General features: G+C 63.6%; 51 protein-coding genes and 2 riboswitches (1 of these 53 running past the window's edge). Of the genes, 26 read left to right on the top strand and 25 right to left on the bottom strand.

The window, feature by feature from the left end; genetic code table 11:
- The 6 genes in view from sufD to M9921_14610 are tightly spaced (at most 8 nt apart) and all read left to right on the top strand, a layout consistent with a single transcriptional unit that may run on beyond the window.
- A protein-coding gene (gene sufD / locus M9921_14635; GenBank protein ID MCO5298082.1) for a Fe-S cluster assembly protein SufD crosses the window boundary here: on the top strand, window positions 1-1,285 show its 3' portion. The gene continues 50 nt to the left of window position 1, outside the view; the window shows 1,285 of its 1,335 coding nt (coding positions 51-1,335); the start codon falls outside the window, past its left edge; its stop codon occupies window positions 1,283-1,285.
- Between the two features lie 8 nt (window positions 1,286-1,293).
- A complete protein-coding gene (locus M9921_14630) occupies window positions 1,294-2,529 on the top strand; it encodes a cysteine desulfurase (GenBank protein ID MCO5298081.1) in 1,236 nt (411 codons plus the stop codon).
- A gap of 8 nt (window positions 2,530-2,537) precedes the next feature.
- Window positions 2,538-2,999, top strand: coding sequence for an SUF system NifU family Fe-S cluster assembly protein (locus M9921_14625; GenBank protein MCO5298080.1), 462 nt, complete (start codon window positions 2,538-2,540; stop codon window positions 2,997-2,999).
- Entirely contained in the window at window positions 2,996-3,322 is a 327-nt protein-coding gene (locus tag M9921_14620) for an SUF system Fe-S cluster assembly protein (protein MCO5298079.1), read from the top strand. The genes M9921_14625 and M9921_14620 overlap by 4 nt, the downstream gene beginning before the upstream one ends.
- Entirely contained in the window at window positions 3,319-3,777 is a 459-nt protein-coding gene (locus M9921_14615; protein ID MCO5298078.1) for an Rrf2 family transcriptional regulator, read from the top strand. Before M9921_14620 ends, M9921_14615 begins: the two co-directional genes overlap by 4 nt.
- Entirely contained in the window at window positions 3,774-4,127 is a 354-nt protein-coding gene (locus M9921_14610) for an iron-sulfur cluster assembly accessory protein (GenBank protein MCO5298077.1), read from the top strand. The genes M9921_14615 and M9921_14610 overlap by 4 nt, the downstream gene beginning before the upstream one ends.
- 59 nt (window positions 4,128-4,186) lie before the next feature.
- Here the strand turns inward: M9921_14610 and M9921_14605 are convergent, their stop codons facing one another.
- Together M9921_14605 and M9921_14600 are read right to left on the bottom strand one after the other, a co-directional pair.
- Entirely contained in the window at window positions 4,187-4,849 is a 663-nt protein-coding gene (locus M9921_14605) for a PEP-CTERM sorting domain-containing protein (protein MCO5298076.1), read from the bottom strand.
- A gap of 314 nt (window positions 4,850-5,163) precedes the next feature.
- Window positions 5,164-5,499 (bottom strand): tRNA-binding protein, encoded by a 336-nt coding sequence (locus M9921_14600; GenBank protein ID MCO5298075.1) that lies wholly within the window; start codon window positions 5,497-5,499, stop codon window positions 5,164-5,166.
- Between the two features lie 142 nt (window positions 5,500-5,641).
- Here M9921_14600 and M9921_14595 point away from each other — a divergent pair, with 142 nt between their 5' ends.
- The 3 genes from M9921_14595 to M9921_14585 all read left to right on the top strand — a co-directional run bounded on the left by M9921_14595 (window position 5,642) and on the right by M9921_14585 (window position 8,859).
- Entirely contained in the window at window positions 5,642-6,931 is a 1,290-nt protein-coding gene (locus M9921_14595) for a Gfo/Idh/MocA family oxidoreductase (protein ID MCO5298074.1), read from the top strand.
- Window positions 6,924-7,325, top strand: coding sequence for a hypothetical protein (locus M9921_14590; GenBank protein MCO5298073.1), 402 nt, complete (start codon window positions 6,924-6,926; stop codon window positions 7,323-7,325). Before M9921_14595 ends, M9921_14590 begins: the two co-directional genes overlap by 8 nt.
- 238 nt (window positions 7,326-7,563) lie before the next feature.
- A complete protein-coding gene (locus tag M9921_14585) occupies window positions 7,564-8,859 on the top strand; it encodes a Glu/Leu/Phe/Val dehydrogenase (GenBank protein ID MCO5298072.1) in 1,296 nt (431 codons plus the stop codon).
- A 72-nt stretch (window positions 8,860-8,931) separates the two neighbouring features.
- Here the strand turns inward: M9921_14585 and M9921_14580 are convergent, their stop codons facing one another.
- Together M9921_14580 and M9921_14575 are read right to left on the bottom strand one after the other, a co-directional pair.
- On the bottom strand, window positions 8,932-10,566 hold the full coding sequence (locus M9921_14580; GenBank protein MCO5298071.1) for a hypothetical protein: 1,635 nt from the start codon (window positions 10,564-10,566) through the stop codon (window positions 8,932-8,934).
- A gap of 10 nt (window positions 10,567-10,576) precedes the next feature.
- A complete protein-coding gene (locus tag M9921_14575) occupies window positions 10,577-11,701 on the bottom strand; it encodes a hypothetical protein (protein ID MCO5298070.1) in 1,125 nt (374 codons plus the stop codon).
- Window positions 11,702-11,936: 235 nt separating this feature from the next.
- On the opposite strand from M9921_14575, the gene M9921_14570 reads away from it, so the two are divergent.
- Window positions 11,937-12,434, top strand: a complete 498-nt coding sequence (locus M9921_14570) for an SgcJ/EcaC family oxidoreductase (GenBank protein MCO5298069.1) — start codon at window positions 11,937-11,939, stop codon at window positions 12,432-12,434.
- Between the two features lie 82 nt (window positions 12,435-12,516).
- Complete coding sequence (locus tag M9921_14565) at window positions 12,517-13,206, top strand: DUF2202 domain-containing protein (protein ID MCO5298068.1); 690 nt, start codon at window positions 12,517-12,519, stop codon at window positions 13,204-13,206.
- Window positions 13,207-13,275: 69 nt separating this feature from the next.
- Here M9921_14565 and M9921_14560 read toward each other — a convergent pair whose 3' ends face one another.
- Window positions 13,276-13,653 carry a hypothetical protein gene (locus M9921_14560; protein MCO5298067.1) on the bottom strand — a complete coding sequence of 126 codons (378 nt, stop codon included), beginning with the start codon at window positions 13,651-13,653 and terminating at the stop codon, window positions 13,276-13,278.
- Between the two features lie 199 nt (window positions 13,654-13,852).
- Between M9921_14560 and M9921_14555 the strand changes: the two genes are divergently transcribed.
- The 3 genes from M9921_14555 to M9921_14545 are packed head-to-tail and all read left to right on the top strand — an operon-like array spanning window position 13,853 to window position 16,953.
- Window positions 13,853-14,800 (top strand): hypothetical protein, encoded by a 948-nt coding sequence (locus M9921_14555; GenBank protein MCO5298066.1) that lies wholly within the window; start codon window positions 13,853-13,855, stop codon window positions 14,798-14,800.
- Between the two features lie 39 nt (window positions 14,801-14,839).
- Window positions 14,840-15,211, top strand: coding sequence for a BlaI/MecI/CopY family transcriptional regulator (locus M9921_14550; GenBank protein MCO5298065.1), 372 nt, complete (start codon window positions 14,840-14,842; stop codon window positions 15,209-15,211).
- A gap of 5 nt (window positions 15,212-15,216) precedes the next feature.
- On the top strand, window positions 15,217-16,953 hold the full coding sequence (locus tag M9921_14545; GenBank protein MCO5298064.1) for a hypothetical protein: 1,737 nt from the start codon (window positions 15,217-15,219) through the stop codon (window positions 16,951-16,953).
- Window positions 16,954-16,968: 15 nt separating this feature from the next.
- On the opposite strand, the gene M9921_14540 is transcribed toward M9921_14545, so the two are convergent.
- The gene (locus M9921_14540) at window positions 16,969-17,346 is read right to left on the bottom strand and encodes a hypothetical protein (GenBank protein ID MCO5298063.1); all 378 of its coding nucleotides are present in this window, start codon (window positions 17,344-17,346) and stop codon (window positions 16,969-16,971) included.
- A gap of 195 nt (window positions 17,347-17,541) precedes the next feature.
- Between M9921_14540 and M9921_14535 the strand changes: the two genes are divergently transcribed.
- Entirely contained in the window at window positions 17,542-20,001 is a 2,460-nt protein-coding gene (locus tag M9921_14535; GenBank protein MCO5298062.1) for an HAD-IC family P-type ATPase, read from the top strand.
- Here M9921_14535 and M9921_14530 read toward each other — a convergent pair.
- The gene (locus tag M9921_14530) at window positions 19,986-21,206 is read right to left on the bottom strand and encodes a hypothetical protein (GenBank protein ID MCO5298061.1); all 1,221 of its coding nucleotides are present in this window, start codon (window positions 21,204-21,206) and stop codon (window positions 19,986-19,988) included. The genes M9921_14535 and M9921_14530 overlap by 16 nt on opposite strands.
- A 748-nt stretch (window positions 21,207-21,954) precedes the next feature.
- Here M9921_14530 and M9921_14525 point away from each other — a divergent pair.
- Entirely contained in the window at window positions 21,955-26,001 is a 4,047-nt protein-coding gene (locus M9921_14525; GenBank protein MCO5298060.1) for a hypothetical protein, read from the top strand.
- A gap of 307 nt (window positions 26,002-26,308) precedes the next feature.
- Here M9921_14525 and M9921_14520 read toward each other — a convergent pair whose 3' ends face one another.
- Together M9921_14520 and M9921_14515 are read right to left on the bottom strand one after the other, a co-directional pair.
- Window positions 26,309-26,809, bottom strand: coding sequence for a GNAT family N-acetyltransferase (locus M9921_14520; GenBank protein ID MCO5298059.1), 501 nt, complete (start codon window positions 26,807-26,809; stop codon window positions 26,309-26,311).
- A complete protein-coding gene (locus M9921_14515; GenBank protein MCO5298058.1) occupies window positions 26,810-27,094 on the bottom strand; it encodes a DUF1778 domain-containing protein in 285 nt (94 codons plus the stop codon). It lies immediately after the preceding gene.
- A gap of 185 nt (window positions 27,095-27,279) precedes the next feature.
- On the opposite strand from M9921_14515, the gene M9921_14510 reads away from it, so the two are divergent.
- The 6 genes from M9921_14510 (at window position 27,280) to M9921_14485 (ending at window position 32,480) form a co-directional block, all read left to right on the top strand.
- Window positions 27,280-28,275, top strand: coding sequence for a hypothetical protein (locus M9921_14510; GenBank protein ID MCO5298057.1), 996 nt, complete (start codon window positions 27,280-27,282; stop codon window positions 28,273-28,275).
- 965 nt (window positions 28,276-29,240) lie between these two features.
- The gene (locus M9921_14505; GenBank protein ID MCO5298056.1) at window positions 29,241-29,867 is read left to right on the top strand and encodes a hypothetical protein; all 627 of its coding nucleotides are present in this window, start codon (window positions 29,241-29,243) and stop codon (window positions 29,865-29,867) included.
- Between the two features lie 4 nt (window positions 29,868-29,871).
- On the top strand, window positions 29,872-30,105 hold the full coding sequence (locus M9921_14500; GenBank protein MCO5298055.1) for a hypothetical protein: 234 nt from the start codon (window positions 29,872-29,874) through the stop codon (window positions 30,103-30,105).
- A 75-nt stretch (window positions 30,106-30,180) separates the two neighbouring features.
- Complete coding sequence (locus M9921_14495) at window positions 30,181-30,474, top strand: hypothetical protein (GenBank protein MCO5298054.1); 294 nt, start codon at window positions 30,181-30,183, stop codon at window positions 30,472-30,474.
- Window positions 30,475-30,549: 75 nt separating this feature from the next.
- On the top strand, window positions 30,550-30,738 hold the full coding sequence (locus tag M9921_14490) for a hypothetical protein (GenBank protein MCO5298053.1): 189 nt from the start codon (window positions 30,550-30,552) through the stop codon (window positions 30,736-30,738).
- Between the two features lie 56 nt (window positions 30,739-30,794).
- Complete coding sequence (locus M9921_14485; protein MCO5298052.1) at window positions 30,795-32,480, top strand: NERD domain-containing protein; 1,686 nt, start codon at window positions 30,795-30,797, stop codon at window positions 32,478-32,480.
- A 179-nt stretch (window positions 32,481-32,659) separates the two neighbouring features.
- Here M9921_14485 and M9921_14480 read toward each other — a convergent pair whose 3' ends face one another.
- On the bottom strand, window positions 32,660-33,829 hold the full coding sequence (locus M9921_14480; GenBank protein MCO5298051.1) for a type I restriction enzyme HsdR N-terminal domain-containing protein: 1,170 nt from the start codon (window positions 33,827-33,829) through the stop codon (window positions 32,660-32,662).
- 2,155 nt (window positions 33,830-35,984) lie between these two features.
- On the opposite strand from M9921_14480, the gene M9921_14475 reads away from it, so the two are divergent.
- Window positions 35,985-36,707, top strand: coding sequence for a hypothetical protein (locus M9921_14475; GenBank protein ID MCO5298050.1), 723 nt, complete (start codon window positions 35,985-35,987; stop codon window positions 36,705-36,707).
- A 26-nt stretch (window positions 36,708-36,733) separates the two neighbouring features.
- Here the strand turns inward: M9921_14475 and M9921_14470 are convergent, their stop codons facing one another.
- The 5 genes from M9921_14470 to M9921_14450 all read right to left on the bottom strand — a co-directional run bounded on the left by M9921_14470 (window position 36,734) and on the right by M9921_14450 (window position 41,527).
- Complete coding sequence (locus tag M9921_14470) at window positions 36,734-37,939, bottom strand: methionine adenosyltransferase domain-containing protein (GenBank protein ID MCO5298049.1); 1,206 nt, start codon at window positions 37,937-37,939, stop codon at window positions 36,734-36,736.
- On the bottom strand, window positions 37,936-39,240 hold the full coding sequence (locus tag M9921_14465) for a hypothetical protein (protein MCO5298048.1): 1,305 nt from the start codon (window positions 39,238-39,240) through the stop codon (window positions 37,936-37,938). The genes M9921_14470 and M9921_14465 overlap by 4 nt, the downstream gene beginning before the upstream one ends.
- The gene (locus M9921_14460; protein MCO5298047.1) at window positions 39,227-39,670 is read right to left on the bottom strand and encodes a hypothetical protein; all 444 of its coding nucleotides are present in this window, start codon (window positions 39,668-39,670) and stop codon (window positions 39,227-39,229) included. Before M9921_14460 ends, M9921_14465 begins: the two co-directional genes overlap by 14 nt.
- A 68-nt stretch (window positions 39,671-39,738) precedes the next feature.
- A complete protein-coding gene (locus M9921_14455; GenBank protein ID MCO5298046.1) occupies window positions 39,739-41,160 on the bottom strand; it encodes a MoxR family ATPase in 1,422 nt (473 codons plus the stop codon).
- Window positions 41,161-41,214: 54 nt separating this feature from the next.
- A riboswitch (SAM-I-IV-variant riboswitch) is annotated at window positions 41,215-41,326 on the bottom strand.
- A 9-nt stretch (window positions 41,327-41,335) separates the two neighbouring features.
- Window positions 41,336-41,527 carry a hypothetical protein gene (locus tag M9921_14450; protein ID MCO5298045.1) on the bottom strand — a complete coding sequence of 64 codons (192 nt, stop codon included), beginning with the start codon at window positions 41,525-41,527 and terminating at the stop codon, window positions 41,336-41,338.
- An 86-nt stretch (window positions 41,528-41,613) separates the two neighbouring features.
- Window positions 41,614-41,727, bottom strand: a riboswitch (SAM-I-IV-variant riboswitch).
- Between the two features lie 65 nt (window positions 41,728-41,792).
- Between M9921_14450 and M9921_14445 the strand changes: the two genes are divergently transcribed.
- Window positions 41,793-42,254 carry a very short patch repair endonuclease gene (locus M9921_14445; protein ID MCO5298044.1) on the top strand — a complete coding sequence of 154 codons (462 nt, stop codon included), beginning with the start codon at window positions 41,793-41,795 and terminating at the stop codon, window positions 42,252-42,254.
- Window positions 42,255-42,290: 36 nt separating this feature from the next.
- Here the strand turns inward: M9921_14445 and M9921_14440 are convergent, their stop codons facing one another.
- The 4 genes from M9921_14440 to M9921_14425 form a co-directional block, all read right to left on the bottom strand.
- Entirely contained in the window at window positions 42,291-42,740 is a 450-nt protein-coding gene (locus M9921_14440; GenBank protein MCO5298043.1) for a hypothetical protein, read from the bottom strand.
- Between the two features lie 54 nt (window positions 42,741-42,794).
- On the bottom strand, window positions 42,795-44,003 hold the full coding sequence (locus tag M9921_14435; protein MCO5298042.1) for an XRE family transcriptional regulator: 1,209 nt from the start codon (window positions 44,001-44,003) through the stop codon (window positions 42,795-42,797).
- Window positions 44,004-44,064: 61 nt separating this feature from the next.
- Window positions 44,065-44,253 (bottom strand): hypothetical protein, encoded by a 189-nt coding sequence (locus tag M9921_14430; GenBank protein MCO5298041.1) that lies wholly within the window; start codon window positions 44,251-44,253, stop codon window positions 44,065-44,067.
- Window positions 44,254-44,285: 32 nt separating this feature from the next.
- Window positions 44,286-45,371 carry a hypothetical protein gene (locus tag M9921_14425; protein MCO5298040.1) on the bottom strand — a complete coding sequence of 362 codons (1,086 nt, stop codon included), beginning with the start codon at window positions 45,369-45,371 and terminating at the stop codon, window positions 44,286-44,288.
- A gap of 177 nt (window positions 45,372-45,548) precedes the next feature.
- Here M9921_14425 and M9921_14420 point away from each other — a divergent pair, with 177 nt between their 5' ends.
- Window positions 45,549-48,944: a TM0106 family RecB-like putative nuclease gene (locus tag M9921_14420; GenBank protein MCO5298039.1), complete on the top strand. Its 3,396-nt coding sequence runs from the start codon at window positions 45,549-45,551 to the stop codon at window positions 48,942-48,944.
- A 25-nt stretch (window positions 48,945-48,969) separates the two neighbouring features.
- Here M9921_14420 and M9921_14415 read toward each other — a convergent pair whose 3' ends face one another.
- A complete protein-coding gene (locus M9921_14415) occupies window positions 48,970-50,805 on the bottom strand; it encodes an ankyrin repeat domain-containing protein (GenBank protein MCO5298038.1) in 1,836 nt (611 codons plus the stop codon).
- A 74-nt stretch (window positions 50,806-50,879) separates the two neighbouring features.
- Between M9921_14415 and M9921_14410 the strand changes: the two genes are divergently transcribed.
- Entirely contained in the window at window positions 50,880-51,356 is a 477-nt protein-coding gene (locus tag M9921_14410; GenBank protein MCO5298037.1) for a hypothetical protein, read from the top strand.
- A 135-nt stretch (window positions 51,357-51,491) separates the two neighbouring features.
- On the opposite strand, the gene M9921_14405 is transcribed toward M9921_14410, so the two are convergent.
- The 5 genes from M9921_14405 to M9921_14385 form a co-directional block, all read right to left on the bottom strand.
- The gene (locus M9921_14405) at window positions 51,492-52,214 is read right to left on the bottom strand and encodes a nucleotidyl transferase AbiEii/AbiGii toxin family protein (GenBank protein ID MCO5298036.1); all 723 of its coding nucleotides are present in this window, start codon (window positions 52,212-52,214) and stop codon (window positions 51,492-51,494) included.
- Window positions 52,211-53,179, bottom strand: coding sequence for a type IV toxin-antitoxin system AbiEi family antitoxin (locus tag M9921_14400; protein MCO5298035.1), 969 nt, complete (start codon window positions 53,177-53,179; stop codon window positions 52,211-52,213). The genes M9921_14405 and M9921_14400 overlap by 4 nt, the downstream gene beginning before the upstream one ends.
- Before the next feature lie 1,361 nt (window positions 53,180-54,540).
- A complete protein-coding gene (locus M9921_14395) occupies window positions 54,541-54,951 on the bottom strand; it encodes a hypothetical protein (protein ID MCO5298034.1) in 411 nt (136 codons plus the stop codon).
- 706 nt (window positions 54,952-55,657) lie between these two features.
- Complete coding sequence (locus tag M9921_14390; GenBank protein ID MCO5298033.1) at window positions 55,658-55,885, bottom strand: hypothetical protein; 228 nt, start codon at window positions 55,883-55,885, stop codon at window positions 55,658-55,660.
- Window positions 55,886-56,622: 737 nt separating this feature from the next.
- Window positions 56,623-57,426 (bottom strand): hypothetical protein, encoded by an 804-nt coding sequence (locus M9921_14385; protein ID MCO5298032.1) that lies wholly within the window; start codon window positions 57,424-57,426, stop codon window positions 56,623-56,625.
- Window positions 57,427-57,671: the final 245 nt, after the last annotated feature.

Below are 57,671 nucleotides of genomic sequence, written 5' to 3'. Positions count from 1 at the left end.
GGAGCGGGTCCAAGCGCTCCTCGACGATTCGCCCGAGTGGCTGGCCCGTCTCCGCCGCGCCGGGGCCGATACGCACGCGGCGCTCGGGATACCCACCACCAAGCACGAGGAGTGGAAGTACACGAGCGTGCGCGGTCTGGTGGAAGCCGGTCCGTGGTCGCCCGCCCCACAGGGTTCTGTGACCCAAGCGCAACTGCAGCCCTGGACCTTCCCCGGTCTCGAGCAAACCCTGGTCGTGCTCGTGAACGGGCGCTACGCTCCGCAGCTTTCCCGACTTGGCGGAGAGGCCGCGGTCGACGTGCAGCCCCTGATCGACGCCGTCGGGGACACCCCGGAGCTGGCCACCAAGGTCGACGCCGCGACCGACGTCGCGAACCACACGTTTGCCGGCCTCAACTCGGCGCTCTTCGAGGGCGGCACCTTCCTCCGGATCCGGAAGAACCAGCGGGCGGCCAGGCCGATCCACGTCCTGCACGTCGCGACCGAGGGCGGGGCGAGCTTTCCACGCCTCCTCGTGGTATCCGAAGAGGGCAGCGACGCCTCGTTGATCGAGAGCTACGCGTCCGTTGGGGAGGCCGCAGGCTTCACCGATGCCGTGACCGAGGTCTACGTCGCCTCGAACGCCCATCTCGAACACATCAAGGTCCAGCGCGAGAACGCGGAGTCGTTCCACATCGCGCTCACCGGCGTGCGACAGGCCCCGGACAGCGCCTACAACGGCTACAGCGTCACCTTCGGGGGCGCGTTGACCCGCAACGACCTCAACGTGTACCTGGCGGGGTCGAACATCCACAGCCGCATGGACGGGGTGTACGCACTGAACGGCGATCAGGTGTGCGACAACCACACGCGCCTCGACCACGCGTTCCCGCACTGCGACAGCTTCGAGGTGTACAAGGGCGTGCTGGACGGGCGGTCCAAGGGCGTGTTCAACGGAAAGATCTTCGTGCACCAGGACGCACAGAAGACCGACGCGAAGCAAACGAACCAAGCGCTTCTGCTCTCGCCGCACGCGTCCATCGACACCAAGCCCCAGCTTGAGATCTTCGCGGACGATGTGAAGTGCACGCACGGCGCCACGGTGGGGCAGCTCCGAGAGGACGCGATGTTCTACCTGCGCTCGCGCGGCATTCCCTTCAGCGAAGCCGAGGCGCTCCTCGTGTACGCGTTCGCCAGCGAAGTGCTCGAGAAGATCACGGTCGCCGAGGTGCGTACGGAGTTGGAGCAGGAGCTGTTCCGGAAGTTGGCGGGCGCCAAGGATGCCGCACCGGCCCCGACGGCATAGGGCACAAGATGATCAAGACCGAGGCCACGATGATCGACACGGAGAAGGTTCGGGCGGAGTTTCCGATCCTGAGCCAGTCGATCCACGGACACCCCCTCGTGTACCTCGACAGCGCCGCCAGCGCCCAACAACCGCGCGCGGTGCTTGATGCGGTAGCCCATTACGAAACGACCAGCCACGCCAACGTGCACCGCAGCGTCCACACCCTGGGCGCGCGCGCGACCCAGGCGTACGAACACGCGCGGTCGGTGGCGCGTTCGTTCCTGGGAGCCAAGGATGCGGAAGTCGTGTTCACCAAGGGCTGCACCGAAGCCCTGAATCTCGTGGCGCACGGACTCGCGGAGGGCTGGTTGCGCGAAGGCGACGAGATCCTGCTCACGGAACTGGAGCACCACTCGAACATCGTGCCCTGGCAAATGGCCGCCGCGCGTTCGGGCGCCGTCGTGCGCGTGGTCCCCATCGACGAGCGCGGCGATCTCGATCTAAGTGCCTTCGACAGGCTCCTCGGCGAGCGCACGCGCGTGCTCGCACTCGGGCACGTCTCCAACGCCTTGGGGACGGTGAACCCGGTATCCGCCATGGCCGCGCGGGCCAAGCAGGCAGGTGCGGTGGTGGTGGTGGACGGCGCCCAAGGGGCGCCCCACCTGAAAGTGAACTTCGCCGAGCTGGGCGTCGATTTCTACACGATTTCAGGCCATAAGATGTACGGACCGACAGGAATCGGCGCCCTGGTCGGCACCCGGGAGTGGCTGGACCGGCTTCCGGCCTACCAGGGGGGCGGCGACATGATCCACTCGGTGTCGTTCGCCAAGACCACCTACGCCAAGCCGCCGGCCAAGTTCGAGGCGGGCACGCCGAACATCTCGGGCGCCGTCGGGCTCGCTGCCGCCATGGAGTTCATCGAGGGGCTGGGATACGACGCCCTTCGGGCCAGCGAAGACGCGCTCGTGCGCGATGCCGTGGAAGCCCTCGCCGATCTCGACGGCGTGACCGTTTTGGGGGCGCCGAAGGAACGTTGCGGCGTCGTCTCGTTCCTTGTCGAGGGCGTGCACCCGCACGACGTGGGAACCGTGCTGGACACCGAGGGCGTCGCCGTGCGCGCGGGCCACCATTGCGCGCAGCCGTTGATGGAGCGTTTGGGCGTGGCCGCCACGGTGCGCGCGTCCTTCGGGGCGTACAACGGGCCGGACGACGTCGATCGGCTCGTCGAGGCGTTGGGAAAAGTGAGGCGGCTGTTTGGCTGAGGCGATCGATGGACTCTGAACTTCGCGAACTGTATCAGGATGTGATCCTCGATCACAATAAGAACCCGCGCAACGTGGGAACCCTAGAGCATGCCGACCACCACGCCAACGGCAACAATCCACTGTGCGGCGACAAGGTCCGCATCACGATCGAGATGGAGGCGGACCGCATCCGCGACATCCAGTTCGCAGGCGTCGGGTGCGCCATCTCGACGGCGTCGGCCTCGATGATGACCGAGGTGGTCAAGGGGAAGACGGTCGCGGAGATCGACGCGCTGGTCGACAAGGTGCACCGCTTGCTCACGATCGAAGGGGAGGACCCCGCGTTTTCGGATGCGGAGGAGTCTTTGGCGGCCCTCACCGGCGTGCGCGAGTTTCCAATGCGCGTGAAGTGCGCGACCCTGCCTTGGCACACCCTCAAGGCCGCGCTGCACGGTGGCGAAGAAGTGAACACGGAGGACGAGGGATGAGTTTGAATCCCATCGAGCGTTCGCTCCTCAAGAACGAGGTGATCGAGTGTCTCCGCGAAGTGTACGACCCGGAGCTTCCGATCAACATCTACGACCTCGGCCTGATCTACGAATTGGAGGTCGACGAAGAGGCGCGGGTGCGCATCGTGATGACCCTTACCTCGCCCATGTGCCCCGTGGCGGAATCGTTGCCGGGAGAGGTCGAAGAGGCCGCCCGCCAGGTTCCCGGCGTTGCTCGAGTGGACCTCGAGCTGACGTGGGACCCGCCGTTCTCGATCGAGATGATGTCGGAGGAGGCCCGGTTGACGCTGGGGTTGATATGAAGTTCAGCGCGCAAGAAGAGTACGGGCTTCGATGCCTGATGGCCATCGGGCGCAGCGCGTCGGAGAGTACGACGATCGCCGAGATCGCTCGGGACGAGGGTCTGACCGAGCCGTACGTGGCCAAGCTGGTCTCCGCCCTGCGCAAGGAGGGGTTCTTGCGCAGCATTCGGGGGCAAAGCGGCGGGTATGCGCTGGAGCGGGACGCTTCGCAGATCGTCATCGCGGACGTCTTGAACGCGCTTGGCGGCAGATTGTACGAGCCGGGTTTCTGCGACCGCCACTCGGGCTTGGAGGACGCGTGCACCCACACCGACGACTGCGCGTTGCGCCCCCTGTGGCGACGCGTGCAGTTCGCGGTGGATCGCGTGCTGCACGGCATCACCCTCGCCGACCTGCTCGCCGGAGAGTTGGACAAGACCGAGCCGATCCGTTTGGCTTCGGGAGGAACGACGTGAGCACATCCTTTCCCGTCACCCTGACCGATGGGGCTCTGGCCCAGGTGCGGCGGCTCCTCGCCAAGGACGGGCGCCCGGACGCCTTCCTCAGGGTCGGAATCAAAGGGGGCGGCTGCTCGGGCTTGGAGTACGTGTTGAAGATCGACACGCGCCGCACCCCCTTCGACCAGGAGGCGCGCTTTGGCGACATCCTCGTCGTGTGCGATGCGAAGTCGGCGGTTTATCTCCAAGGCTCGACTCTGGAGTACACGGGCAACCTCATCGGCGGGGGTTTCCAGTTCGACAACCCCAACGCCGCCCGTTCGTGCGGTTGCGGCACCAGCTTTACCCTGAAAGGGAAAGGGCACTAAGAAACAAGAAAGTCCGCCGGCATTTTTGCCGGCGGACTCTCTTTAAGAAGCGAAGCGATTTACTTGCTGCTTCGGCGACGTCGAATGAGGGCGATCGCACCGGTGGCGAGCGCGAGCATCGACGCAGGCTCGGGAACCGGAGCACCCGTCACGTTCATGACGATGTGCATGCCGGGGAAACCGATGGCAGCGATGTCGGTCAGACTCGTGATGCCACAGTCGTCGGCGCGAAGGTAGCTCGCGTGGGTCTGCCCGTCAGGGTTCGAACCGATCCACATGAGATCGCTGTTCGTCGTTCCGTCCGGCGTGAAGATCTCAACGCCCAGCAGGCCCGAGTTCACGGTGCCGGAGACGGCGACCTGATGGAAGTACGCGCTGCCGACCGGGACGTTCGTTGCGAACGTGCCCATCAGGCTGCCCATCGTCAAGACCGAACCCGAGACGGTGAATCCGTCGTAGAGACGAACTTCCACCGGAAGCGTCGAGTTGACGCTTCGAGCCTCTTCCACCGCGAACTCGACCTGGGACACGGCCCAAGGACCGGCGATCGAGTGCTCGGAAAGGACGAAGCCGCGGGCGTACCAGTTATCGGTATGGGCGACCTGGTTGTTGCACGAGACACTGTTGCCCGACACGATGTTCTGCGTCGCGCTCTGCGTGATGACCTGCGCATTCGCGCCGGCCACTACCCCAATTACGGCCAAGACGGCCAATCGATTCATGTAATTCATATCTCTCCTCTTCTGGTGCCTTGCACCGAGTTAGGTGCACCAAGCACCGACAGTTAGTGTACAAGCGAACGCGCACACTTCGGTCGCATTCCAGAAACCCTAGCACTCATACCAGGCCAATAGAATTACTAGGTTTATCCAGGAAGTAACAGAGTAGTTTTGTTGTCTATTGAACTCGTCACAGGATCTGAACCGGCAGTGAGGCGAGACAGTAAAGCTAGCAAGAATACGGGGTAGAGATCGGCTTGAAGGGCCCCATAGAGCAATGATCAGCGTGCTTATGCAAGCAATAACCCCGGGAGAGATTAGAAGAGCTTTGCGCCGTTGGGCACGGTGCGTTCCGGCTGCGCGAGCACGACGACACCCGGTTCGCGCTCGAAGCCCGTAAGCAGCACTTGAGATTCGAATCCGCCGATCATCTTGGGCGGGAAGTTGAGCACGCCGATGACCTGGCGATTGATCAGCTCGGCCTTCGCGTAAAGGACCGTCACCTGGGCGCTCGACTGCTTGATCCCGTGGGGACCGAAGTCGACCCAGAGTTTGTAGGCGGGTTGCCGGGCCTCTGGGAAGTTCTCCACTCGCACGATGGTGCCCGCGCACAACTCCACGGCCTCGAACTCTTTCCACTGGATCGTCTTCACAGTGCTCAGTTTAGCCTCCAGCCGGCAAGATGTCCGAACGGAACCCCTCGAATCCCGAGGACGCTCTTCAAGCACGCCTGCCTGGGGACCCTGCAGGGCTTCCCCACTTGCCTCGGGGCGTCGGGGCCATAATCCGCTCGGCATGGACAAGCGCATCACCTTGGCGATCGTCGGCTGCGGAGCACGGGGCAACGGGTTCTCGAAGTGGGCCGCGGAACTCCCCGACCAGGCCGAGGTCGTCGCCATCGCCGAGCCTCGCGAGCGGCAACGGGCCCTCCTGGCCGAGCGGCATCGGTTGCCGCAGGAGGCTTGTTTCTCGGATTGGCAATCCCTCGTCGAGAGCCCGAGGCTGGCCGATGCCGCGATCGACGCGACGCCCGATCGAGAGCATCACGCGTCCTCGATCGCGCTGATGAAGTTGGGTTACCACCTGCTGCTGGAGAAGCCGATGGCCACGACGCTCGAGCACTGCCGCGAGATCGATCGGGTGCGCGCCGAGACCGGACGCATCGCCTGCGTTTGCCACTCGCTGCGCTACCAACAGACCTACGCCCGCATCAAGGAGCTGCTCGCGGACGGCGCCATCGGACGGGTGATGTCGATCGATCAACTGGAGGCGGTGGAGCACATCCACATGTCCCACTCCTTTGTGCGCGGAAACTGGTCGAACGAAGCGCGCAGCACGTTCATGCTCCTGGCCAAGAGCTGCCACGACGTGGACATTCTCGCCCACCTCGCCGGGGCGCCTTGCGTGCGGGCCAGCTCCTTCGGATCGCTCTCGTTCTTCACGGCCGCGAACGCGCCCGTAGGGGCGCCCGCCCGGTGCCTGGACGGGTGTCCCGCCGAGGCCGAGTGCCCGTACCACGCCATGAAGATCTACGGAGATCCCGAGCGGATCGGTTGGGGCCACCACGTCGGTTTCGCCGAGCTCTCCTACGAGGAAAGGTTGGAGGCCCTTCGCACCGGTCCTTACGGGCGGTGCGTGTTCCATTGCGATAACGACGTGGTGGACCATCAGGTGCTCGCGCTCGAGTTCGAGGGCGGGACGACCGCCACGTTCACCATGACCGCGTTCACGCCGTTCGCCGGCCGGTATCTGCGCGTCCACGGCACCCACGGCTACCTCGCTTCTGACGTGGACAAGAACACGATCGACCTCTACCGGACGTGGGGAGGGGCCCACCACGAGCGCATCGAGCTACCGCCGCCCGACGGCTCCCACGGGGGAGGCGATGACAACGTGATGTCCCGCTTTGTGGAAGCCGTGCGTCTGGAGGATCCCTCCCGAGTGCTCACGCCCACGGACGAGTCGCTGCGCACCCACGCCATCGCGTTCGCGGGCGAGCGTTCGCGCCGCGAGCGCAGGGTCGTGGAGATCGAGGACCACTCTACGGCACCTTGCCCCTCGGAGCCCAAGGTGCCCCGTGAGTAGCGAAACCGTCCCTCGGTGCTTTCGGACCTGGTTCTATGCCGCCGCCATCTACAACGCCCTGTGGGGAGTTGCCGCCTGCCTCTTCCCCGCCACGCTCGCGCAAAGGGTTGGACTCGAGGGCATTACACACCCTGCCCTCGTGCAGGTAATCGGCATGATGGTGGGTGTGTACGCCATCGGCTACTACCTGCTCGCGAGGGACCCCGAGCGTTACTCTGGGTTCGTTTGGATCGGGTTGCTCGGGAAGCTCCTCGGCCCCCTGGGATTTGTCCTCCACGCGATCCAAGGCACTCTCCCGTGGCAATTCGGTTGGGTAGTCCTGACAAACGATCTCTTGTGGTGGCCGGCGTTCGGTCTCTTCGCCTGGCGCCACGCCCGCCGGCCGCTCGGGTAGGGCGTGGGAAAGGCCCAGTAGTTCTGCTAGGGGTTACCCCTCTCCGATTAGCCGTGGATATCGCTCCTTCGATAAGTGAGCGCCCGCCTGCACGCTATGCTCGATGCACGGAGCAGAAAGCTGGCGATTGAATTGGTCCTTGAAAGGAGGGACACAGCGAATTGAAAGTAGCAGGGGTAGGCTACCGTTGCGGAGGACGGTTCAAGAGATATCACCTACCTCCGTACAGGAGTGCAAGATGAACTTGAATGCATTTGCGATTGCGCAAGCCCAACTCGATGAGGCGGCGCGCCTCCTCAACTTGGATCCCGATCTTCACGAGCTGCTCCGACAGCCCATGTCCGAGCATCACGTGAGGATTCCCGTTCGTATGGACGACGGGCGCGTGAGGATCTTCAGCGGCTACCGGGTGCAGTACAACAACGCCCGCGGGCCCTGCAAGGGCGGCATCCGCTTCCACCCGGACGAGACGGTCGACACGGTCCGCGCCTTGGCGGCGTGGATGACGTGGAAGACCGCTCTGGTGGACATCCCTCTGGGCGGCGGCAAGGGGGGCGTGATCTGCAATCCCAAAGAGCTGAGCGTCGGGGAGTTGGAACGGCTGTCGCGCGGCTACATGCGCAAGATCGGCCACCTCGTCGGCCCGCCTCTCGACATTCCCGCACCGGACGTGAACACGACCCCTCAGATCATGGCGTGGATGCTCGACGAGTACGAAGCCATGGTCGGTCGCCATGCGGCCGGCGTCATCACCGGCAAACCTCTCAACATGGGCGGTTCCGAGGGTCGCGACGACGCCACGGCGCGCGGCGGCATGTTTACGCTCCGCGAGGCGGCTCGCCAGCTTGAGTTGGACCTTGCCCGCGCGACGGTCGCCATTCAAGGCTACGGCAACGCCGGCATGCACGCGCACCGGCTCGTCGGCGAGATGTTCGGGTCCAAGGTCGTTGCCGTGAGCGACTCCAGGGGCGGCATCTACCGGCGCGAGGGGTTGGACCCTGCGGCCGTCGTCCGCCACAAGAAACAGACCGGCAGCGTCGTGGGTCTGCCCGGGACCGAACCGATCACCAACGAGGCCTTGCTCGAGTTGGAGGTCGAAGTGCTCCTTCCGAGCGCGCTCGAGAACGTGATCACCCACGTCAACGCCGCCAACATCCGCGCCAAGATCGTGGGCGAGCTCGCCAACGGGCCCACCACGCCGGAAGCCGATGTGATCCTGCACGAGAACAACGTGATGGTGATCCCCGACTTCCTCTGCAACGCGGGCGGCGTGACCGTGAGTTTCTTCGAGCAGGTGCAGAACGCCAACCTCGACCACTGGAAGCTCGCCTACGTGCACGAGCGCCTCGACGAGACGATGACGCGCGCCTTCCACGAGGTGTTCGACATGCGGCGCGAGAGGAACGTGCACAGCCGATCCGCGGCGTACCTCGTCGCGGTGAACCGCGTGGCCGAGGCGTGCCGAACGCGCGGCTGGGCGGCGGACGTTCAGTCGATGCCGACCGCCACCGAGGTCGCGGTGCCTGTGAGGTGAAGGGACGGGAATCGGGAATCGGGAGTCGGGAATCGGGAACCGAGAATCGGGAGTCGGGAGTCGGGAATCGGGCTACCGGCTCCTGGTCAGTTCCTGCCGGGTGGCGATGGGGACGTAGCCTACTTCGAGCCCCTTCGGGGGCTTGACGATCAGGGCCGGGTCGATCTGTGCCAGCGATCCCACCTTGGGAGGCGGCAGGTAGTCGCGGCTCTTGGGCCAGGCGCGGTGCAGCTTCTCGACCCTCGACTGCATGCGCTCTCGCTCGGCATCCGTGAGGCCCGCGTTCAGCAGGGCGGGCTGGTCGGCGAAGCGGTACCAGTAGTACGTCACCACCGTGCCGTCTCCGAGGCGCGCCTCGAACGGCCCTGCCGCGGGTCCCGGTTTCTTCCAGCAGCTCGTCGGGTCGGCCGGTGTGTCGTACGCTTCCTGCGGCGGCTCGTTCGGGCGTTCCCATTTCCGTTCGTGCAAACCCGTGTCGGCAGGGACCTGATCCGAGGAGACCGGCACCCATTTCGCTCCCGCCTTCAGTTGGTAGAACTCGGGAAGGGTCACCAAGTCGCCCTTCCGCGTCGTGGCCGCATCGTTCCACTTGTAGCCGAAGGTGTTCGCGTCGTGTGCGAAGGGCGTGGCGAAGGCGCTCCAATCGAGCGGGACCTTGCCTTCCTTGCCCCCCTGGCCCGGCGTGCGGATCTCCCACGTCGCGCTTCCCCGTCCGGGGAACGTCCGGATGTGCGCGCCTTTCGGATCGATCGCCCCCGTGCTCGGGGCACCGCCCGCAAACCAGGCTTTCACGGAGTCCCAAAGCGCCGTGGAGTCATAGGCCGTGTCTTGATGCACCAACACCGAGGTGCCGTCCGCGGAGCGAGGGAACGAGGTCGGGGCGATGCGGGCGTACGACACTCCGTTCGCGGCCACGGCCACCTGGCACGGGATGTACTGCGTCTCCATCTGCACATGGCGGTTGGGATCCACGGGGCGGCTGTCCAGCGTCAGCCCGGCCAGTCGCGGTTCCTTCACGGCGGCGTGCGACCAGAAGTAGGGGGTGAAGAACGCGACGGGCCCCTTGAAGTTGGCGGTGTTGAGGAACAGCGTCCAGCAGTTGCCGCCCGTCGGCACGTTCTGGCCGTCCGTGGTGGCTTTGGCTTCGGCAAGCGGCAGCCGAAGGTAGCCGTAGCCAAACAGCTCGCCGCTCACGCCTTGTTTGAGGTTCAGACCATCGATGGGAAAGAGCAGCCAGGGACTGAGTTGCGCCACACCATACAGACCGCGCGGGTTCTCCCAACTCCCCCACCCATGGGCGGGTCCGTTGGCGATGACGGAGAAGTTGGGACCGACGCCGCCCATGATGAACTTCGGGGTCTCCGTGGGGAAGCGGGTGTCCCTCCACCAGCCCAGCCCGCCCTCGACATCGGAGTACATGTCCTTCGGGGCTTCGCCGTCGAACTGGGCGAACATCCACGTGCCTGGAAGCCCGGTTTGGAAACGGTGACCGGGATAGGTTCGCAATAGGGGCCAGGCGGCCACGTACATCGAAAAGCCCGCGTTGAACGAGGGGTCCACACGCTCGCCCGTGGGGATGATCAGGTAGCCGGCGAGGTACTCGTCGCCCGCGGGTCGCGATCCGACGACCCCGACGGCCAGCGGTGCCAGCGTTGCGACGAGCGCGAGCTTGGCGACGAGGGTCCGTGCGATTGGGAAGCGGCTCATGGCGAGCAGGCTACCAGGGCGCCGCCTTCTGCTCGAACAGAAACACCCCGTTCTTGTTGGCGATCACGAGATCGACGAGGCCGTCGCCGTTCATGTCCTGCGCGACGAATTGGGTGCCGACGCCCGAGGCGTCGTCGATCACGTGGCGGACCCACGTGCCGTCTGCTCCCCGCTCGTATCGAACGAGGAGCGAGGGTTCCTCGGAACCCACATCGACGCCGGGCGGATGCGCCCATTTGCGCTTGCCCGTGATCAGGTTCACCGTCTTCCCGAACTGGACGAGATTGACGGAGTGCGTTTCGGAGATCGTCTCGTCGACGAGATGTCTCTGAAAGCCTCCCTCCGCACCCTGCTCGAACCACCAAACCCCGCGCGCGTGCGCGGAGGTGCTGAAAACGTCCGGACGCCCGTCGCCGTTCCCATCGAACACGAGCATCTGGGCGCATTCGGGACCCAGGGCGGCCTTCGCAAACACCCACGGCCCCTCGCGCGACCCGGAGTAGGCGCCCGCCGTCGTGAGGATCTCGTTGCGGCCGTCGCCGTCGACGTCGCCCACACCCAGACCGTGCGAGTACCGCTGCGACCCCGCGCCCTTCAACCCGCTCACGGGGTGGCAGATCCACTCCGCATAGGGATCCTCGGCGGGCTCGAACCACGCGAGGTACTCGTCGTCGGTGCCCATTACCAGCACCCTCTTGCCATCCTTGAACAAGTCCGCGTAAAGGGGGCTCTCGTTGCACGCGCTCCGCCAGACGAGGTGCTCCTTCCAAGGGCCACTCCCGCCTTTCGGGTTCTCGCGCCACACGGCTTTCTCGCCCGGTGGACCGATGAGGATCTGGTCGACCCACCCGTCGTGGTTGAGATCCTCCGCCCAACTGTTGAAGCAGTTGCTGTAGCCGGTCTTGGGCTCGATCGCGGCCACCGGCGCGATCTCGTGGGTTGTCCAACCGGGCGCTTCGTACCAGACATTTCCCGCCAGGATGTCGAGCCTGCCGTCCCGGTTGACGTCCCCCACGGCCACCCCCTCGGCGACGAACCGGGTGTCGACCACGGTCTTCACGAACTCCACATCGGGAGCGCCCCAACCCAGAGCGGCCAGGCAAGCGAGAGGCAAGATCGACACGTTTCGCTGCACCGCCCATTGTAACGGGCCACGCCCGCTGGACGGGCGTGCAAAGACTCTCAGCTCCGATTGGGAACTCACGCCCGACGAGCGGGCGTGGCACCCTTTACGCACGACCATCGAGTTCCCGAGGCAAAGGGCCCGATGGATCCGGATCACACAGACCGGCTCCGACGCCACGTACCACTGGTCGATTTACGAACTGAGCGTCTACCGCCCCGCTCGATGACGGGTAGCCTGTTCCGCCATGAAAGCAGCGCTTCCCTTTTTCGCCCTCGCACTGGTCTTGACCGCCGGTTGCGGGACCCCGACGACCCCGGCGGCCACCCCCGCACCGACGGGCGTTTCCGCGATCACCGCCGAGGACAAGGCCGCCATCGAGTCCCTGTCCAACTCGTTCGGCGAAGCGATGAAGGCCGGCGATTGGGACACGCTCGCTGCCGCCTACGCGGAGGACGCGATCATGTACCCGCCCGACGCGCCGGCTGTGAACGGGCGCGAGGCGATCAAGAAGTCGTTCTCCGAGTTCCCGCCCGTCAAGGATTTCGTCGCCGAAATCCACGAGATCGACGGCTACGGCGACCTCGCCTTTCTTCGAGGGAGCGCCGTGCTGACGATGACGACCCCGGACGGAAAGGAGGCGAAGGCGGCGGGCAAGTACATCGAGATCTACCGTAAGCAGTCCGACGGCAAGTGGTTGATGGTGCGCGACATCTACAACATGGACGCACCGTCCGGCGGGTAACAGGTCGGTGCCCCGTCGCTTTGGGCCCAGGGCGTGAATCCTCTCCGCCCTGGGAGGTCTCCGAAGAAGTGGAGGCCTACAAATGAAACCCATCTGGAACACCACAGCCGCAGCCCTCGCGGCCACTGCACTCCTCGGGCTGGCCTATGCGGCGGGACCGGAACAGGGCACTCGAGTGGACGGGGTCGGCGCAACCGCGTTCGATACGGCCGCCCTCGAGACCCGTCTTGGGAGTCTGACTGGAGCCCAACTCTCGAACGCGGAGAAGGAAGGGCTGCTCTTCATGCGCGAGGAGGAGAAGCTGGCGTTCGACGTGTACAACGCGCTCGCCACCCGGTGGGGACGACCCTTCTCCAACATCGCGCGCGCCGAACAGACGCACATGGACGCCGTGAAGGTGCTCCTGGACCGCTACCAGCTCCAAGACCCGATGACCATCGGCAAAGCCGGCACGTTCGCCAACCCCACGCTGCAGCGCCTCTACAACGATCTGGTGAAGGCTGGCAGGGTTTCGCGAACGGAAGCCCTGAAGGTCGGTGCGCAGATCGAAGAACTGGACATCTTCGACCTCCAGCGGTGGATCAAACAGACCACCAACACCGACATCCTCAGTGTCTACGCGAACCTTGAGAAGGGGTCGCGCAACCACCTTCGCGCGTTCGACTCCAACCTGACTCGTTTTGGCGCGACCTACGAGCCTAAGCACCTCTCTTCCGAGGCTTACAGAAAGATCGTCACCAGCCCCATGGAGCGTGGCAGAGGAGGCAATTGACGGAACGACGGTCGACGCAGGCACGAGCTAGGAGGGCTGGATCGCCGACACACCCAGCCCGCGCCTACCCTACTTGATCGCCACGGGCTCCCAAACGACTTGGGTCGGTTCGTCGAACAGGGCGAGGTGCACCACTCCGCCCCTCCTGGCCGCCAGTTTGCGGGCCAACCGGCGCGCCTCCAGGATCGACACTTCCCTCCAGTCCAACGGCTCATGATGGCCCAACCGGTCCAGGATCCGTGCGCGCCCGGCAGGCGTCTCGGCGCAAAGCAGCCCTTCGACCCGAGTCCCGTGGAATTGGACGAGACCGTTCGTGGGAGCCTCGACGGTGCGGTAGTGGTTGCCCTGGCTCAAAGCACGCGCGAGCCAAACGCGGCGGCGCGATTCGAGGGTCAGGATCTGCAAGACGATCCGGGGGCTGACGACACCTGACTGCTCTTCGTCCACTGCGGTTGGCTCTGCTCCTGTTTCAATTTGCGAAACGGCTGACTCGATGGATCAAATGATGACATCTGACATCAAATGATATCACACGTTCGCAGAACCCTCAGCGAACCCGATGAAGACATGCGGTTGGAGCCCTGCGAAAAGTGTGATATCATCGTTTATGACAGTTGTCATCACCCTCTGGAAAGGAGTTGCTCCCTTGATCAAAAAGTGTGTTGTCATCGCTTGTCTCTCGGCCCTCGGAACGCACGCGTGCGCAGTTGGTTTCATCGTGGGAGCCAAGCGCGTTGGAGGGATCATCAACCTGAGTCGCATGAACCTCGACGGCAGCGGCGAGATCCCGCTCACCGCATTTGGAACAAACGCCTATGGTCCTTCGATCAGCCCTGACGGCTCGAAGATCGCCTTCCACTCCTGGCATACCGGCCGGGCGCAGATCTTTGTGATGGACAGCGACGGCTCCAACATGCACCAGCTCACGTTCGACGCCGAGGACAATCTATTCCCCAGTTGGAGTCCGGACGGGTCGCAACTCTTGTTTCAGCGCGGCACGGACACGGTCATGGATCTCTTCCTGATGAATGCAGACGGCTCCAACCAAGTCAACATCACAAACACGCCCAACACTCCGGAGGGAACGGCAGACTGGTCCCGAGCCAACGGCCGCATCGCCTTCACCCGCGGGGTGAACGGAACTGGGGACGTTTGGACGATGGAGAGCGACGGGAGCGGGCTCACCCAGCTCACCACGGGTGGATGGGATGAGTGGGCACCCCGATGGTCTCAGGATGGGACCCAGATCGCGTTTCATGCCTTGGACGGAGGATCCGACTGGCGTGGATGGATGATGGGCGCGGACGGAAGCAACCAACACGTGTTCACGCAGTTACTGGGCTCCCACGCCTATCCGGACTACTGGGACTCGGGAAGGATCCTCGTTCACGGGGTGGCGGCTGGCGCCAACCCCGACGGACTCTTCTGGCTGAGTCCGGACGGCAACGACCTCCAGCTCATCCATGAGGGTCTTTACGTTGGCGCGACCGCCTGGACCAGCGCGCCGGTGCCTGAGCCATGCTCGATGATTCTTGGAGCCCTCGCACTGACGATGGCGGCGAGGAGAAGCCGTTCCCGAAACAGGAGGGCGTAGCCCGTCGTGATGCTCCCTGCACCCTCCTATAATGGGGCCATGGACGCCTCCCCCCCTGGCAAATTCGAATACGAACTCTTGAGATTCCTCTCCGGCCAAGAGGATCTGTCGGTGAGGCAGATCTTCGAGGAGTTCGGAAGGCCGAGGGGGTTCGTTCGCGGCACCATCGTCAAGGCCGTGGACCGCCTCCTCAAGAAAGGGCTGGTCGACCGGAAGAAGGTCGACGGCACCTTTCTCTACCGCACCAGGCAGGACGCCGAGCGGATGGAGCGCCAACTCGTGGAGGCGTTCATCAAGGAGAGGCTGGGCGGAAGGCTGAAACCCATCGCGTCCTTCCTCGCCCAGTCCGAGGACATCGACCCCTCGGAGCTCGAGCAGTTCAAGGAGCTCCTGGACGAGATGGAGACCTAGACGAAGTGACGCCCTCCGAGCTTGTCGAGGTCCTGCTCCGGATCAGCGTCGTCTTCCTGCTCGGACTCCTTCTCAGCCGAGTGCTGAGGCCCGACTGCGCGGCGCGCCGCCTGCTCTGGGCGTGGTGCTTCGCCTCCCCGCTGGTGGTTCTGCTTCCGTTGCCCCCGTTGACCGTGCCGATTCTCAAACCTCCCGGAGAGAGGGTCTCGGCGCTGACCCCCATGGTGTTCGAACTCGACCCTCGGTTCGCCGCGCACCAGGTTGCGTACCTGCCGGATCCGGGCCCGCACCCATTGGTTCTGCTGGTGGCTGGTTTGGCGGGCGTCGGACTGTTGGTTCTGGGATGGCGGATGGTCGCCACCCTGCGCCTGGTGAGGGCCGCCGAGCAGGTCACGGACGCGGCGCTCATCGATCTCGTGTACGAGCTGGGCCAGCACTACGAGGTCGCAGACGCCCCCATCCTCAAAGCATCGGACGCGATCCGCTCTCCGTGCGTCTGGGGAGTGACCCAACCCGTGATCCTGGTGCCGGCGGCGATGCGCTTGGACGAGGACCAGTGGCGCCTGGTGTTGGAGCACGAGCTGCTCCATCTGCGCCAGCGGGATCCCCTGCGGCTCGTCTGGTACTCCCTCGTTCAGCACCTCTTCTGGTGGAACCCGTTGGTTTGGCTCGGCCTTCGCCAAGCGGTCCTCGCAAACGAACAGGTCGTCGACCAGGCGTTGGCCTCGAGGAGCGGGTATGCCGCGCTGCTCGGGGGCGCGGTGGTGGCCACGCCGCAGCCGGCGCTTTCGAGGCTGTTGGGCCAGGGCCACCTGCTGGGCCGCATCCGCACGCTCGCCCAGGGTCGGTCGGGGACGATTAGTCCCTGGCGCTTCGCCGCGCTTGCCGCCCTCGCGCCGGTCATGCCCTTCCAAATGGTGGCGCCCTACCATCCAGACCCGCGGCGCATCGGTATCGACGAGGTGGTCTTTGTCTCGTTCCAGGACGGCAAGGAAAGGCTTTGGCGGATGGCGACCGATGGCCGGGCGCCGACCCCGCTCTCCGAGGTGTTCATCGGCGCGGGCGTTCCCCGGATCTCGCCCAACGGGAGATGGCTGGCCTACACGCGGGAATCCCAAAACCGGGAGGACATTTACGTCGCCCGGGTGGACGGAACCGAGGAACGAAGCATCGTGTCGACGCCCGCCCGAGACGTCCAGCCCGTATGGAGTCCGGATGGCACCCGGCTGGTGTTCTGCACGATGGCGACGGGCAACTGGGAGGTGGGGCTCGCCGACCTTCGCTCCGGCGCCTGGCGGTTCGTCACCCACGACGGCCTCCGCAATCTCGAACCCACCTGGCACCCGAACGGTGAGCGCATCGTATTCTCCTCGCACCGGGCAGGGGTCCAGAACCTCTGGTCGATGAATCTGGACGGGAGCGGGCTGGTGCGGTTGACCGACGGGACGTGGGAGGACACGCACGGGGTCTACAGCGCCGACGGCCGCTTCCTCATCTACTCGTCGTTCCGGCGCACGAAGTACGAGGCCACCCTGCTGGACCTGAAGACGGGCTTCGTCCAACCCCTCGTGCCTCTCCGCCAGTTGGACACGGGGGAGGTGTCCTTCGCCGACGGCGATTCCGCGGTGATGATGACGTCGCAGGACGGGACCCAAGCCCACATCGCGAGGGTGGACCTGCGCGACTTCCGGTTCCGCGTGCTCACCGACGGGGCGCCGTGCTTATGGCCCGCGACCCGGTAGCCGGGCCGCGGCCCGTCAAGGCAGGGCCACGGGCTCCCACACCACCCGGTCGATCTCGTCGAAGAGAGCCAGGTGCACCACCCCGCCGTTCAGGCACGCCAGGCGGCGGGCGATGGTGCGGGCGCGGGTGATGGAGATTTCCCTCCACAGCAACGCGCCCCGCTCCTCGAGGAGCACGGCGATGCGGTCGCGTCCGGCGCGCGTCTCCGCGCACAGGAGGCCCGCCACCCGGATCTCGCGGAACTCGGGAAGGGCGTGTGTGGGAGCTTCGAAGATTTGGTAGCGGTTCCCGTCGGACGGCAGCTTCGCCACCCAGACGCGGCGGATCGAGTCCTTCGCCGCGATCTGCATCACGAGCTGGGGATGGACGGCGTGGATGGGATCATCCGACATGGGGACTCTCTCCGGGCGTGCGGGGGTGGATCATGGCGTTCAAATTGGGCGGAATCGTTCGCCCTGACTGTAAGATGCAGGAGCGACCCTTTCACTTGCCTTTCACTTAGCGGGAGAGGCGCCGAGGGGCGGAGTGCTGACAACGTGCCACGCCCGCTGGACGGGGCGTGCCGGCGTAGAAACAAGCGGGGAGCGATGCATCGCGAAGGTCTGAGCGGGCAGGAGGCGCGGAGGCGGCTGGAGCAGCACGGCCCGAACGCGCTTCCCGAAAGCTCGGGGCCGAGTCTGGCCTCGCGGATCGCGGCGCAGTTCACGAGCCCGATCGTGTGGCTTTTGGTCGCGGCCGTCGGGATCGACCTTGCGATCTGGCTCTCGAAAGGGGGTGGCGGCGTGCCGCTCGAAGCCGCGGCCATCGCCCTGATCCTCGTTGTAAACGCGTGTCTTGGCGTGTATCAGGAGTACCGCGCCGACGAGGCGCTGTCCAAGCTCCAGGAACTGGCCCAGCCCCGTTCCACGGTGTGGCGCGACGGCAAACAGCGCAAGATTCCCAGCCGCGAACTCGTTCCCGGCGACGTCGTGCGCCTCGAGACCGGCGACCGCGTTCCGGCGGACGTTCGCGTGGTGGAGACCCGGGGCATCCTGCTCGACGAGTCGATGCTGACCGGCGAATCGGTCCCGGTCGACCGTGCGTCCGGCGAGGAGCTTCGCGCCGGCACGCGGCTCGTGAAGGGCGGCGCGGCCGCGGAGGTCGTGCGCACCGGGGCGCAGAGCGCGTTGGGCAAGCTCGCCTCGACGCTCCAGGGGTTGAAGGCTACCCCGACACCCCTCGAGCGCAAGCTGGGCGCCTTCGGCAGCCTGGTCTCGAAGTGGGTGGCGGGGCTGGCGGCGGCCCTGGTGCTCGGCGGCGTGTGGGTCGAGGGCCTCGATTCGCTCGGCCACGTGCTGGTGTTCTCGATCGCGCTCGCGGTGGCGGCGGTGCCCGAAGGGATGCCCGCGGTGATGACGCTCACCCTGGCCCGCGGGGTCGAGCGCATGGCGCGCCGGAACGCGGTGGTGCGCCGGATGGTCGCGGTGGAGGCCCTCGGCTCGGTAACCGTGATCGCGACAGACAAGACGGGGACCCTCACCGAGAACCGGATGACCGTGGAGGGTTTGGAGTGCGAGGAGGAGCGGGCCGTGCTGAGGGCGATGGTGCTCGCCAACGATGCAGAGCCGGACTCCGATTCGGGAGACCCCCTGGAGCGCGCGCTGTTGGAGTTCGCGCGGGATCGCGGCGTGGACGCCGGTGCGGAGCGCGAGCGGTGCCCGCGCTCGGACGAGCTTCCGTTCGAGAGCAAGCGCAAGTACATGCGCGTCACGTGCGGCGACGGGGAGCGGTGGCTCAAGGGCGCGCCGGAGGTGCTGCTTGGGCGGTCGGACCTCGGCGACGAGGCGCGAAAGCGCTGGCTCGCAAGGGCGAAGGAGGCGGCCGCGGAGGGGTATCGGCTGCTCGCCTTCGCCAGGGGCGGGGACGACGAGGATCGGGGCGTGGAGTTCCTCGGGTTCGCCAAGCTGTGGGACCCGCCCCGCGAGGAGGTGCAGGGTGCGCTCGCCCGCACCCGGGAGGCGGGCGTCCGCGTGGTGATGGTCACCGGTGACCATCCGCAGACGGCCCGCGCGATCGCCGACGCGATCGGCCTCGCCACCGACGACGTGGTGTTGGGCGAGGACCTCGAGGGGCTGGACGAGTTGCCCGAAGGCGCGAACGTGTTCGCGCGCGTGCAGCCCGAGCAGAAGCTCGCGCTGATCGAGCGGCTCCAGGAGAAGGGCCACATCGTGGCGATGACCGGCGACGGGGTGAACGACGCGCCCGCGCTCAAGCGCGCCGACGTCGGGATCGCGATGGGCCGCCGCGGCACGGACCTCGCACGCGAGGTGTCGGACCTGGTGCTGACCGACGACAACTTCGCGTCGATCGTGGCGGCGATCGAGCACGGAAGGGGCATCTTCGCGAACATCCAGAAGTTCATCCGCTTCCTCTTCGCGACGAACTTCGCCGAGTTGTGCGTGGTGGTGGTCGGTGCGCTGGGGGCGTTCGTGGCGGGGATGCGGGAGCCCGGCGGCGAGGTGCTCCTCCCCTTGACCGCGGTCCAGCTCCTATGGATCAACGTGGTGACCGACGGCCCGGTGGCGCTCGCGCTCGGCTTCGATCGGAACCCCGGCGCGATGAAGCGCCCGCCCCGCCCGCCCGACAGCCCGATGCTCGACCGTTTCGGGGTGCGGTTCGTGGTGGGGGTGGGGCTCCTGGCGTCGGCGGTCGGCCTCGCGCTGTTTGGCACGCTCCTGACACACGTGTCCTTCGGCGAGGCGCGCTCGGCGTTGTTCCAGTTCCTGGCGGTGGGCCAACTGCTGGTCGCCTACCCCGCGCGTTCGGCGTCGGCTTCGCGGCGCAACGTCGCGTTGGCCGCCTCGGTGGTCGGGGCGGTGGGGTTGCAGGTCGCGGCGGCCACGGTGCCGTGGCTGCGTACGGTGCTGGGGCTGGCGCCCATGACGCCCGCGGTCGCGGGCGCGGTGGCGGGGGCCGCGGTGCTATCGTGGGCGCTGGCGGAGGGGCTGGTGCGGACCCCGTGGTTGGCGGGGGCCGCACCTGCCCGACGCGTTCAGTCGGTTTTGTAGACCTGCACCAACCGGGCGGTCGGCGTCGCGGGTCCGTAGATGTAGAACTGGATCGCGAACCGCCACGTGCCTTCGAGGGACGCGCGGAACGTGGGCGCGGTGAAGGCATGGTGTCCCACGACGGGATACAGCGGGCCTCCGCGGTTGGGGCTTTCGTCGTTGCAGGCCGCGACGACCTTCAAGAAGTTCGTCGCGCCGCGGTTGTTCACCCAGTCGCCGGTCGGGGCGAACTGGCCCACGTGGACTTCCACGGACATGGTGTAGCCTCTGGCGGCGAGGTCCTTCTGGTTGTACCGGTAGATCAGTTTCACGTCGCACTGGCCTTCTTCGCCCGACTTCATCCGCTCGGGCAGTTCGAAGTCGTAGGTGACGATGAACTCCACCGGCGAGACGCCGGGCGATCCTCCCCAGTTGCCGGTCGAGGTCAGGATCCCCTTCTTGTCCCATCCGATGGTGCAGCCCTTTCGCGGTTCATCGATCGTGAGGATCGGGTCGCCGTCCCGGACCCAGTAGCGCGTGGGGGGCTTGGTGGTCGGGGCGGTTTTCGCCGGCGGCGTCGTTCCTTTCAGGAACTTCTGGTATTCGGCCAGCGCGTCGGCGACGTGTTTGTGGAAGGGTCGATCGTCGAGTTGGAACTGGCTGTAGCCTTGCGCGATCATCTGGAGTTCCCAGGTGTACGCGTCCCCGCCGTTCCAGATGGACGCTTGGACGTTCTTGGCCAGGTTGAAGCTCCCGTTGAACCGCGCCACCTGCCACGCATCGAAGACGAAGAGCTTTCCGTTGATCAGCACGGCGATGGTGCCGTGGTCCTGGTTGATGGTTGGCTGAAGCCGTTCCGCCACGGCGTGGAGGTAGAGCAGGTCCTTACCGGGAATCCCCATGCCGCTGAACATGCTTTCGAGCAGCTCGGCATGGTCCCCGCAGGTCCATTTTGTGAGTTTGCCCTCTTTGAAGAGGTTGGTAAGGCGCGTCGCGTAGCTCGAGTTGTTGGTCACCGCGCGCTTGTCGAGCGCGTTGCAGTACTGGGAGAAGGCGAACTGAAGTTGTTTGAGCGTGCCGCCCTTTTTGATCGCGGCGGGCATCGTCTTGGCGATGGACTGTCCCCACATCCGCATCATCTCCCGTTCGGAGACGGTGCGGTCGCCCTGGATCGGCCCGAGGGCCGACGGCCCGCAGAGGGTCAGGACAGCTAAGATCCACATCATGGCAGACCTCCTTGTCCACGGCCTACCGGAGGCGCAGGGCGGGGGTCAAGTCGTTCGATGGGCGTCCACCCAACCATGGACCGGGGGAATGGTGGAAGAGCGGTGACCAGGACGTAGCGCCTTGTTCCATCCGAGCCGTCCTGACAACGAATGCACAGCTCGCGATGTTGATTGCAGGAATACCTCCACCCAAGTTGCCAGAAGGAGGGTCGCCTCCACGCCAGAACTACCAACAGGGATGGAGTTAGAGGAAATCCTGTTAACCCTAAGAGGGGGCACTCCCCTCGAGGGCCAAGACGTCGAGTGTTCGCTCGATCTCAAGGGAGAGTCGTTCGACCTTCCCTTTCGGATGCGGGGATGCACCTTCAATGCGTTCGTGCGGCTCCGGGCCGTTCGTTGTTCCAAGTCCGTGGTGATTGAGGACTGCGTCTTCAAGCATGGGCTCGACCTAACTGACTTGGATGTCCGCGGCAGTCTCTCGATCACGAACACCGTCGTAATGTGCGATCCGGTGGGACAGCCGTTCGTTTCCCTCGATCGAATTCGCGTTCGCGGAGGCCTCGATCTTCGCGGATCCATATTCCGCGGACAACTCCAACTCACGAACGCTCGAATTCGGGGAGGAATACGAGCCAAGTCCGAGACGAAGGATAGCGAGGAAGCCCGTCTTTGGGATCAGCGCCCTCGCTATCCAACGGCGAAGACTTTGGCGAACCAGCGCGCAGCGACTGCGAGGAAACTCCGAGGCTTGGACCAGCAGCTCGATCTAACGTCTCAGCTGAAGCAGCATCGGCCCACGATCTTCAGTGGCATCGCTGCCCGAGGGATGGAGGTTCGTGGGGGAATTGATTTTGCTGGAGCGGTGGTACTGGGGAACGTTGACTTTGGAAATGCGCATATAGAGTCTGACATTCGATTCGTGTGGCTCCCAAGCAAGACGACCGACGTCGTGGCTTTCCGAACGATCATCATGGGCCGCCTTTCGATGAACCGCGTCCGGGTTGTTGGAAGGTGCGCGTTTCGTGGCATGTGGGTCGACGGCGACGTCCGGATGGCCGGCGCCGAAATCCACGGGGACCTCGACTGTGAGGGCTGGCACCCAGATGAGGATCACCTCCTTCCCAGTAACGCTGAACGCTCCATCAGGGGGGGACCTTCAATTCGGACGCGGATAGGCGGACGGCTTGTGGTAAGGAGTGCTCGCATCACAGGCGCTGTTAACCTGGACGGAATCAGCGTTGGCGAAAACGTGACCTTCAGCAATTCGGACATGGGGCGTTTCAGCCTGAGCGTCTACTACTTGCGCAGAGACAACGCCGCTGCCCGATACGATCGGCTGAAAGAAAAGGCCGTGGTCAAGAGATCACCTCTAGGCGCCGAGGTTCACGGTGCATTGCTCCTGCATAACGCCACCATCCGGTCAGATTGCTCGCTGGGAGGTGCCCGTATCAAGGGCGGGTTGATGGCCCCGAACTTGACGACTCATGGGGGGCTCGATCTTCGTGTGTGGCAAGAGGAGGGATGCGCGCCCTTTCGCACGGTAATCCACTCAGGGTTCCTGAAGGATAGCCTGCCGTATCAAGCCAGTCTGTTCCTGACCGACTGCCGCATTGGTACTTTCATCTCCCTTGCAGGGGCCCGGCTCCCTGGTGGCATGCACCTCACTGGAAGCATGATTGGTTCGAACCTATTCGGCGAGGTTTGGCGCGACAAGGGCAAAGCTCACACTTTCCGCTTATGTCTCGGCCGGTGTCACCTACCTGAAGACGATTCTGGCCATGCCCGTTCGGTCTTTGCGCGTGGCGTGACGATGGGGGGCTCCTGGCTCCTCAAAGGTGCCAGGCTATCCGGGGACCTCGATTTCCGCAACAGCACGTGCAACGACTTCGAGATGATGGTTTGGGATCCAGATACGGAGTGCAAGCCACGGCAAACCTTCCTGCGCGGCGGGCTGCTTCTCATGGGGGCGCATATTCGGGGCTCTCTGGACCTCACGGGCGCCCATCTCTCGATGGGATGTCGCGCGGATACCGTACGGATCGACGGGCATTTTCGGGCCCGCGTGTACCTACCAAAACCAGCGGAGGCCGATGCCGGGAAGAAACGTGAGGGCGTTCGGACTGCCATCCGATCGCACTTCGGACATCAGAAGATGGCGACCGTCTCAAGCGACCGCAAGCTGAGTTACTCACTCTGGTGCGAGGGGGCCCAGATTGGCGGATATGTTTCGCTGCGCGGGTCAGAATTCGTCGGTGGGATCGGATTCGACCACTCGACAATTGGGGGCGGCCTCTACCTTGAGGCATGGGAGAACGAGGTTGATGCTTACCCCGAAGTGACGATGTTGATTCGATCCACTGTCGGCCCATCGCGCCATGAGGAAGGCCATTCCTACTCGGTCAGCCTTTTCGCCACGGATATCCGAGCGAATGTTGAACTGTGCGGAGCTCAGCTAGAGGGCGGGCTTGATATGTCGAATTCGCACGTGGGGGGCGACGTTCGGCTCGACGCGTTTCTTCGCGGCAAAGGCTACTGCACCGAGATCGGGCTAAGCGAAGGAAGCCGCACACCCTACTCACTCTACATTGGCTCACTAACTGTCAAGGGGGACTTCCTGGCATCGCGGGTCCAGGTCGGTAAAGATAGAGTTGGTGGCGTCTTTGCGGACGGCGTACAGATTGACGGGCGGTTGGATCTTAGCCGCGCGACTCTCGGCAAGGAAACACGATCCGAGGCGGAGTTGGAGCCTTTCCATGCGGACGCGAACGGGCGCTTCCGTGTGCCTGTCGATTCGAGGAACGCCTATGCTCTGTCTCTGCGGAACGCAACCGTCTCACATGGACTGGAACTGGAAGGCGCCGAGACTTCCCTTGAGGAAGCCTTGGATCTTGCTGGGAGCAAGGTAGCCGGAGTCAGGGCGCGCTTGGTCACCATCCGCACAGGGGGGATCCGTGCCAACGAGACGACCATTGGAGGCTCGCTCGACTTCTCCGAATCAAACATTGGTGGCACGCTCGAATTCGACGGCATTCGTATCGAGGGCAAAGCGGACCTATCCAAGGCCCACCTCACCAATGCTGCACGCTCGAGGCCGTCCCTAGCCGCCAGCGGTTGCACCATCACGGGAGAGCTCGTCCTTGACGGGCTCAAGGCCTCCGGAGGCATCAACCTGCACATTGCATCGATTTCGGACAACCTCTCCATGAACTCCTCCCATGTGCGTCGCTGTCAGGAGGGGGACCGCGAGTATAGCCTTCGCCTCTCGTCTGCGGTCATAGGAGGCAATCTAACGCTGCAGGACGCGGTGCTGACGAGCTCTTTTGCGGCGACCAACCTCCGGCTGAGTGGGTTACTGTGGGCCAAGAGGGCCCGATTCGGGATGGGGTCGTGGCCCACCGGTGAGGATTACAGCCTCTGGTTCGAAGGCGCGAAGATCCACGGCGCAGTTCGACTCGATTACGCCGTATTGCGGATCGCCAGGTCCCTTGTGCCGGACCGCATCAAAGGTGGGGTAGTCAACTTCCGAAACGTGGAGGTGGGAGGCGACTTCTACCTGCCCAGCCGATTCAGAATGAGACATCCTGCGCCAAAGGCCGACCTCCTGAAAGCGAGCGGTCTGACTGTGGGCAACACGCTTGGGCTGCCGTGGGACATCGCGTGTCAGGGTGCAGACCTAGGCGACGTGTCGGCGAACGAGCTTCGCGTCAAGATGGACGAGTCCCAAGGACCGGCCGCTTCCTCGCCGCGGGTCCGGAACGGACGCGCGATTCTAGGAGCTTCGTTGTCAGGCGGCGTTCCTTACGGGAATCCCTCCAGCGTTGCCCTACTCTCTGGCACGTTGGCATTGGCTGCCATCGTTGCGCTCTTCCTGGAGCATCCCTGGGTGTATATCACTCTCGTTGCGGTACTCCTCGTCGGCGGCGGATGCTGTTCCTTCCTGTTAGGTGCGCGCGAACTGGCAGATCGGCAAGAGCCCCTTGATCTTGGCGGGTGCCATCTTCCTTCCATCGACTTGCCCACCACGATGCCTAACCGGGGCGCAACGTCTGCCATTTGGAACCTACCCTTCGGGCTCGGCCTTGCGATGGCGATTCTTGCCTTGGCCCAGTGGTCGCTCTGGGCTACCCTACCTTTGGTGATCGCGCTCATGATGATTGGCAGCGGCATCGACGCTTGTCTCTGGCCACGTCGCATGGAACGCCAACCGATCCTGGCGCTCCTGTCTCACGCCCGTTATCGAATGAGCTTCTTTGCGGCTGTCGAGAGTCTCCAACGTGAGCGCGGCGAGGATCGCTGCGGAGATCACGTGCACTTGTATCGTCGTCGGCGGCAGCAGCGGGAGTTCCTTTCCGGCGGATTCGGTCGAATTGTAGAGGTCGGTTTTCGTGAGTTCATCTACGAGTTCGTAGGCCATGGAGTCAACAGAAACGTGATGGCCGTGCTGTTGTTTGTCTTGCTTGCAATATCATGGAATCTCGCTGGAAGCCAGCAGTATCGGAAACCGACAAGCAAGATTGCGCAGCCGCTCACGGGTGCAGAGCAGGCTCATCTCGCGCTTTCCGCGGTAATCCCATTCGTCGAAGCACCCGCCACACAGAAGTGGAACCGCGCTGACACCGAGGTGGAGGTGCCCTTTCCAAGCGTGACATTTCGCAGTAACAACCACCGCGCGCTCCGAGTTGAGTGGCTATCCGTGCCTCTCGATTCCCTGCTCGGCATCTTCAAGATCCTCGGCACGATCACGGTACCGTTCTTGCTGGCGTCGGCTGCCCATCTGATCCGTCGCAATGACTAAGGATCGGTTTATGGCGGGCGCGCAGACGCTTACACGATCTTCTGGCCAGTTCCAAGGCCCCACTTGAAAGGCCGCGGGCCCGTCTCGCAGTGTACGCGGACAACGTGAAGCCGACTCGAACGCGCGAACCCGTAGACCGTCCTCGGGGAACTGGGCGACGGACAGCGCATCGCCCTGCTCGAAGAGAAGTACGGAGCGCAGGTGCTCGTCGCACTGACACGGTATGTCACGCTCAACGAGTAGCGCTCGAGCCCGATCAACGTCGTGTACTGCTCGAAGAGACATTCAGAGATTGCCTCTTGGAGGCTCATGTTCCCAGCATGGCCCGGATGTCTTTAAAGAGGAGAAAGAGGTGCATCGGATGGGTCGGCGAAGGGAGCATGCCGTACTTGGAATAGAAGGCTTTGGCCTCGTCGTCCATCGCGTGGACAAGGAAGGCCCTTCCGCCTATTTGTTCATGGGCTCGGAGCGCTCTGAGCATCGCGTCCCGGAACAGGAATTTGCCGAGGCCCGTCCCTTGGGCGCCTTTGTCGACGGCGAGTCTGGCCAGGAGGATGCAGGGGACCGGGTGACTCGGCTGCCCTTTCCTGACCCTTTCGGGTGCGTCGACCGGCTCGACCCCTGCGGGGGCGAGGCTGTAGTAGCCGACGACCTTTCCGCCCGAGACAACGACGTACGTTCGGGCAAGCCCTCCTTGCTGGTTCGCCAGGGCGTAGTTCTTGAGGAAGACGTTGAGCGGCTCCTTTCCACAGTCGAAGCCGCTTATGTCGTGGCTCTTATCGAGAAGGACGGGCTCCGAGAGCTCCACTTACTTTTCCCATGGGGCCCTGGATCGGAGAAGCTCCCTCAGCTCGGGGATGTCCCTTGTCGGTGCGTCGAGAAGACGGTTGAACTCTTCCCACTCCTCCGCGTTCAGCCGAAAGAGCGTCCGGACGTTCCCCGCCTCCTGGTTCACAATCTCCTCGGCGACAGGGACAGACGTCTGGAGCACGAACTGGCTCACGGTCATGTTCTTCACCTGCGCGGCTTGGGCGAGGGTCGCCTTCTCGCGCTCCGAGGCTCGGATGTGTAGGTGCTCTGCTTTCCGGGGCATGGGCTCGCTCCTGGTCTTTGAACACATTCTACCACACGTAAACACAATGTCAACACACAGGGTCCACGCAAAGCCCTTTTTCCCGCCAGGCAGGAGGAGTTCCTTTGACGCCGTCCCAGGCCCCACCGCGGTGCGGTACTCGACCCGCGGCCAGCCAGAGAATCGTTTGTATCAAGATGGGGAGCATGAGTTGGTTCGAGACTTTGGTCGGATTCCCCGAGACTTCGCCGAAGGACGTACGTGAGAAGGTCCTTCTCGAGGGAGAGAGGCTCACGTCGCTGGTCACCCAACGGTCCTTCGGTTGCGGACGTTTGGAGACCCCCTCGTTGGGGGAGTTGCGCGACCGAGTCGGGGCCCTTCCCTCTTCCGGCGGGCGCCTCCAAGTACGCGAACTGGTGGCCGATGCGATCGACCTCCACGCCGATCCAGCCAACGCCGACTGCTTGTTTCAGGTGGCCTCTCAGTTCAACCTGCTTGAGATGGCCGGCCCCAGCTTGACGCCTGAGGATGGCGTGGGCATCTACGAGAACGACCCCACGCAAGGGCCGGCTTGCGCCATTGCGGCGGGCGCGGGCACCCTCTACCGGAACTACTTCGCTCCCGTCAGGGGCGCCCAGGGGCAATCGGAATCGAACCAGATCGACTGCCTCGAGGACCTCGGGTGTGCGCTCGGCAACGAGGACGAGGGGTTGTGGGTCATGCGGAACGGATACGCCCTGGCCACCAGGGAGGGGTTGCAGGCGATCGCCGATCGCCTCGCATCCATTTCGGAGGACGAGCGGGACGCGTTGCGGCAGAAGTTGCGGATCGGCGTTCACTGGAACACGCAGGTGACGGTGCGCGGTTCGACGCACGCGGTCACCCAAGCCTTCTGCTCGGCGCTTCCGGTTGCGTATTGCGCACACTCCGCGCGAGATTGGGAGCCCTTTGCCCGGCTCGTTTTGGAAGCGTCTTACGAGGCTGCGATTTGCGCGGCGATCCTCAACTCGGCGGAGTCGGGCCAGAAGCGTGCGTTCTTCACCCTGCTGGGCGGCGGGGCGTTCGGCAACGATCTGGATTGGATCCTGTCCGCCCTGGGCCGAGCGCTGGGACGGGCTCGCAATCGGGACCTTGAAGTGGCGATCGTCAGCCGCGGATCCTCCAATCCGCACATCCAGAAGTGGCTCGCTGAATTCCGGTAGAGGCGCGTTTCCGTGAGCTCCAGCTAAAGAAGTTTGGGATGGCCTTCTACCTCACCCTGACGGACGGCAGCCGGAGGCGTTGGCCAACGCGGCGCCGGCTCCTGTAGAGAGTGCCAAGGGTGCATCACCCGCGATCCAGCTCGAGGTTGCCTCCGGCGTGAAAACGGCCGCGCTGCTGTCGCGGGCATCGGTGGAGGAGCTGGGGACCAGACGCCGGAGCGCACCGTCATCGTCCAGTCGCGTGATACCATGACAGAGATAGCAGAAGGACGATGAGCAGAACTCCCAAGAAAGTGCGAGCCTTTGGCGAGGAGAAGTTGCTTTCCGAGTGGAAGGCGGATCCGCGGTGCCGCGTCGGCGCTGAAGAGGTGGACAGCAGGATCCGACGGGGCTGGACGCCCGAGCGCGCCTTGGGGACTCCGCCTGGAGGGAAGACTCTTCGAAGCGCCCTCGGCGAGAACAAGACGCTCACAGCGTGGGCTCGCGACCCTCGCTGCGAGGTGACTCGCGCAACGCTTCGTGCTCGGCTGGCCAGAGGCGAATCCCTCGAGGAGGCATTGAGGCGCCCTGCCTACGAGCCTTCGGGGCCGCACGCGCGCAAAGGAGAGAGGTGGACCGCATTTGGAATATCGCTCACAGTGCGCGAGTGGTCGGAGGATCCTCGGTGCACCGTTTCCCCCTGTACGCTTCGCGCCAGGTTCAAGACAATGCACCCTGAAGCGGCGATCTCGAGGCCCGCGGGCTTCCGCGAGTACGCGTGCACCGCGTATGGAGAGACCAAGTCGATCGGAGCGTGGTCGAGGGACCCTCGATGCCAGGTTTGCTACGCAACGCTGTATGAGCGAGTCAGCAGCGGATGGGATATGGAGCGCGCCCTATCGACAATCTCGTGCCTCTCCAAGCGCGAACGCACCGCCTATGGAGAGACGAAGTCGGTCCGAGCGTGGTCGAAGGATCCACGATGCTTGATTTCCTATGAACAGCTTATTCTGCGACTCGACAGCGGATGGGATTTGGAGCGCGCCCTGTCGACGATCTGGAAGCGCCGCGGGCGTGAATACACCGCCTTTGGAGAGACCAAGTCGCTCGGAGCGTGGTCGAGGGACCCGCGATGCCTGGTCTCCTACGAAACGCTTTATCGGCGACTCCGTGTCGGGTGGGATGTCGAGCGCGCGCTCTCGGTGCCCCCGATTCCCAAGGGGGCCGGGGGGCGAAAGTGGCGGGCGGTGCCCGATGGGCGCGCACACGCCTTGGAGGCGTTTGGCGAGAAGAAGACCCTGCGCGAATGGGCTGCCGACCCGCGCTGCCAGGTGCCCTACGCTCGCCTCCGGACCCGGGTGAGGAAAGATTGGGCGCTGGAGGACGCGATCTCCGTTGCATCTGCGGTCGACAGCCCCAACTTCGAGGCATTCGGAGAATCGAAGTCTCTGTGCGCCTGGGAACGGGACCCACGCTGTCTCGTCTCCCGCCAAGTCCTCCGTCAGCGCATGGACAAAGGCGAAAGCCTCGAATCCGCGATGACCCGGCCCCCGCGGAAAGTGCCTCCGCGGCGTGTCTGGCCCCTGGCCGGACTCGGAAACGAAAGAGGATGAGCGCATGAACCACCTCCGAGCCGAGCTCATGCGCAAAGTGCCCTCCAACGAGGGCCCTCAAGCCGACGTGCTGATCATCGAGCCCGACGGCACGGAGCACCAGGTCCGCTGCCTGTGCCGTGGAGGCGAGACCGTCCTCGGGGAACTGGGCGACGGACAGCGCATCCCCCTGCTCGAGGAGAAGTACGGAGCGCAGGTGCTCGTCGCACTGACACGGCATGTCACTCTCAACGAGTAGCGCTCGAGCCCGATCGACGTCGTGCCGATCCGGGTCTGAAGGAATTTCCCGGCACGTGGCGAAAGGGCCCAATCGATGAACAGACTGCCAGGCGACGATCACGATCCCTACGGGGCGGTCTCGTGGTGGTTCCATAGGGCCAAGAAAGATCCCGAGACCTTCCTAAGGGATTTCGAAGGCGTGATCCCAGAGGTGCGGGGCCTGGAGTGGGGGCCGATCACCGGCTGGACGTATGTGGCCAGCTCGGTGTCCACGAACATGGTCTACGACAGCGACCCGTGGCCCTTCGAGAGGAGTGAGGGCGGGCGGCCGCTATGGTGCGAGGTGTGCCAGGTGCCCACCAACATGATCTACGATCCGTCGCCGTAGTCTTCGCGACACACCAGTTCGCCCGGGCCCTCGCGGCGTTAGGATTGGCAGTTCCCACCAGAGTATCCTTGTCCTATGTCTCCGTCTCAAGAAGAACCGACGGTCGAGGAGCTGAGGGCTCTGCTTGAGGAGGCCCTCGATAGCGTCGATGCTGACGAACAGGCGCGCCGCGAGAGTTGGCCTGGCGAGATCGAACTGGGCGATCTGGTGCTGGACCTCGGCGATCGGATCCGACGCGCGCTCGGTGAAAGCTGGCCAAAGTAGTCATGAGGCCAAGAGGTAGTCCGCGAGAGTCTCGAACACGGTAAGTGATGCCAACCATGCGACCCGCCGAACTCCCCGCCGACGTGCGGGAGAACGAAGGCCTCCAGGCGGAGGCTGCGGTGTTCGACGCCCTCCGCGACTCGCTGGAAGACCGGTACACCGTGTTCCACTCCCTCGCGTGGAAGGATGCGACTCGGCGCGGCGACCCGGCGCAGGATCGCGAGGCGGACTTCGTGGTGTGCCACCCGGACCTGGGCGTGATGGTCGTCGAGGTCAAGGGTGGCATCGTCGCGTACGACCCCGACACCCGGGAGTGGAGCTCGACCAGTCGCTCGGGCCACGTCAGCACGATCAAGGACCCGTTCCGGCAGGCCCGCGATACGAGCTACGGCCTGGAGCGCCAACTCCGCAAGATGGTCTCGCAGTCCGGCAGTCTGCGCGTGTTCCATGCGGTGTGCTTCCCCCACTGCGCGGTTCGAGCCGCCGACCTCCCCGGCGACGGACCGCCCGAGATCGTGTTCGATGCGGAGGGGCTGCGGGAGATCGGCGCGCGCATCGAACGCGCCTTCGCGTTCTGCAGGCAGGGGGCGGAGCTTCGCGGGCCGGGCTTGAAGGAGATCATCGGGGCCCTCCAGCGGTTGCACGGCCTCGCGCTGGAAGGACGGCGGGACGCGGCGATCGTCATCGCCGAGCACCAGCGCGAGTTCGACCGCTTGACCGCCAGCCAGGGGCGGGTGCTCGACATGGTCGCGTCCAACAAGCGCCTGTTGGTCCACGGATGCGCGGGCTCGGGCAAGACGTTCCTCGCCAAGAGGCTGGCCGTGAAGCGGGCGGGGGCCGGCGAGCGGGTCCTGGTGCTGTGCTTCAACGAGATGCTGGGCTCCCTGCTGCACGAGGACCTGGCCGACTTCGAAAACCTGACCGCCACGAACTTCCACCACGCGTGCGAGCTGTTCGCGCGCGCGGCGGGACTCCGGCTCAACCCACTGGTCGCCGAGCGGGCATCCGACTACTACGATTCCCTGCCCGACGTGGCGTTCGAGACCGCCGCGCTGGACCCCGACCTCCGGTTCGACACGATCGTGGTCGACGAGGCGCAGGACTTCGAGCCGGACTGGTGGGCGCTGGTCGACGTGCTGCTCGCGCCGGGTGGGTCGGTGTGCGTATTCACCGACTCGAACCAGCTGCTGTACGGTCCCGATCGCGGAGTCCTACCTTCCCCGCCAGGCCCTTTCGCCGAGGTCGCGCTCACCGAGAACATCCGCAACACGCAGCAGATCCACAAGACCGCGCTGCGGTTCTTCGAGGGGGCTTCGCCCACCGCGTTGGGCCCCGAAGGCGAGTCGCCGCGCTGGATCCCAGCCTCGAGTTTCGAAGACCAGCTGCAGAAGTTGGAGGAGGTCCTCGACCGCCTCCTGCGCGAACAGCACATCGAGCCCGCCGACATCGTGGTCCTGACCCCCAAAGGTGCCGCTTCGACGGAGTTGCAGGGTGTGCCGAAGGTGGCAGGGCGCTCGCTCGTGCCGTACGAGAATCGGCAGCCACGCGACATCGGCTGGTCCACGGTGAGGAAGTTCAAGGGACTGGAGAGCCCGGTAGTGGTGCTGATGGAGTTGGACTGGACGCTTGTGGTCTCGCAGAGGATGCGGGAGTTGGCGTACGTGGGTGTGACCCGGGCGCGGGATTACTTGTGGGTGATTGGGGAGGAGGGGGCTTTGGGGATGCTGAGGGAGCCGCGTTAGGCACCCCTCTCTCGAACACCGGTCGATAGCTACCACTCTACGGTCAAAGGTCACAGGTGCTACCCGGCTTCATGAGGCGCATGAGTTTGGTAGCAGGAGCTCATCCCCTTAAATGACTCTCCTCACCGTTTGGCGGTGGCCTTCGTATCATCAAGAAACGAGGTTCCTCGCCGGAGAGACTACTCCACGTTGCGGCCCGTGAGCAAAGCAAAGTCATGCGCGGACACTATGCAAGTGCCCTGGACGAACCAAGACCACGTCGTACTCTCGGGGTCCTTATCAACAAACCCATCCAACTTACGTCTTAGCGCTACGTCGATGGGGATAGGGCTCTCAAAGAAGTATCTCGGATGTTGGACTCGGAAGCGCCAACGATACTTGTGCGGAGCCTTAACACCTGGCACCTCGCCAATCTCTGGTGCCGACGCCACCTGACACTCGGCAACAACACCCTTCTTGCCTTGATAGAAACAAATCCAATCGCCGGGTTTCAGCCGCTTTCTGCCCTTCGTCGCGTCTGCGAAAACGTACCAGCCACGGTCAAGGAGGGATCGAATGATCGCCTCGGCAGTCTTCCCGTCTTCGGATTTGACCGGTGAAATCAGGTACGTCGCATCGTCCTGACTCTTGGCGCCGATCTTCAGGGTTGGGCGGGACTCCCGAACAGTCGAAGGAACAGTCTGCCCCGAACAAGACCGGCTGCCACTGAACATCGTGTCGGACGGCTGACTGGCAAGTGCAAGGCTTGATGAGACATCAGCACCGGTAACCCCGCGCATACCAAGCTTCATTCGGAGAGTGGAGACAATAGCCTTGACTACCTCGCTATCCGGGCGCGCAAGTTGGTCTTGGAGTACCCGATGTAGCCGCTGAGATGCCGCGAATGCCTCGATGGATCCGGCCTGCAGTGATTCCTTTGAAAGCGCTTGAAGGAACCGCCTGATCTGATCGCGATTACTTAGACTTGCAGTAGCAACCAGGCGTTGGGCTGAGAACCCGGAAATGGAGTCATCATAGAGATGCCACTCACGCCCATTTGACAGAACGACCCAGCGCCTTGCGTTCGAGTGCGCGTAGTTGAGCGCCTGATCGACATGGGCACTCGACAGTTCCTGCTGCCAGGCCTTTGCCTCCAGATACCATGTCATTCCAGTATTTGGAAGAACCGTGTAGTCTGGAACCTTGCCGACGGCATCGTGAGTTCGCGAGGCGATTTCAAAGCGCTCGTAACCAAGCCCCCAAAGTAGAGGGAGGATCACCCACTCGCAGGTATTCGACTCGTTGTGCGGAACTGCAACTTCCGCTCCAAACCGGAGCGCATGGGCTAACTCTTCGTCCAACTTGACCATGGCCTAGGTTGGTGAGGTTACCTCTTCGGCCATGGTCCGCCGAAACAAACGCGTTGACCGATCGCGTCAGGACCGAGTGGTGGCCGAACACTCGCATCACGCTAAGGCCACGAACCTCGAACTCGCAGTTTGATTCCGGAGCCGGGACGGTCGGTTACGTCCGAGCACCTCGCCACCTGACGCTTCGTGAATACCCGTTACGCAAACCACCCGGGCGCGGATCTCGATCCGTCAAGCGGCCGATTGCCATTGGCAACCACGTCGTGCACGCACGGCATTTTCAACTGTCTGCTGTGCCGTGGCATACATGGGCGGAGTTCCCCAAACCGTCAGTTGCAAGGACGTCTAAGTCCCTCCCTTGGCCAATCAATCAGAGAGCAATCGTATCGGGCAAGAATCCGCTAGGCACGATCCTCTCCTTCGCTGAGGAGCGTGAAACTCACGTGGTGGCCGAGACCACGCGGCCGTTGATGCGAGCCAACGGTGGGATGGGGACCTCGCCCCCAAGGGCTACAACGCAGCGCGCTTGGGCGGCGCGAGTGCGAGACCAACCCGGAGTACTGGCTGACCATGGTTGAGACGAATGTCGTGCGCTACAAAGCGGAGATCGTCGTTGAGGAAGAGGCGGGATTGCGGTTGATGCTTTGAGAGTGCGAGGTGAGGGAGGATCTGGAAGGAAGCGTCCAGCGGATCTACCATCTGGTGAACTTAGTGTGCATCGAGTCAACTCGCGGGCTGTCAGGGCGAACCAGACACCGCGCTGCCGCTGGGGAAAAACAGGGGATTCCCGGAGGGTCTCGCTCTCGTCCATCCTAAGAGGCCTAAGCAATGTTGGGGCCACGCTCATGGGTAGACACAACGAAACATACTGTGATACTCTGAGTCTAACGTGAACTGGTATCGAAGACGGGACGGGAAGGCTGCAGCATGACGATGAAGAAGGGGACGGACTCCGGCGAAGCAAAGCACTCGGAGCCTCCCCGAGCCATCGGCCTGTTCGCCGGAATCGGAGGAATCGAGCTTGGTTTGTCCCAGTCGGGTTTCGTATCGGAGCTGCTCTGCGAGAACGACACCGCGTGTCAAGCGGTTCTTTCTAAGCGATTTCCGGAAGTGAAGTTGGTCGCGGACGTACGGGATCTTCGGTCGATTCCCAAGGTCGACGTTCTCGCCGCAGGGTTTCCTTGCCAGGATTTGAGCCAAGCGGGCCTCACAATGGGAATGAGCGGTCTACGCTCTTCGCTGGTCTACGAGGTTCTTCGACTTGTCGAGCGAAGATCCACCTGTCCCCGGTTCCTGCTCCTTGAGAACGTCCCCTTCATGCTGAGCTTGCGCAAGGGAGAGGCCATGAACGTACTTGTGGGGACGTTGGAGGGTTTAGGATTCTCTTGGGCCTATCGTGTTGTCGACTCGAGGTCCTTCGGCCTTCCACAGCGACGACAGCGCGTGTTTCTCCTTGCCTCGCGAACCGAAGATCCAAGAACCGTGCTCTTTGCCGACGAGGCCAGCGAGGATCTGGCATTCAGGTGCCCAAAGGCATACGGGTTCTTCTGGACCGAGGGTCTGCGTGGGCTGGGTTGGGCCGAGGATTCTGTTCCCACGCTTAAGGGCGGATCCGGACTGGGGATTCCCTCCCCGCCCGCAATCTGGCTCCCATCGCGCGACTTCGTGGGGACACCCGGAATCCGGGACGTCGAACGGCTCCAGGGCTTTCCGGCCGATTGGACCGATGTTGATTGTCTTACTCCACGTCAGAGTCGGTCGCGATGGCGAATGGTCGGGAACGCGGTCAGTGTGCCTGTCGCAAACTGGATTGGCGAGAGACTCCAGTGTCCAGGACCCCCACTCGGAACGCAGCGACCGCTGCCGAAAGGAGATCCCTGGCCGCGGGCGGCTTGTGGTTCCGGTGGGCAACGATTTGCTGTCGACCTTTCGGTGTTTCCTCGCACTGCGGCGTTCAAACCTATCACCGACTTCCTAGAAGACGACCTGCAACCTCTGTCCGAACGAGCGGTGAAGGGGTTCTTGGAACGAGCCGAGCGCTCATCGCTTCGATTCCACCCGGTGTTCTTGCCTTCTTTGAGGCAGTACATTGAGAGCCGTTACTCTCTTGCTGTGTCGTAGCGGCAGGGGTCATGGTCGAGTAGTCTGGCACTTGATGCGCCCGCAAGACCTTTTTGAGTTCAAGGACGCGCTCGCTGCTGCGGCGCCGCGCCCCTCCACTCGCTCTTCGCGCGAGGACAAGAAGAACTACGCAGAGCGATTGTCTCGATCTTGCGCCCAGCTGATCGCGAACAGACTGCGACCCTCGTTTGCTGGCATCGTGCCCTCACCGGATGGATCTGGACAAGAGTCGAAGGCACGCACCTCTAAGGGTTTCAAGAAACTCGATGTGAACTACTCGACTGTGGAGCTCGGTCTCGGCCTCGGCGTATCGATCAAGACGATGAACTTCCCAGATACGGGGGGCAAGTTCGGGAAGAATTTCCGTCGGATCGACGGCGAACTGCGGGCCGAAGCATCCGACTACCACACACGGCAACCTTACGCCGTGCTGGTCGGGGTCTTCTTCCTGCCCGCAGAGTCTGCGCTCGACGCGGCTTCCAAATCCACGATGTCGTCCTTCGCGCGGGCGGTCGGTATCTTCCGCGATCGAACTCAAAGACGGGGTCCGTCCGACGATCCACAGCTTTTTGAAGGGTTTTTCATCGGACTCTATGACTCCGAGACCTGTTTGTGCGACTTCTTCGACGTGGGCAAGGCTCCGCCGCGAGCCCGTGCTCCCGAGGGTGAAGAGGTCCTGACATTAGAAGCCTTGATCGCTCGGATAACCGAGATCTACGATTCAAGAAACAACCCTCCTTTCGACACGATCGAATGAACCCGTGGTTCTTGTAGGCACAAGGGCTACCGTCGCGGGCAATATCCCAAATCCGCCTTTAGCCCGCCTTCGTCTAGCTTGCCCGCCGCCTCGTCCCACATCGGGGCCTCGTTCCACGGCGCCTCGGACCAGAAGTGATCCCCTACCCCCCGCTCCACGCAGGCGCCCCACTCCGCCGCCTCCCGCCGAATCGACGAGTGGGCGAACGCCTCCCTCACCGTGCGCGACCCTGACCCGCGCATCTCCCACACCACGTCGAGCGGCGCATCGACGTTCGGGGCGTAGGCCACCTTCACCAGACACTCGGAAGCCCCGGTGGACACCGCCTGCACCGCGGCGCGGCGTGCAGCATACGATCCGGCACGGTCGATGTGGGTGAGGTCCTTGCCGCTCAACGCCCCTCCGCCCTGCGGGACGCGGGGGCCGTAGAAATCCATCGCAAGCTTTCGACCCGTCTGGCCGTTGTCGCCGTCCGGACCACCGTTGATCAAAGGGCCGTTGGGATTGACGAGCAGGTCGACCTCCGCCCAGGGGCGGAGCCAGCGGGGGTCGGCGCGGCGGACCCCCTCGTAGGCCAAGCTCAGGCACTCTGCCACCCCGGCGCAGACGTCCATGAACGGGGTCGACTCCAGCTGCTGCAACGTCACCAGCACGTGCTCGAGGGTCCAGCGCTCGCCCTCCTCGCGCATGCGGACGAGGAGCTTGCCGTCGGGGCCTTGGCCTTGGAGGCCCTCACCCTTGCCCGGGAGGGACCCCTCACCCCTGGCCCTCACCCCTGGAGGGGCGAGGGGTTCCCGGCACGCGGCCGTCAGAGCCTCTCGGAACACGTGCGCCAGATAGTGCTCGGGCGGGAGGAACCTCGTCCTTGCATCGCCGAACGCGTAGCCGACCACTAGGCACTGGTCGTTCACGTGCTCGGTCCACTCCCTCGGGTCCCGCACGTCCCGGCACACCGCGTCCCGCACGACCCACCGATCCGCCTGGATCGCGTTCGACCCGGTGTAACCCACCTCCCGGCCCACGCGCCGGACGATCTCCTCCAACGGCACAGCCAGCGGCTTGCGGGTCGCGATCCCGCCGGTGAGGAAGAACTCGTCGCACCAGGCTGCGACCTCGATCTGGCCGTACGCCTGAGGGTCCGCGCGGTACGCCTCGGCGAGCACGGCGTCCGCGATCTGGTCGCACAACTTGTCTGGGTGCCCGGGCAACACCATCTCGCTGAATCGGATCATCTCGGCAACTCCTCCAACTGGGTCGTGGGAATGCCCGCGCGCTCGAGCAACCCGGGATTGCCGTCCCGCGTCACGATCGCCCGGAGCCGCATCGAACCCAACGCGCGCACCGCACGGGGGTCCACCTCCTCGATGTAGCCGTCGGTCACCACCACGGCCGCCGGCGGCCGCGTGTGCGCCAAGTGCTCGAGCACGCACCGCATGCTCGTGCCGCCCGTCGTGCGCGTCACCAGCGCGCCGTCCCTGATCGTCGCGGGCTCGACCTCGTCGCTGAACGCCCAAAACGGCATGCGGATCGCCCTCCTCAGACTCGCAAGCAGCGCGATGATGTCCGGCATCTCCGCGTTCATCGAACCCGACACGTCGAGGTACACGTTCGCGTAACCGGTGGGTCGATGCTCGGTCGAGCACCATCCCGCATCGGGCATGATCGGCGACCACAAGGTGCGAAGAAACGCGCGGCGGTCGCGCGCGCTCAGCACCGGCACGCGGTACTCGCTCTCGACGACCTCGCGGATCGGCGCGCGGCGGTCGGGCACCACGCACTCCCGCAACGCCTCGAACGTCCGGCGCCGCCACAACTCCTTCGCGGGGTTCGGCGCCGCGACCACGGCCTCGTACGCCGACGCGCCCACCCCGCGGTCCTTGGGGGAGCGCCAGATGCCGTCCCCGTTCATCGAGCGCATCGACTCGCCGACCGCGTCCTCCAGTGCTTTGGGCAGCGATCCCCCCGCCGCATCGTGGTTCCCGATCAAGAGAGGGGTGCGGACACCATTGGGGAACCTGCACGCCAATCCCAGAATGTCGTCCGCCACCAAACGGCCCTCGTAGACGCCGTCCCACACTTGCTCGAAACGGCTCGGCTCCCGGCGCCGCCCCCGCCTCTCGGCCGAGTTCGCGGGACGAAGCATCCGAAACACGCCCTTCTCCTTCCCATAGAACTTGAGGAAGAAGCCGCTGTACCGAACACCCATGGTCCGATGGATGATGGCGTTGATCACGGCGTCCAACGCGACGTTCTGCCCGGTGTCCATGTGGCGGAAACGCTCGGTATGGCCAAGCACCACATGCAGAAACTCGTGCACGACGCACGCCTTCACGTGCTCGTCGCTGGCGCAGTTCGAGGCGAGGAACCCGAGGTTCACGAGCAGTCTCGGGCGCTCTTCAAGAGTCACCGCGAGCGTCGGCACCTCTTCCGTGAACCGGATGCGCAAGATCTTGAGCACCGGGCGGATCGCCACGGGATTCTCGTCCAACAGTTCGGCGACGAGCGCGCGGAACCGGGATTCAGTCAGCTTCATAGAAACCCCCAACGGAAAACAGATCGAGCCTACGCGTCAGGCTGGCCCGCGTCCAGAGAACGGGGCGGCCGGGATCGTACAGGTTGGCGCTGCACAAGCCAAGCACCAAGCCCTCGACCAGCACGTCCGTCAACACCGCACGGGGCTGGCGCAGATTCACGGCCAGCGTGGGCCGAAGCCGGCCGGGCATGGCGAGGAACACCTCGTCGGGAAGCCGGTCGGCCAGGGCCTCGCGCGCCTGCAGCGCCGACCTGTATCCGAGCCGCTCGAGAAGCGCCTCCATCCGCTCGACGGGATCGTGGCCCTTCTCGAACTTCAATCCGACGTGCCGCAACTTGGGGCACCGCAGTCCGCCGCCCCGGCCCAACACCGTGGCGTGCAGGTGCTCGGTGCGGGTGCGGCTCCGCGGGCCGCCGGTGTTGCATTCCACGGTTTGTGGTTTGTGGTTTGTGGTTTGTGGGACGCAGGCGGGGAGTGTTCCCAGAGGGTATGGGCCGTTCACTTCAAGCATCTCCCCACGAGCGCCACGCACGCCTCCAGATCGCGCTCGAGGCCTTCCGGATCTTCGAGGGCCACGCCGTTGGCGATCGCCCAGTAGAACAGTTGCCTGGCACGCCTTTGCCGCGCGCCGCCGAGTTTGGCCAGCAGGGGGGCGAGCCGGGCGAACTCGGGGTGTTGGGTGCCGCTCTCGGAAAGCCTCTCCTGCCACGAGATATCCGCGTTCACCTGCAGCAACGGCTGGGCGAGCTTCCCGAGATCGTTGACCGCCTCGGCCCCGATCGGCAACTTCCCCTGCACCGCCGCGGGGAACAGCGCGAACGCCAGCACGGCCGCGCGCGCCGGACGCTCGGTTGCCAGACACTGGCAGAGGGCCAGCGTGCCCGAGTCGGCGTCCGGCGCCGCGCCGAGGAGCCGCGCGACCTTCTTGGGCAGCCGCTTCTCGAGGTGGAACTCGTGGATCCACCTCCTCGTTCCCTTGAGGCACGCAGAGTCCCACGCAAGCCTGTGCGCGGCCAACACGTGCTCGGCAGACGGCTCGGCGCCCCAAGCGCGGTGGGGGATCGACGCGCGCAGGATTGCGCGGAACACGGTCTCGTCGATCCCTTTGCCCGCCACCAGCGTCCCCGCGAGCAAGGAGCGCGCAAGCAGGCGCACGCGGCGCGGCGAGATGCGGATTCCGGCGTCGTTCAAGGCCGTCGCGGCCGCGCAGGCGTACGCGACGATCGGCTCTGGGCACCGCTCGACGCGCTCGACGAACGCCGCGTGTAACTGGGCAAGGCGTCTTGCCAGCGCGCCCCCGTCGTCGGACACCGCCCCCTCGCCCGAGGGGTTCGCCACGGCCAATCGGTCCGCATCCTCGAGGTCGTCCCAATCCACGACGTTCACGACCAGCGCGAAACGGTCGGCCAGCGCTTGGTCGAGCGGCTCGCTGCCCGCGTACTCCATCGCGTGGTCGGTGGTGCAGGGGTTCATGGCGGCCCACCGGAACCGCAGCCGAGGCAGCGCGATGCCCTGCACCCTGCGTTCGTGGATCAGCGAGAACAACCGGTTCTGGTGCTCGGGTCGGCAGCGCGAGATCTCGTCGATGAGCACCGACTCCGCGCCCCACACGGTGGCGGGAGTTTCGAGGAACCGGACGCTCGCCTTCTCGTCGTCCGGGTACGGGAAGCCCACCAGGTCGTCGAACGACACGAGCGACGCGTTGTAGTGCCGGTGCTCGAGACCCAGGGCTTCGCTGATCGAGTTCAGCAGGTACGTCTTCCCCGTGCCCGAGTTTCCGATGAGCAACAGGGGGTCTTCCGTGACCAGCGCCGCGAGGATGGGAAGCTCGGCCTCGGCGAAACCGAAGACCCCGAGGCCCTTGAGGGCGTCGTTTGTCGTTTGTCGTTGGTCGTTTGTCGTTCTGGCGACGGTCTTCAATGCGGTTCACCTCGTTCGGTCGTCCGCATCAAGAGGGGGAACGGGATCCTCCCGCTCCGGAGACTTCGTTCGGGTTTCCCCGCACATCGAGGCTCTCGCCTCTAGGCACCGTGGCGTCTCCCGCCCGGTTGCCGGAACCCCAAGGGGTTCGCTCTTGATGCTGTTTGAATGTAGCTCAGGCGGGGCGCGAAAGTTGTGTACACAATCGCGCGTCCTCGGCCAGAGCCCTTTCGATGAGTTCGATCAGGACCTCGGACGCGAAACGGCCCCTTCGCGCCGCCAGCTCGAAGAACGCCTCCTTGAGTTCGGAGTCGATGCGGATGTGCAGGATCTCGTCCCGCGCCTGGGATCGTCGTTGCTTCTTCATGCGGTTCACCTCATTCGGACATCCGCACCAAGAGTGGAAACGACAATGCCCACGTCCGCCTTCAAGAGGGGACGTGGGCATCACGCTCCAGAGACCTTCGTTCGGGTTTCCCCGCGCATTTGAGGCCGAAGCCTCGAGGCACCGTGGCGTCTCTCACCCGGTTGCCGGAACCCACTGGCGGTTCGCTCTTGATGCACCCTCATTATCGCACGCCGCGCCGGTCCTGGCAAGGGGGCCGCGGCCATCTGCCATCCTGAATCCAACCGTGGCACGCAAACGCCCGCCCTCGGCCCGCTACTCGTTCGCGGAGATGCGCGAAACGCTCGTCGTCGCCGAGTCCACCCGCAAATCGATGCAGGCGAACCGCGGCAAAGACACGTCCACCGAGGTGCGGCTGCGCCGGGCCCTGTGGGCGGCGGGCGCGCGCGGCTACCGCAAGAACGTAGCCCGTCTGCCCGGAAAGCCGGACCTCGCGTTCGGCAAGGCGCGGGTGGCGGTGTTCGTCCACGGGTGCTTTTGGCACCGGTGCGAGCGGTGCGGACGCTACCGCCTGCCGAAGACCAACACGGCCTACTGGCAGGCCAAGGTCGAGACCAACGTCGCTCGCCACGCGCAGGTCGTTCTCGAACTTGAGGCACGGGGGTGGCGCGTGCTCACGTTCTGGGAGTGCGAGCTGAAGGAGGACCTCGGCGCGTGCGTGGAACAGGTTCGCGAGGCGCTGCCTTAGGGCCTCTCATCCGTGACCGACGCGTCCGGGCTTCCGTCATCGACGCCCCTCCAACACGTCGGCAAACGTCACAAGCTTAAGGCGAAATCGGTGGTTCTCAGCCCAGTCGGCCTTCAAAAGGTCGGCTTCCTCCAAGCTGATGATTTGGGAGTGGATCCCGGCCACGACGATGTCCGGAGTGGTCAGGATCTTAAGGTTCGGGCTCACCGATTTGACTCGATTCACCGCCCTTCGGTCGTCGATGGCGACGGCTCCTTCGAACTCGATGGCCGCGGCGAACGAGAACGATTCGCCACTTCCGAGGCCCAGGCCGAGGAGTGTGGCCACGGTGCCCGTGATCGCCTTCCCTTCCAAGGTCAGCGTCCTGATATGGCCGTCATTGACCAGTTCTTCGAGGTGCTCCCGTTCGGACTGAATCTCCTCGAAGACGGCGTCTACTATCCGGATCCGGTAGCCGAGCCCCTGCATCAAGTCGAAACGACGCACCCTCAAGAAATTGAGGAGCGTCGATGCGTCCGCGATGAGAACCGACTCCTCCATTTAGTCGTCGAAGTGCTCCCTCACCCGTTGAAACTCGTCGTCGGGGTCGAGTCCGGCGAGGGCGACAAAATCTCGGAAACGTCCACCTGAGATCGCTTCCCTCCGGTAAGCCTCTCGGGCGAGCCAGCGGACATAAGTGTTGAGGAACGGCTGCTCTTCCCCACGGTCTTCGATGAGGGGTCGGCCTTCTTCCTTTTGGGCGAGGAGAACCTGGAGCTTGTCCCGGTTGACTTTGCCGAGGTCGCTGAGCCGATAGGCGGCGGCTTCGTAGCTGACCTGGAACCAGTCGGCGACGAAAGCGACGTCGTGAAAGGCGATCTCTTGAGAGCCGGGCGCGTTCCGCTTTTCAATCGCCTCACCGAGTTCGGTGGCCGGGTCGAAGAGCCACATGGTCTCGCGGCTCGGCCCGCCCTTGTCGATGCGGTCAAGCAGGTCGATGACTCCGCGCGAAGGCATGAGGAACTCGCTTGCGAAGCTGTTGGCCCGTCGCTCGATCAACTCCTTGGAGTTGCTTGAGCTGCTGACCGACGCGACTCGGGTCTTGCGGTCGGCCAGGACGTGGGCGTATTCGTGGGCATAGGAGAACCTTCGCCTGCTCCGGCTGTGGGTCTGGTTCACGATGACCGCGGCCCCGATGGCCGAGTGGAAGAGGCAGATCCCTGAGACGATGTCCGGCATTTTCGCCGACACGGCCCAGATGCCTTGCATCGAGATCACTTCGGCGACGTCGGGAATCGGGCCATAACCGAGACCAAGCCGCTGTCGCTCCTGCTTGGCTAACTCTTGCCCCTGCTCGTATGCCTCGAAGTTGTTGCGGGGATCCCGGATGCCATAGTCGGGCGGAAGCTGCCTCGGCTCGTCGCCGACCAGCCGCTCGATGGTGCGGGCTTCTTGGAAGATGTTCGAGAACTCGACGAGTTTGCCCCGCAGCCCGGGGGACTCGGCGAGGGCGTCCTGCATTCGGAACAAAGCGGTGAGGGGCTCCTCTTCCTGCGCGTCTTCTTCGAGGAGGATGGAGGAGAGCGAACGGCCATAGAGCCTGGCGAGCCGGACGATCTCCAGCGAATTCACGCTGCGAGAGCCCGCCTCGATCTGGGCGATCGACTCACGGGACAACCCAAGGCCGTCAGCGACTTCTTGCTGAGTGAGGGCGACGCTCTTCCGAGCGTCCTGCAACCGTTGACCTAGCTGTTCTTGAGTGAGTGCCATATCGCGCCTTTACATTGCGGGCTGTTCTTGCCCTCGTTGCAGGACTGTTATTCCATCCTTGTCAATAATAGACGCGGATGTAAAGCAAGAGGTTCCAGGCGACATCTCCGCGGCGGTCGCAGAGTTCTGTCCCCCGGGTGGACTCGCGCGCCGCCATCTGCGCGTCGACTTCGAGCTTGCTCCCGTTCTTGAGGAGTCCGTGATACCGGTCGCCCAGCGCTGTTCCGTAGAACTTTGCCAATCTCTGCAACGAACAGAAACATGCGAGTAAGGAACGATCGCTTACGGCCCAGGTCCTGCAGCAGCTCCCCGCACCTGGCCTAATGCCGCAAGGAGCTTGCCGACCTTTGACGACCACTCGTTGATTGGAAACTGGATGTGCTTGAGCGAACTGTTGGTGACTCGCTCGCCTAAGATTGGTTCAAGCGCCTGTTGTAGGCGCGCGCCCACGAGACGTTCGCCTTCGCTCAGATCCAACCAGCCCATGTGGGTCTCAAGGAGGCCGTTCGAGTACACCGTGAGGAGCGACTTTTGGGCAAGAGTCGGGTCCTTGACGTTGATCGAGCCGTTGTCTTTCCCGCTTCCCCACCCGATCTCGAACCCGAGGTTGACCACCCCGTCGTAGAACTCACGCAAGGCTCTCAAATGCTCTTCGGGCAGCTGAGCCCTTGCATGGTCGAAATAGGCTTCTTCGTCCCATCGCCGCCGAGGTCCGGACGCTCCGACGCTCACCGAGCGCTTCACCATTCTCGCTTGCTCGGTGTATCCGAAGAGGCGTGGCACCACGACCCGGACGGTGCCGTCCGTGAACTGCTGGGCCTCCACGAGGAGCACCTCGGTGAGCTCCATCTGCCCGTTTAGAAACTCCACGGCGCTGCGAAGCTCGTAGGGCGTCTCCTCCATGAAGAACACGAGCCGCAGCCGGCCGCTCCGCAGGTTTTGCTCCACCCGCTCGAAGAACGCGTCCGGCTCCTCGCGATCGGAAGGCGACAGCTTCGACACAGCATCCGCGAGCGTCGACGTGGCGGCCGTCTTCTCGGCAAGCGATTGGAGAAGTCCGGCGGACCAATAATGATGTCCGTTCGCCGCGTACTCGATCATCTGGCCGACCACCTCGCGCCTGGATCGCGTGTCCGCATACCGCTTGCACTCCACGAACGTCGGCACGGCATCTTGGTCGACAAGGAGGAAGTCGACACTCCACCGATCGCCGCCTCCCGACGGGTCGGGCACCGGCATTTCCCGCTGGATGCAGAGCCACCTCCGCGGATCCTCGGGACTGATTTGGTCGCCGGGCAAGAGGTCAAGGTTCTGTTCAAGGAGCTGCTGGAGCTCCAGGTCCTCGTTGGCGCAACGCACTCGCGCCATGGATGAGGTCGCTCCATTCGATCCGACGACGTAGACCTGAGACACTTCCGGTTCTCCCGTGCCCCCCGCGCGGGAGCCTCCTTCAGTATGGTCCCGCGCAATGATGGCCGCCCCGCGGCGAGGAACGCTCCCCCCCTCCCGCCGGCGACATCCACACTCACCCGGTAACATCGTCCCATGCAGCAGAGTCCCGATGGCCTTCGGTTCTCCGCCTCGGATCTCGCGAACCATCTGGGCTGCCGGCATCTCACGCAGCTCAATCTCAAGGCGGCCCGCGGGGAAATCAGAGCGCCCATGTGGCGAGACGCCAACCTCGAGGCGCTGCAACAGCGGGGGTTCCAACACGAAGAGGCGTATCTTCGGCACCTTCGCGACACCTTGGGCGCGGAGCATGTGAGACTCAGCCCCGACCTGGACTCGAAAACGGCGGTCGAGCGCACCGTCGAGCTCATGCGCTCGGGCGTCGCCGTGATCGTGCAGGCCAGCCTCGCCACCCACCCCTGGCACGGGCGCGCGGACATCCTGCTGCGGACCGACACGCCCAGCGAGCTGGGCGACTGGTCGTACGAGGTCATCGACACGAAACTCGCCCGCGAGACGCGCGCCGAGACGATCCTCCAGCTCTGCGTTTACTCCGAGCTGGTGGGCGCGATCCAAGGGCTCTTGCCCAAACGAACGGGCGTCGTCACGCCCCTGTCGATGGAGCCCGTCTGGTACCGCACGAGCGATGCTATGGCCTACTACCGGCAGACCAAGAACTCCCTGCTCGCGGCGGTCGCCTCCGAGCCGGCCGAGGAGACCCAGCCCGAGCCGGTCGCGCACTGCGAGATCTGCCGCTGGTGGTCCGAGTGCGACCGAGTGTGGCGCCGCGACGACCACCTGTCCCTCGTGGCCGGCATCAGCCGAGCGCAACGACGCGAACTCACCGAACGCAACGTCGCCACCGTAACCGCCTTGGCGGGGCTCCCGCTTCCCATCCCCTTCAAGCCAGCGCGAGGTGCCGTCGCCTCCTATGAGCGCATTCGAGAGCAGGCGCGCATCCAGGTGGAGAGCCGCGGCCTGGACACGCCGCTCTACCAGCTCCGCACCCAAGAGCCCGGGCTGGGGCTGGCTCGACTGCCAGAACCGAGCCCGGGCGACGTGTTCCTGGACCTCGAGGGCGATCCCTTCGCGGGATTGCGCGGCCTCAAGTACCTGTTCGGCGTTTCGTTCAAGAACGCCGACGGGAACCCCGCCTACGAAGGGCGATGGGCCTTCACGGAATCCGAGGAGAAGGCGGCGTTCGAGTGGCTCGTGGCGTTGGTCGAGGGGCGCAGGCGCAGCCACCCCGATCTGCACATCTTCCACTTCGCGCCGTACGAACCCGCCGCCCTCAAGCGGCTCATGGGCGCGTACGCGACGTGCGAGGACACCATCGACGACTGGCTGCGCAGCCACCTTTTCGTCGATCTCCACCGGGTCGTGCGCGAGAGCATGATCGCCGGCGTCGAGCGCTACTCGATCAAGGACCTGGAGACCGTGTTCGGCTTCGATCGCCAGGTGCCCCTCGAGGAGGCGCGGTTCGCCCGCGCGGATCTGGAACGAGCCATCGAGCTGGGCGAACTGGAGGCCGTCGCCCCATCGACGCGCGAAACCGTGCTGGGCTACAACCGCGACGACTGCGATTCGACGCTCGTCTTGCGCGATTGGCTCGAAAGGGTCCGCGCGGGTCAGATCGAGAAGGGACAGGAGATCCCCCGCCCGGTGGTCGAGGAGGTCGAAACTCCAGAACTCGACGAGCGAAGGGTGCGCGTCCAGACCTTGATCGAGGCTCTCACGGAAGGCACTCCCGTCGAGGAGAAGGAGCGCACGGCAGAGCAGCAGGCCAAATGGCTCCTCGCGCACAGCCTCGACTACTACTGGCGGGAAAGCAAGGTCGAGTTTTGGGAGCGCTACCGCCTCAAGGACCTGGGCTACGACGAGTACGCAGACGAGCGATGCGCTCTGGCCGACCTCGAGTTCGTGGGCGAGGTGGGCGGTACGGCCAAGGCGCCCATCCACCGCTACCGCTTCCCTGTCCAGGAGTGCCAACTGCGGGACGAAGACCTCTACGACCCTGACGATCGACGCATGGGAAAGTTGGAATCCCTCGACGCGGCCGAACGCACGATCGACATCAAGAAGACCGGGAAGTCGAAGCACCTTCACCCGATCGGCGTGTACGGACTGCGCACGTTCTTCGATACCAAGGTCTTCGAGAACGCCCTCGAGCGGCTCGCCCAGTGGGTCGTCGAGCACGGAATCGAGGGCCCAGGCCCATGCCAAGCCGTTCGCGAGCTCCTCCTGCGCCGGCCCCCCCGCCTCACGGACGGAGTGTTCGAATTCTCCCCGGACCGGATCGAAGATCTTCTCGCCGAGGCCAAGGCGGTCTGCCGACAACTCGACAACACGGTGTTGCCGATCCAAGGCCCTCCGGGCACGGGCAAGACCTACCTGGGCGCGCGCCTCATCGTCGATCTCGTTTCCCAGGGCAAGAAGGTGGGGGTCACGGCCAACAGCCACCCGGTGATCCGAAAGCTGCTCAACGAGGTGCTCTCTGCCGGCCGCGCTTCGGGCACAACGGTGAAGGTGGCTCGCAAGGGCGACGAGGAGGACCCCGGGATCGAGGTGTGCTCGGGCAACGACCAGGCCCTGGCGGCGATCCAAGGCGAGGCCGACGTCCTTGGCGGAACGAAGTTCCTTTGGGCACGCGAGGAGTTCGCCGAAGCGGTGGACGTGCTGGTGGTGGACGAAACCAGCCAACTCGCTCTGCCGGATGTCCTGGCGATCGGGCACTCGGCCAAGAGTCTCTTGCTCATCGGAGACCCCCAGCAGCTCGAGCGACCTCAAAAGGGCACCCACCCTCCCGGCGTCGGCGTCTCGCCCCTGGACCACCTGCTCGAAGAGCGTGCCACGATTCCAGAAGACCGCGGCATCTTCCTCCCCAAGACCCATCGGCTCCACCCCTCGATCGCCGCGTTCACGTCCGAGGCGTTCTACGATTCGCGCCTTGGGGCCGAGCCAACGCTGGCTGTCCAAAGGCTGGACGACTGCAGCGAGTTCACGGGCGCCGGCCCGCATTTCGTGCCGGTTCCCCACACCGGCAATCAATCGTCATCGGAAGAGGAGGTGGACTGCATCGCCCGGTTGGTGCGCCGGCTCGTCTCGGGAGGCACCTGGACCGACAAGGGCGGCCGCACGCATCGCATCGGCCTGCAAGACATCCTCATCATCGCTCCCTACAACGCGCAAGTCGGCGCCATTCGAACCGCGATCCCCGGGGCACGGGTGGGAACGGTCGACAAGTTCCAGGGCCAAGAGGCTCCGGTCGCGATCTATTCGATGACCACCTCGACGCCAGAGGACGCGCCGCGCGGCTTGGGCTTCCTCTACAGCCTCAACCGGCTGAACGTGGCCACCTCGCGGGCGAAGTGCGCGGTGGTCGTTGTGGCCTGCCCGAGCCTGTTGGAGGTCGATTGCCGCAGCCCGCAACAGGTGCGGCTCGTGAACGCGCTTTGTCGGTACGTCGAGATGGCCGCAGCGGGTAACAGGTAGGCGCCGGGCCTCCTCTTTCCGAACTTCAAGAAGTCGCTGGTCGACGTTGCCAGCGACCGGTCTCCAGATCCAGGGCAAAGACCTCCTCGAGGTCTCGGTGTTCCTCGCCCTTGGATGAAGTCACGATCGCCTGCCCTCCGCGAATGACAAGGGCGTTCTCGACGAGCTCGGCCCGATGGCCGTAGACGCGCGGAGGGACGTCGCCGCTGGTCTCCACTCGATGGATCGAATAATCCATGGTGTCGAGGCGGTAGACGGGGATCCGACCATTGCGCTGGTCCGGGTAGCCAAGGCCGCCCACGATCCAGATGGAGTCCCCCACGAGGGTCGCCGTGTGAGAGTCTGTCGGTTCGAAGACTTCGTACGGATATCCGAAGATTTGGACCTCGCCTCCCGGGTGGATAACCACGACGTCGTTGTAGATGCAGAAGTCCGGATCGTAGTAATCCTCATGTTCGCCCGCGATCAGAATGGTCCGCCCATCCGGCAGCAGCGTGAACGACCGGCCAAACCGATCGAAGCACCACACTTGCGGAGGGCGCCTGTTCCAGGAGATCCCGCACGCGACCTTTGCAGGGTCGTCAAAACGGCTCCGCGCCTCGTACGCGTTGCAACCGGCTCGGATCATCGCGAGACGGTAGGGCTGGCTCAGATCCTCCGGATTCGCCCGCCCCTCTCGCTGGTGTCGCGCCTCCATGTACTGGGCCTTGGTGACACCCGCCAAAAACGCCGGCTCGACCTCCGGAAGGCCGACGAGCCTCCGAATTGCTTCTTTGTCAAGATTGGTAAGTTCGGCTCCAGCTCGAATCAACAGGAGTGCCGTTTGGCTGTCCTTGGCATGGCTGAGAATGGAGTCTCCGCAACCGTCCGAGGATAGGTCCGCTCCACGTTCGACCAAGAGGCGAACAAGATCGTGGTTCCCGCTCTCCGCCGCGCATGCCAGAGCCGACTGACCCATCTCATTCGGTTCATCGACGGGGCAACCGGCATCCAGCATCCGCTGGACGAGAGACGTCGAGCCGCCCAGGATCGCGCAAACGAGCGAGGAGGGTCCCCTGTCCCCCTGCTTCGCGGGGGAGGCTCCCACCGCCAACAGAGCATCGACGATCCCTTCGTCGCCCCGCATCAACGCAATCTGAAGCGCCGTGTGATCCGTTGACGCGACCGCATTCAAATCGGCATCCTTTCCGAGTTCCTCTTGAACGTCCCTCAACGTTCCGATGGCCGCGGCTCGGATCAGCGGGGTCCAAGCAATCGGGGCCTGATCTGCGCCGAACGCCACGAGTCGTGCGAGCAACCGAAAGCGTTGATTGCGCAGCGCGACGACCACCGGCGTTTCGCCAAAGCTCGACCGGACGTCCGGCGAGACTCCGAGCTCCAGCAGGTATTCGACGACGTCCGTTTCATCCCGACGGACATATACGGCATCGAGAATGGCGTTGTACCCAGCCTCGCGCGTGTATCGAAGATCGGCACCGTGCTCGGAGAACAGTCGAACGATCGCCATATCTCCAGTCCGAAGCGCCATCGGCAAAACGGGCTCGGTGAAGGGACCTGTTGGAAGGGAGAAGGACTTGGGAAACTCGATTCCATGCTCGCCGAGGAGCTCGTCGAAGCCATCTACGAATCCCGCTACGTCAGGAATATCGAAGACCCGCGCGTACCCAACATCTGCGCCGGCATCGAGAAGCGCCTTCACGATACGCGCATCGGGATCGTCGCAGTCGAGGGCGTGGAAAAGCGGCGCCGTGCCCCAGCTGTCTTGCTCGTTCACGAGCGAGCGAGCATCCGGGTGGGTCCGGAGGAGCCGTTCAAGCCCCTCCAGGTCCTTCAACCGCACGAGATCATGGATTTCCGCCAACCAACCATCCTACGCCACCCAACGCGACGAGGTGCCCGGCCGGCTCGATCGGGGAGTTCGAGGGGGAGTTCGCGGTGGGAGTCGGCAACGCGGCCCACGCGAAGCACCGGTTCGAGGCGGGCATGGTGGTCGCCGGCGTCGCCTCGCCCGTCGAGGACCCGGCGATGGAGGCCGCGCAGTACTACAAGGCCAGCGGCATCCGAGTGCACGCTCCGGCGACCGGCGAGCCGTGCCCACCCCCGTGGCAAGGGTGCCCGCCACCCCTGGAGGTGTACCGCGCGCGCGGCCCGAGGCGGTTGGACACGAAGACCTACCGCGCCAAATGCCGCGGATGCCTCTGGGGCTGCGACATGCCGGTGGAGATCACCGTGGACCAGTGGAACCCCAAACGGCTGCAGCATCGGCGGGAGACGTTCTGCTACGGCCCCAAGTCATGCCCGATCTACCGTGCGGGTCCGATCCGCAAGGTCCCAGGCAGGAAAGGGATGGTATGGGAAGAAGCCGAGTGGGTGGACGAGATGAACACCGAGCACCGCGATTGGGACGAGTAGGAGACATGCGCTCCCAGATGAGCGCGATGAAAGCTCCGCCAATTCGCTCATGGGCCGCGACCCTCTGCAAGAAGGGCGAGCAGCCGTTGGACCCGCTCGAAGGCTTCTCGTCTCATGAGAGCTCCGTTCTCGTCGTCATTGGCCCCGCGGGGCGTAGGCGACGGGGCCGACGGCATCCGTCGAACCGAACGAAACACCCAGCGACTCGACGGCAGAGGCGATGATCGCGTGAGGCAGTTTCTCGCGGAATACCTGGGCGATCGCCCCGACGCCTCCGTCGTAGTTTCGAAGACAGTACACGATGTCGTAGGCGTCCTTCGGCTTCTTGCGCTCCTCGCGCCGCTCGAGGGCAAAGGCCTTCATCGACAGAAAGGAAGGGATGGACGCCACGCTGATCGTCCGATTCGGGGTGTCTGGAATCGAGACGACGAGGGGACCCTCGAGTGCAACCTCCATCCCGCTGATGATGCTCAAATGAACGTCTTCGGTGCCGATGCGGCGCAGGCCTCCAGGTGGTGGATTCCCTCCCCCAAGAAGCTCAACCATGACGGGATAGATTTCGCCGTCGAGATCGATCCCTTTGGTGTAACGAAACGGTTTCCCTGGATCCTGTTGGAACAAGCGCCGCTCCAGAATCTCGTGAAGGGTGAACACATCGTCCCCACCTGGCTGATCGAAGGCCAACACCAAATCGATGTCGACGGTCCCCTCGTGAGGCTCGACGTGCTGTGGGATCAGAAGATACGGGACAAAGCCACCGGCGACAACGGCGCCGGGGTAGGTCTCAAGAATCTCCGCAATCTCAGCCAGGGCGATCCTCGCAGCCTTGACCGAACCCGAGGAAACATCGTCCCTCATCTCCACCTCGGCTCGATGGCTGATGCCAACAGGTGCTCGGCCGCATCTTGGCCACGGCCCGGCAGTTGCAGGAGGTCGAGGTAGACAAGCACCGGCGAGACGCAACGCGCATGAGCGGCTTCCTCCACGTGCGGGATCGGTGCACCGGTCACGTAGACCGTGACGTTTGAGGCCCCGTCCCCGCTCTTCAGATCAAGTGCGTTCGAGAGCTGCTCGTCCCAACCGGGGACATAGAACGCCACTCTCTGATAGCGGGTGTAAGGGGCGTACCGGTCGGCTGCGGAAAACTCCGTAAAGGCGTAGTCGGGGACCGTGGATGCGATCCGCTCCTCAAGGACAGCCGGAGCGTCGAGCGTGAACAGGTGGACGGTGCTCCGCTTGGGCTTGTAGTGGTTCGACCAGTCCGCCAGGAGCTTTCTTGGCTCGGTCAGGACGGTGTGACCGTAGCTTGCACGGATCCAACGGTTCGTTGCAAGGAGTTTCTTCACGCTCGCAACCTGCCCCAGGCTGACTCCCGACGCCATTGCCAGGTCCTCCGTGGTCCAGGGTCGTTTGGGGTCGATAAGCAACGCGTGCACGACCCTTGAAGACTTCGGACTATAGAGCGACGCGGTGCCGCGACCTTTCCGGAAGGGATTTGGCAGTCCTTGCACGTGAATGAAGGCCTCGTCGATGTGCAGCTCGCAGTTCCCCGCGAGGTCCGCCCAGGACAATCCGAGTTCACGGCAGGACTCGGCTGCCTGGGGGGACACGTAGGGTGCGACGAGCACAGGAATGAGCCGGCCGTTCCCAAGCTGTTCGATTGCTCGATGCATGCGGTAGGCGATCGCGTGAAGTTCGTTGGGCCAGGCTCGAGATTTGGCTTGGCACACGAGCGTTCGTTCGCCTGCGCCTGTGTTGACGCGCGCCTCGAAGTCCCACTCGCGATTGTGAGACTCGACGATCTCGACGCCTGCATTGGGCATGCGGGACAGGATCTTTCGGATAATGTCCCGCTTTTGCCGCTCTGGATTTGCTGGAGGAGGATGCATTTGAATCATTTTCAGCACGTGCTGAAATATAGTATATCACTGAAAGTTGTGCCTGTGGGAGGAGGGAGGTGGGAATCTCTGGAGAGGCCGGGTCGCAGAACGCCGACCATGCTCTACGGGTGAGTCAGAGGCCCGTGGCGGCTGCCAAGAGTGCTCGGAGCGCGAAGAAGGTGATCGCACGAAGACAGAGTCACCAAACATCTGCGGTAACAGTGGTGGGCCCTGTTAGACGCGATTAGAACCCTCCTCCTGGCCCAGCCGGAGTGTTTGCATTCAAATGCAAGGGCTTGATGGATAGAATCGATCTTGCCGGGTTCCAAATCCGAAAGTGTGTCTGGGCTGTGGGATCAATGGGGACAGCCGATCAATTGGGCATGGGAGCTATATTGGATGCTGCAATTGACTTTTGGTGAGTACAACCGGGGGTTTACCCTCCGGAAGGGGGCTCAGTACAAAGTTTCAACTAGATTCGGGACACCGCCGAGTATTCCGTACATCATCATGGCTGCCGGGATTGGTCTTCCTTGCGATCGACTCTAGGACAGGCCCGTCCTTCCCGTCGACCAGGTACGGCTTTGCCTTGGGGAGCAAGTCAGGAAGAAGCTTCCTGTTCAATTCGAAGAGGGTGACCGGATTTGGCGTCCCGCTCGTCGCCTTGACAATGATGCCTTTGCATAACACTTCCGCGGCGACCCGGACTTTGTTAGCGCACGTAGAAAAGAATGACGCATCAGATGTTTCTCCGTGGCTATCAATATATTTGAGCAATTCACCGAGCTTGGAGTCCGTGTCCTCAATAATCGCACCCGATTTCTTCGGCTTAGTTACCTTATAGCACTTCGGACTATGGGCAGCGTAGCGTGTTCGAATGTCCTCCCACAAGTCGAGATCATGCGTTATATTCATAGCCTGGTTCCATCGGCCACAACGGATCCACAGCCATCCACCTACCATCCTCAGGGTCCTCGACTCTGGCCCGCATGTAGATGCCGCCGTCCGCCTGTTCTCTGCATCAGAGGGTGCCGACGCATTTCTACTTTGTGGGCGTACTGCCTGTGCGGGTCCGCGCATCCCCGTACGGCCAATAACTGAAGGCGTCGGTCTTGGTTGGATCCGCTGTAGAGTGCTACGGTGCTGCCAAGGGCGTCCGAGGAGTAGAACTGGCGCACGCCGTCCCTCTTTTCAGCAATGATATGCCCGTTGATGACCGTGTAACGAACCGTTGCCATCAGCTCTTCTCCATGATCGTGTCATCTCCGTCCCAGATGACCGTGGTCAACGAACCCCGACCTGTCTCATCTCGACTTAGGCAATACAGTGACAACGTCGGCTTTGAACAACGAGTTGAACATGACCGTCTCAGTGTAGGTCCCGGTTTCGCGCTCAACGAGAACCGTAACGGTTGCGGGAAGGCCCAGCGGGCCGACGAATACTTCAACGACTTCAAAGCCCACGATAGGGCCGGCGTTAGTCACCGAGGCTTTAAGCGAGGCCACTACAGATGGAGTCGCCAACTTCTGCCTAACCAAGGCATCGTACTTGCCATCCTGAGCATAACTGTAGATAGTGTTCGTGACCGGTCCCGAAGCAGTTATCATGACTCGCCTCGCTCCGCTGTAGGTCCCCAGTGCAAATCCTCCAACAAACAGGAGGACACCAAGGACAAGTGTCATGAGAAGGCAAGAGATCTTGTTGATTACGCTCATCGTTCCTATGCAAAGCGATGGTCGAGTACAGGTAGAGTTGCGCTACCATACCCGCCATTGCCTGTGAGAAGGGATATGAACAACCACGTCAGTATGGTTGAGGCAGCATGTGGCTAGTGTCCATGGTCTTGCTGCCAAATTCAAACCACGGTAACTCCCCAAGCAGCTCAAACATGCAATCTACCACATCTACCTTCGATCGGTAGCATGTGCCAAAGGGTATAGAGTAGAGTGGGGGGGGGCTGACCGTAGTTTCTCAATGCAAGGGCACGCGGCCACAGCTATTCTGCAACTCGTGCTCACTGTCCGGCAGCGAATAGGAAATCCCTCGGAGGCATCGTCCCGGCACTGGCGCTCCTCATCGGAGCCACCCCTGCCCCATGCGCACGTTCGACCGGTTGGCGTAACCGCACAAACAAACTGATGTGTCACGACGAATGGGTCCCAAATGTATCTGTCATCGTCTGCATACCCGTAACTCGAGCAAACCCTGACAACGCAGTCGCTTGGGTAGACTCCCTTAGGCTTCATAGCGACATATATCAGCGATGTACTCTTGGCCCCTGACGGATCAGCAATGGAAGCAGGGCTATTTAGCGCATATGAGTACGCCGACTCGACCAGCCACAACGGATCCACGGTCATCCACCTTCCATCCTCAGGGTCCTCAACCCTTGCCCTCATGTAGATGCCGCCATCGGCTTGTTCACGGCATCCCAAGGTTCCCAACGAACTTGTACTTGGTCGGAGTCGAGCCGCTGCTGGTCCTGGTCTCGCCATACGGCCAGTAGGTGAAGGAGTCGGTCTTGGTCAGACCGCTGTAGAGCGCCACGGTGCTGCCCAGGGCGTCCGATGAGTAGAACTTGCGCGTTCCCGAGCGCTTCTCGGCCACGATCTGGCCGTTGATATTCGTGTAACGAACGCTCATCGCCATCTCAGACTTCTCCCAACATGTCGTCGCCGTCCCAGATCAAGGTGACCAGGGGACTTCCCTGGTTCGTGTTCGGTTCTCCTGAGACCATCGCCAGCATAAGTGTAGCTCGCCAAGGTCTGGGAACCCGGGTCCGGATGAATCGCCACGACCTTCAAGCGGTTGGCGGGATCGCAGGTGTCGAGAACGGCTGGACTGAACATCGCAACAATCGCTACGAAACAAGTATAGCGCCCCGGCCGATTCATGTTCGGTCCGTCTCAGGCCATCGCCGTCGTATCTGTAGGTGAACTTGGTAGCCCCTTGAACCATCGTTACCAACCGGTCGACCTCGTTGTAGCTGTAGGACCGCGGACTCGATCCCTCCTGGTTCTTGACAACGAACTCATAGTGTATTGCGAAGCGGCCGAATTTCCGCAATCAAAGTTTTCGAATAGCAATGTGAAGTGCGGCATAGAAGCCAGTCAACGCGAAGGACGCCGAGACAACCAAAACGGTTGTCCAAACGAAGTCCCTCCAAACCGGCAGGCGAGGAAACCGAGTCCTTCCATCTCTTAGCTTGGCCAGCGAATGCCCGTATAAAATCCAACTGAATATTGAAGTCACAGCGGATAATACAGCAGTTGTATCTTGGGCATAGGAAGGAACTGACACAACTCTCTGCGCTACATTTGGCATAGCCACGGTCATCAGGACGACGACTATCAAGAGAGCCAACCATCCCAAGAAACCATTGAGATTCACCGGTTTGTCCAAGGGTCGAAATCCTTCGGAGGGCACTCGGGGTGCGGGACATGACGCAGCAGACGCGTGAACCCGGACCTCAGACACTCAGACAGGAACGGTTGGTCGGGGAACTGTTTGTAGCAATGTCCAAAAATCGCCTTGCATATCTCCTTGTATTTTGGCTGGCGGCACACATAGTTGGCTGAGCACATTAGATGGTCCACCGCATAGGCAAGCCCGCAAGCACTCTTTTCAAATTCCGCCTGCAGCTCGCAAACGGCAATGTAACCAAGGCCGATGCCAGCACTAAGCCCAAAACCTAACGCAGAAGTTCCGACGGTGAGCCCGATCGCTATGGCCAGGTTTGCGCCTGACGCGGAGTTGAGAGCGCATTCCAAATAGCGTCTATACGCTCTTTCGCAACAGTCAGTCATAATCTCGTCTGGTCTTGTTCCGCTTGCGTCCACGTATGAAGAGGGCGACATCCAAGCATAACCATACGCTGACTCCACAGGCCACAACGGATCCACGGTCATCCACCTGCCATTCTCCGGCTCCTCGACTCTGGCCCTCATGTAGATGCCGCCATCGGCTTGTTCGCGGCATCCCAGCGTCCCAACGAACTTGTACTTGGTCGGAGTCGAGCCGCTGCTGGTCCTGGTCTCACCATACGGCCAGTAGGTGAAGGAGTCGGTCTTGGTCAGACCGCTGTAGAGCGAAACCGTGCTGCCCAGGGCGTCCGATGAGTAGATCTTGCGCGTCCCCGAGCGCTTCTCGGCCACGATCTGGCCGTTGATATTCGTGTAGCGAACACTCATCGCCATCTCAGAGTATCTCTCCCAACATGTCCTCGCCGTCCCAGATCAAGGTGACCAGGGGACTTCCCTGGTTCGTGCTCGGTTCTCCTGAGACCATCGCCAGCATAAGTGTAGCTCGCCAACGTCTGGGAACCCGAATCCGGATGAATGGCTACCACCTTCAAGCGGTTGGCGGGGTCGTAGGTGTCGAGAACGGCTGGACTGAACATCGCAACAATCGCTACGAAGAAGTATACGCCGGGTTA

The organism is Fimbriimonadaceae bacterium, from assembly GCA_023957775.1.
GTDB lineage: Bacteria > Armatimonadota > Fimbriimonadia > Fimbriimonadales > Fimbriimonadaceae > JAMLGR01.
Note: the sequence above shows the minus strand (reverse complement) of the source record. Positions and strands in the feature narration are given on the sequence as shown.

Bases quoted from the DNA above. Each gene is read 5' to 3' on its own strand.
- M9921_14630 (MCO5298081.1), top strand. From the start codon at position 1,294: ATGATCAAGACCGAGGCCACGATGATCGACACGGAGAAGGTTCGGGCG.
- M9921_14625 (MCO5298080.1), top strand. From the start codon at position 2,538: ATGGACTCTGAACTTCGCGAACTGTATCAGGATGTGATCCTCGATCAC.
- M9921_14620 (MCO5298079.1), top strand. From the start codon at position 2,996: ATGAGTTTGAATCCCATCGAGCGTTCGCTCCTCAAGAACGAGGTGATC.
- M9921_14615 (MCO5298078.1), top strand. From the start codon at position 3,319: ATGAAGTTCAGCGCGCAAGAAGAGTACGGGCTTCGATGCCTGATGGCC.
- M9921_14605 (MCO5298076.1), bottom strand. From the start codon at position 4,849: ATGAATCGATTGGCCGTCTTGGCCGTAATTGGGGTAGTGGCCGGCGCG.
- M9921_14595 (MCO5298074.1), top strand. From the start codon at position 5,642: ATGGACAAGCGCATCACCTTGGCGATCGTCGGCTGCGGAGCACGGGGC.
- M9921_14585 (MCO5298072.1), top strand. From the start codon at position 7,564: ATGAACTTGAATGCATTTGCGATTGCGCAAGCCCAACTCGATGAGGCG.
- M9921_14580 (MCO5298071.1), bottom strand. From the start codon at position 10,566: ATGAGCCGCTTCCCAATCGCACGGACCCTCGTCGCCAAGCTCGCGCTC.
- M9921_14570 (MCO5298069.1), top strand. From the start codon at position 11,937: ATGAAAGCAGCGCTTCCCTTTTTCGCCCTCGCACTGGTCTTGACCGCC.
- M9921_14565 (MCO5298068.1), top strand. From the start codon at position 12,517: ATGAAACCCATCTGGAACACCACAGCCGCAGCCCTCGCGGCCACTGCA.
- M9921_14550 (MCO5298065.1), top strand. From the start codon at position 14,840: ATGGACGCCTCCCCCCCTGGCAAATTCGAATACGAACTCTTGAGATTC.
- M9921_14540 (MCO5298063.1), bottom strand. From the start codon at position 17,346: ATGTCGGATGATCCCATCCACGCCGTCCATCCCCAGCTCGTGATGCAG.
- M9921_14535 (MCO5298062.1), top strand. From the start codon at position 17,542: ATGCATCGCGAAGGTCTGAGCGGGCAGGAGGCGCGGAGGCGGCTGGAG.
- M9921_14530 (MCO5298061.1), bottom strand. From the start codon at position 21,206: ATGATGTGGATCTTAGCTGTCCTGACCCTCTGCGGGCCGTCGGCCCTC.
- M9921_14515 (MCO5298058.1), bottom strand. From the start codon at position 27,094: ATGCCCCGGAAAGCAGAGCACCTACACATCCGAGCCTCGGAGCGCGAG.
- M9921_14510 (MCO5298057.1), top strand. From the start codon at position 27,280: ATGAGTTGGTTCGAGACTTTGGTCGGATTCCCCGAGACTTCGCCGAAG.
- M9921_14500 (MCO5298055.1), top strand. From the start codon at position 29,872: ATGAACCACCTCCGAGCCGAGCTCATGCGCAAAGTGCCCTCCAACGAG.
- M9921_14495 (MCO5298054.1), top strand. From the start codon at position 30,181: ATGAACAGACTGCCAGGCGACGATCACGATCCCTACGGGGCGGTCTCG.
- M9921_14490 (MCO5298053.1), top strand. From the start codon at position 30,550: ATGTCTCCGTCTCAAGAAGAACCGACGGTCGAGGAGCTGAGGGCTCTG.
- M9921_14485 (MCO5298052.1), top strand. From the start codon at position 30,795: ATGCGACCCGCCGAACTCCCCGCCGACGTGCGGGAGAACGAAGGCCTC.
- M9921_14480 (MCO5298051.1), bottom strand. From the start codon at position 33,829: ATGGTCAAGTTGGACGAAGAGTTAGCCCATGCGCTCCGGTTTGGAGCG.
- M9921_14475 (MCO5298050.1), top strand. From the start codon at position 35,985: ATGCGCCCGCAAGACCTTTTTGAGTTCAAGGACGCGCTCGCTGCTGCG.
- M9921_14470 (MCO5298049.1), bottom strand. From the start codon at position 37,939: ATGATCCGATTCAGCGAGATGGTGTTGCCCGGGCACCCAGACAAGTTG.
- M9921_14465 (MCO5298048.1), bottom strand. From the start codon at position 39,240: ATGAAGCTGACTGAATCCCGGTTCCGCGCGCTCGTCGCCGAACTGTTG.
- M9921_14450 (MCO5298045.1), bottom strand. From the start codon at position 41,527: ATGAAGAAGCAACGACGATCCCAGGCGCGGGACGAGATCCTGCACATC.
- M9921_14435 (MCO5298042.1), bottom strand. From the start codon at position 44,003: ATGGCACTCACTCAAGAACAGCTAGGTCAACGGTTGCAGGACGCTCGG.
- M9921_14425 (MCO5298040.1), bottom strand. From the start codon at position 45,371: ATGGCGCGAGTGCGTTGCGCCAACGAGGACCTGGAGCTCCAGCAGCTC.
- M9921_14420 (MCO5298039.1), top strand. From the start codon at position 45,549: ATGCAGCAGAGTCCCGATGGCCTTCGGTTCTCCGCCTCGGATCTCGCG.
- M9921_14405 (MCO5298036.1), bottom strand. From the start codon at position 52,214: ATGAGGGACGATGTTTCCTCGGGTTCGGTCAAGGCTGCGAGGATCGCC.
- M9921_14400 (MCO5298035.1), bottom strand. From the start codon at position 53,179: ATGCCCAATGCAGGCGTCGAGATCGTCGAGTCTCACAATCGCGAGTGG.
- M9921_14395 (MCO5298034.1), bottom strand. From the start codon at position 54,951: ATGAGCGTAATCAACAAGATCTCTTGCCTTCTCATGACACTTGTCCTT.
- M9921_14390 (MCO5298033.1), bottom strand. From the start codon at position 55,885: ATGGCGATGAGCGTTCGTTACACGAATATCAACGGCCAGATCGTGGCC.
- M9921_14385 (MCO5298032.1), bottom strand. From the start codon at position 57,426: ATGAGTGTTCGCTACACGAATATCAACGGCCAGATCGTGGCCGAGAAG.